Here is a 56,580-nt window from a genome sequence, read left to right on the forward strand (position 1 = left end):
CCGTCTCGGCGGCTGGGACGGCTACCCATCGTCCAAGCCGCCGGGCCCGATCACCTTCAAAAACGGCCTCGAATACTTCCACGCCGTCTCAGCAGGATGGAGCCTCAGAGATATGTGCATGCCCTAGCGCCTTCGCGGGGACGACAGCGGAGTCTATCGCTGCGAGCGCGCGCATCACCGGCTTGTCTTCGCGCCCGCGATAGCGCAGCATCGAACAATCATGAAACGGCAGGGATGACGCATGGCGCGCGCGAAGAACGTTCTCTGGATCATGTGCGACCAGCTTCGCTATGACTATCTCGGCTGCACCGGCCATCCCACGCTGAAGACACCGAACATCGACGCCATGGCCAAGCGCGGCGTGCTGTTCACGAAGGCGTATGTGCAATCGCCGATCTGCGGCCCGTCGCGGATGTCGTTCTACACCGGGCGCTACATGCGCTCGCACGGCTCGCACTGGAACGGCTGGCCGCTGCGCGTCGGGGAGCCCACGCTCGGCGATCACCTCAACAAGATCGGCGTGCGCAACGTGCTGGTCGGCAAGACCCACATGGCGCCTGATATCGAAGGCATGAAGGCGCTCGGCATCCCGCCGGAATCGATGATCGGCGTGCATGTCGCCGAATGCGGCTTCGAGCCTTACGAGCGCGACGACGGCCTGCATCCGACCGGACGGCCACGCCCGAAATACGACGAATATCTGCGAAAGCAGGGTTTTGAAGCCACCAATCCCTGGGAGCACTGGGCCAATTCCGGCGCTGCCGAGGATGGCAGCTTGCAGAACGGCTGGCTGCTGGTGCACGCCGACAAGGCCGCGCGCGTGCCAGAAGAGCATTCCGAGACGCCCTACATGACGCGGCGCGCGATGGACTTCATCAGCGAGGCGGAAACGGACGGCCGCCCCTGGTGTTTGCATCTGTCCTACATCAAGCCGCACTGGCCCTATATCGCGCCGGAGCCCTATGCCAGCATGTATTCGACGGATGACATGATCCCGGTGATCCGCTCGGAGCGCGAACGGCAGAATCCGCATCCGGTGTTCGGCGCCTACATGGACATGCGCTACTCCCGCAACATGGCGCGCGATGATGCACGCGAGAAGGTGATCCCGACCTATATGGGCCTGATCACCCAGATCGACGACCAGATGGGCGTGCTGATGAAGTTTCTGGAGGCGCGCGGCCTGCTCGACACCACCATGATCGTGTTCACCTCCGATCATGGCGATTATCTCGGCGATCACTGGATGGGCGAGAAGGACCTGTTCCACGAGCAGTCGGCGAAGATCCCGCTGATCATCATCGATCCCTCGAAAGAGGCCGATGCGACGCGCGGCACGCGCAGCGATGCGCTGGTTGAGGCGATCGATCTCGCGCCGACTTTCGTGGACTATTTCGGGGGCAAGGTGGCGGGCCATATCCTCGAAGGACGTTCGCTGCTGCCGCTGCTGCGCGGCGAGAAGCCGGGCGACTGGCGCAAGGTCGCATTCTCCGAATACGACTATTCCATGCAGGACGTGCGGCTGAAGCTGAACCAGCCGATCGAGCGCTGCCGCCTGTTCATGGTGTTCGACGGGCGCTGGAAATACATCCACGCCTCCGGCTTCCGCCCGATGCTGTACGACCTCGAAACCGATCCGGACGAATATCTGGATCGCGGCGACGATCCTGATTGCGCCGGCATCATCGCGCGGCTGCAGGCCGAGCTGTTCGACTGGGCGCTGCATCCCAACGATAACATCACCACGCCGCGCGAGAAGATTGCCGCCTATGCGGATAATCAGTTCCAGGTGAAGGTTGGCATCCTGATCGGCATCTGGGACGAGAAAGAGCTCGCGGCGATCAAGGACGGCATCGCCCAGCGCGCGAAGATGTGAGTTGCTCTTCGCGAGCCTGCATCGTCGATACAATCGAACATCCATCCACGCCGTCATTGCGAGCGCAGCGAAGCAATCCAGAGTGTTTCCGCAGAGACAGTCTGGATTGCTTCGTCGCAAGGGCTCCTCGCAATGACGGGAGAGAGACCTCAATTCGTGATCTTGTAGCCCGTCGCCTTCACGATCGGCTGCCACAGCGCGGTGTTCGCGGCGAGCTCCTTGGATAGCGCGTCCGCATTGCTGCCGATCGGAATCAGCCCGATCGCCGTCAACTTCTCCTTCACCTCCGGCTTGGCAAGCGCCGCGCTCGCCGCCGCCCCGAGCTTGCTCGCGAACTCCGGCGGGCTGCCGGCGGGAAGCCACATGCCGTACCAGGCGTCGGCGACGAGATCGATGCCGCTCTCCTTCAATGTCGGAACGTCAGGTGCGAATGGCGAGCGCTCGGCACTCGAGACCGCTATGATCTTCACGCCCTTGGCGCGATGCTGCGGCAGCGCGTCCGCCAGTGTCGTGATCCCGAACGAGATATGACCGCCGACGAGATCGTTGAGGATCGGCGCGCTGCCGCGATAGGGCACCCGGGTCAGGGGAATGCCGAGATCCTTCTCGAGCTTGGAGCCGGTGAAATGCGGAATGGTGCCGTTGCTCGGCACCCCGAACGAGGTCTTGTCCGGATGCGATTTCAGCCACGCTACGAACGCTTTGAAATCGGCAGCATCGATGCCCGGGCCGATCACCAGCGCAAACTCGAAGCGCGCCAGCAGCGACACCGGCATGAAATCCCTGGCCGTGTCGAAGCTCGGCGTCGCCTCCACCATTGGCAGCAGATACATGGTCGGCCCTGTCGTCACCAGCACCATGCTGCCGTCGGGGCTCGCGCCTTTCACCGCCTTGATGCCGATCAGGCCGTCGCCGCCGGTGCGGTTCTCGACCACGACGGTCCGCTGCAGCAGCGGAGCCATCTCCTGCGCGACCAGCCGGCACAGCGTGTCGCCGCCGGCTCCGGCCGCAAACGGGAAGATGATCTTCGTCAGCCCGGCCTGCGCCCGCGCACCACCCGCCTGCGCGAACAGCGGCAGGCCGAGGCATCCGGCCATGAATTTGCGGCGATCCATTCGTTTCCTCTTTCGGCCCGTTTATCGTTGATCGCCATTAGAGCCAGACGGACGGCTGACACAAGGCCGACATGCGTCGTTTACCATCCCGGCTGCCTTGCGCCGGTCACCGTCCTGCTGCAAAAGCAGGGCTCATCGGCGCCGCCTGTCGCTCCGCCGTCATTCGCATCCAGCGCCAGCACACAAGAGACATGGCCAGCCCCGAACTCAGCCAATTCCGCCGCATCGTCGTCAAGGTCGGCTCAGCGCTGCTGGTGGATTCCGACAGGGGCGAGGTGCGTGCGTCCTGGCTGGCTGCACTGGCCGACGACATGGCCAAGCTGCACAAGGAAGGGCGCGACGTCCTCGTGGTGTCCTCCGGCTCGATCGCACTCGGCCGCAGCCGGCTGAAATTGCCGCGCGGCCCGCTGAAGCTGGAAGAGAGCCAGGCCGCGGCCGCCGTCGGTCAGATCGCGCTGGCGCGAATCTGGTCGGAGGTGCTTGGCGCCCACGGTATCGGCGCCGGCCAGATCCTCGTGACGCTGCAGGACACCGAGGAGCGCCGCCGCTATCTCAACGCGCGCTCCACCATCGGCAAGCTGCTGGAATGGCGCGCGATACCCGTGATCAACGAGAACGACACGGTGGCGACCACCGAGATCCGCTACGGCGACAACGATCGCCTCGCCGCGCGCGTCGCGACCATGGCGAGCGCCGACCTGCTGGTGCTGCTCTCAGATATCGACGGGCTCTACGATGCCCCGCCGAAGAACAATCCGAACGCAAAACTCATTCCCGTCGTCGACAGCATCTCCTCGGAGATCGAGGCCGTGGCCGGCGATGCCGAGTCCGAGCTGTCGCGTGGCGGCATGCGCACCAAGGTCGAGGCCGCCAAGATCGCGACGACCGGCGGCACGCATATGCTGATCGCCTCCGGCAAGATCGAGCATCCCTTGCAGGCGATCGCCGATGGCGGCCGCTGCACCTGGTTCCTGACGCCGGCCAATCCCATCACCTCGCGAAAGCGCTGGATCGCAGGCACGCTGGAGCCAAAGGGCACGCTGACCATTGACGCCGGCGCGGTGACCGCGCTACGGGCCGGGGCCAGCCTGCTGCCGGCCGGCGTGAACAAGGTCGAGGGCCAGTTCGCCCGCGGCGATGCCGTGATCGTGCGCGGCCCCGACGGCAGCGAGGTCGGCCGCGGCCTGATCGCCTATGACGCCGATGATGCCGAGCGGATCAAGGGCCGCTCCTCCCCCGACGTGATGACCATCCTCGGCATCAGCGGCCGCGCCGAGATGATCCACCGGGATGATCTGGTGGTGGGCGGGTAAGGACCCCGCCCCGCCCGCCGCCGGGAGACCTGCCATACCTCCCCCGCCCTTCGCAAAAGCGGGATTTCCGTGCTAGGACACCGCCTTAGCAGAAGGTTGAACTCCCATGGCCGCCCCCCTCAAAGCCGTTGATGGCAATGCCGATCTTCAGGCGCTGATGTCCGATCTCGGAACCCGTGCCCGCGCTGCCGCGCGCGTGCTGGCACTGGCGCCGCCGGAGCAGAAGAACCGCGCGCTGGAAGCCATGGAGCGGGCAATCCGCGCCAACTCGGCCGCGATCCTCGCCGCCAATGCGGAGGACGTCGCGGAGGCCCGTGCCGCCGGCAATGCCACCTCCTCCTTCATCGATCGCCTGACGCTGACGCCGGCGCGCATCGAGGGCATGGCCGAAGGCATCGGCATTGTGCGCGGCATCGCCGATCCCATCGGCGTCGTCACCGAGCGCTGGCAGCGGCCGAACGGCATGTCCATCGAGCGCGTGCGCGTGCCGCTCGGCGTCGTCGGCGTGATTTTTGAGAGCCGGCCCAATGTCGCGGCCGATGCCGGCGTGCTGTGCCTGAAGTCGGGCAATGCCGTGATCCTGCGCGGCGGCTCCGACAGTTTCCGCTCGTGCCGCGCCATCCATGAGTGCCTGGTGCAGGGCCTGCGCGAAGCCGGCCTGCCGGAAGCTGCGATCACGCTGGTGCCGACGCGCGACCGCGCAGCGGTGGGCATGATGCTGTCGGGCCTCAACGGCGCCATCGACGTGATCGTGCCGCGCGGGGGCAAGAGCCTCGTCGCGCGGGTCGAGCAGGAGGCGCGCGTGCCTGTCTTCGCGCATCTCGAAGGCGTCAACCACGTCTATATCGATGGCAGCGCCGACCTCGCCATGGCGAAGTCGATCGTGCTCAATGCCAAGATGCGACGCACCGGCGTCTGCGGCGCGGCCGAGACGCTGCTGGTCGATCGTGCCGCCGCTGGCAAGAACCTGAAGCCGCTGGTGGAGATGCTGCTCGATGCCGGCTGCGAGGTGCGCGGTGACGAGGCCGTGCAGAAGGCCGATGCGCGCGTCAAGCCGGCGAGCGAGGAGGATTGGGACACCGAATATCTCGACGCGATCATCGCGGCGAAGGTGGTGGACGGCGTCGACGGCGCGATCGCGCACATCCAGGACCACGGCTCGCATCACACCGATGCCATCGTGAGCGCGGATGAGGCTGCGGCGAGCAAGTTCCTGAGCGAGGTCGATTCCGCGATTGTGCTCCACAACGCCTCGACGCAGTTTGCCGATGGCGGCGAGTTCGGCTTCGGCGCCGAGATCGGCATTGCCACCGGCCGTTTCCACGCCCGCGGCCCGGTTGGCGCCGAGCAATTGACGAGCTTCAAATATCGCGTCCGCGGTACCGGACAGACCCGGCCGTAGACGTCGCGGGGCGCGGGCATTGAGCAACAATCTCGTCGTGCCGCGCTTCGTGGCGCAAGCGGTTCCGCCCTCGACGCCGGGCATGCGCATCGGCCTGCTCGGCGGCTCGTTCAACCCGCCGCATCAGGCGCACCGCGCGATCAGCCGCTTCGCGCTGAAGCGATTGCAGCTCGATCGCGTCTGGTGGCTGGTCACACCAGGCAATCCGCTCAAGGAGAACGGCACGCTGCACGAGCTCGGCGAGCGCATGCAGGCCGCGCGCGAGGTCGCCGATGATCCGCGCATCGAGGTGAGCTGTCTCGAATCCGTCATTCGCACCCGCTATACTATCGACACGATCAACACCTTGCGCCGCCGCTTCCCTGGCTTGCGCTTCGTCTGGATCATGGGCGCCGACAATCTCGCTCAATTCCATCGTTGGCAGGACTGGCGGCGCATCGCCGCCCAGGTGCCGATGGCCGTGATCGATCGCCCCCCGCAGAGTTTTCGCGCGCTCGGCTCGCCCGCGGCCCAGGCGTTATCGCGCTACCGTCTGCCCGAGAACAAGGCCGTCCAGCTTGCGGATCGGCCAGCACCGGCCTGGGTGTTCCTGACCGGATTGAAGCTGAATCTCTCCTCGACCGGCCTACGGAACCCGGACGGGAGCTGGAAAGGTACGAAGTGAGACGAAGTGTGCCGACCTGGTGGGGATTTCGGTCTCTCTGGCATATTGAAACCCTTAACCCCACATGATGTAGTGTAACCAGTGGGCGCCCGGATTCGGCGTTCGCGATACAGTGAAAGGAATGGTCCCTGACCGCATCTGTATTGTCCAAGTCTGTTTTACCCAAGGTTGCCAAGCCTACGCGTAAAACATCGACCAAAGCTGCGGCCTTGAAGGCGCAACCCGACGCCGACAAGACGCTGAGCCTGATCCTCTCCCGCCTCGAGGACATGAAGGCGGAAGAGACGGTCACCATCGACCTGCGCGGCAAATCGGCGTACTCCGACTACATGATCGTCACCACCGGCCGGGTGAACCGGCACGTCGGCGCGATCGCGGAAAACGTCACCAAGAGCCTCAAGGAAAACGGCATCAAAAACATCCATGTCGAGGGCTTGCCCAATTGCGACTGGGTGCTGATCGATTCCGGCGACGTGATCGTGCACGTGTTCAGACCCGAGGTCCGCGAGTTCTACAACCTCGAGCGGTTGTACACGCAGGGCCCAGGGGCGGCGAAGGCGATCTAGGCTCGAAGGCCGATTTCGAATCGGCTGACGCGCATGCTAGCGTCGTGCGCGCGCTTGTTGCGCGCGGTCTCGTCAACGCGACTCAAGAATCATGCGTGTTGCTGTCATTGCGGTGGGCCGGCTGAAGCAGGGCCCCGAACGGGAGCTTGCAGACCGCTATTTCGAGCGGTTCGAGGAGGCCGGCCGCAAGCTTGGATTTCGCGAGCTCGGCATCCACGAAATTCCCGAAAGCCGCGCACGCGATGCGGCGACGCGGATGGCCGAAGAGGCCGCGGCAATCTCGGCGCATATTCCTGACAAGGCGATCCTGGTGGCGCTGGACGAGCGCGGCCAGAATCTCGAGTCCACCGTATTCGCACGGCACTTGGCGCGCTGGCGCGACGAGGGCGCCGGACATACTATCTTCGTGATCGGAGGGGCGGACGGACTTTCGCCCGAATTGCGCCGTAAGGCCAAGCTCGCGATCGCGTTCGGCTCTGCGACTTGGCCGCACCAAATGATCCGCGTCATGCTTCTGGAACAGCTGTATCGGGCCGCCACCATCCTGGCCGGCCATCCCTATCACCGCGCGTGATGCGCGCCACAACGAGCACCTTTGCCGACACGATGCGAGCGCCGCTCCTCAACCTGCTGCTGATCACCGGCCTTGCCGGCGCAAGCCTCTTCGCCGAAGAAAGCCTCGCGCAAGCCCAGACGCAAGGTCAGACAGTTGCGCCGTCGCCGCAGACTGCCGCCGTCTCGCCCGACGCGATCAAGCAGCGCGAGCAGGAGCTGGAGGCCGCGCGCGCGAGGCAACGAAGCGCGGAAGAAGCGCAGGCCAAGCTGAAGGCCGAGATCACCGCGCTCGGCCAGGACCGCACCCAGCTCAATCAGCAGCTGATCGACACCGCCGCCAATGTGCGCGCCGTGGAAGCCAAGATCGACGAGGCCGAAGCGCGGCTGCGAACGCTGAACGGCCGCGAGCAGCAGATGCGCGCTTCGCTGGATTCGCGCCGTGCCGACATCGTCGAGGTGCTGGCGGCCTTGCAGCGCGCCGGCCGGCGCACGCCGCCGGCGCTGCTGGTGCGGCCCGAAGATGCGCTGCAATCCTTGCGCACCGCGATGCTGCTTGGCGCCGTCGTGCCGGAATTGCGCGGCCGCGCCGAGAAGATCGCAAGCGAGCTCGGCGAGCTCGTGGCCTTGCGCAAGACCATAGCCACCGAGCGCGATCAGCTCGCCTCCGACCGCGACAAGGTCAGGAGCGACCAGACCCGGCTCACCGCCCTGATCGAGGAACGGCAGCGTCAGCAGTCCGCGCGGGAAAAAGACCTCGACGCCGAAAGCGCGCGCGCGATCGCGCTGTCAAGACAGGTCGGCGATCTCCAGGGGCTGATCGCCAAGATGGAGCAGGATCTGCAAACCGCCGCCAGGGCGGCCGAGAAGGCTGCCGAGGCCGCAAGGCAGGCCGAGGCCAAGGAGGCCAAATTGGCGGCGGCAAACGCGGCCGCCAGCGCCAAGCAGGGCCCGGGCGCGTTCAAGGACAAGTCCCGCACCACCCCGGCGATCGCCTTCGCTTCGGCCAAGGGCCTCCTGCCGTTTCCGGTTAACGGTAACAAGATCAGGGACTTTGGCGGTTCCGACGGGGTCGGCGGCGTCCAGAAGGGCATTTCGCTGGCGACCAAGCCCGGCGCTCAGGTCACGACGCCGTGTGATGGCTGGGTTGTGTATGCCGGCCCATTCCGCAGCTATGGACAACTCTTGATCCTAAACGCCGGGGGCGGGTATCATGTCCTGATCGCCGGGATGGAGCGCATTTCGGTCAACATCGGCCAGTTTGTGCTCACGGGGGAGCCGGTCGCGACCATGGGGTCGACCTCTCAGGTCGCTTCCATTCTCGCCACCAATGCGAGTCAACCTGTGCTGTATGTCGAGTTCCGTAAAGACGGCACTCCAATCGATCCAGGCCCATGGTGGGCCGCAAATGAAGGCGAGAAGGTTCGCGGATGATGCGCAAGACTTCAGTAATCCTCCTCAGCGCCGCCACCGGTGCGGCGCTGACGCTGTTCGTGACCCAGCCGCGCGCGGTGTTGATGGGCTCCAGCGCGCGAGCCGCCACCGCGGACACCTATCGCCAGCTCAACCTGTTCGGCGATGTGTTCGAGCGCGTGCGCTCCGACTATGTCGAGAAGCCCGATGACACCAAGCTGATCGAGTCCGCCATCAGCGGCATGCTTACCGGCCTCGATCCGCACTCGAGCTACATGGACGCGAAGAGCTTCCGCGACATGCAGGTGCAGACCCGCGGCGAGTTCGGCGGCCTCGGCATCGAGGTCACGATGGAGGACGGCCTGATCAAGGTGGTCTCGCCGATCGACGACACGCCCGCCTCGCGCGCCGGCGTCATGGCCAACGACATCATCACCAATCTCGACGACGAGGCGGTGCAGGGCCTGACCCTGAACCAGGCGGTCGAGAAGATGCGCGGTCCAGTCAACACCAAGATCAAGCTCAAGATCATCCGCAAGGGCCAGGACAACCCGCTCGACGTGACGCTGGTGCGCGACAATATCCGCGTCCGCTCGGTGCGCGCGCGCGTCGAGCAGGACGACATCGGCTATATCCGCATCACCACCTTCAACGAGCAGACCACCGAAGGCCTGAAGCGCGAGATCGGCAACCTCACGAACCAGATCGGCGGCGACAAGCTCAAGGGCTTCATCATCGACCTCCGCAACAATCCGGGCGGCCTGCTCGAGGAAGCGGTCACCGTCTCCGACTCGTTCCTCGAGAAGGGCGAGATCGTCTCGACCCGCGGCCGCAATGCCGAGGAGACCCAGCGCCGCGCCGCGCATACGGGCGACCTGACCAAGGGCAGGCCGGTCATCGTGCTGGTCAATGGCGGCTCGGCCTCGGCGTCGGAAATCGTCGCCGGCGCGCTGCAGGACCACAAGCGCGCGACCATCGTCGGCACGCGCTCGTTCGGCAAGGGCTCGGTGCAGACCATCATTCCGCTCGGCAGCGGCAACGGCGCGCTGCGGCTGACCACCGCGCGCTATTACACGCCGTCGGGCAAGTCGATCCAGGCCAAGGGCATCGTGCCCGATATCGAAGTGCTCCAGGACGTGCCGGACGAGCTGAAGTCGCGCACCGACACCAAGGGCGAGGCTTCGCTGCGCGGCCACCTCAAGAACGACGGCGACGAGAAGACCGGCTCGCAGTCCTACGTCCCGCCGGACGCAAAGGACGACAAGGCGCTCAAGCTCGCCGGCGACCTGCTCCACGGCATCAAGAACAGCGCCTCCGCGGCGCCGACGCCCGGCAACGACAACAAGGCCGCGACCGACAAGGCCAAAGCGGCGAACTAGGTCGGCGTATCACGCGATCCAGCGAAAGGGCGGCTTCCCGAAGCCGCCCTTTTTGCTTGGGAACTGCTGCTGCCTCCGGCCTATCCCGGCCTGCCGCCGCTTGACCTCGGCGTGGTATCGTCGGCTGGAGTGATTCGGGATCGCGCATGACTGAAACGGCCGATGATCTGAGCGCCCCGCTCGGACAGGATAAGCCGCGCCGCAAACGGCGGCTGCGGCTGCCGTTCACGTCTATGCAGCTGCTGGCTGTTCTGCTCGGCCTGTTCCTGGTTACCTTTGCCGGCTTCGCCATCTTCAACAAGGACCCGCTCGGCGGTGAGCCGATGAGCCGGATCGCGATCAACCAGCTCAGGCCGGCCGAGAAGGCCACGGACGACAAGTCTGCCATCGGCCAAGGCCAGGAAACCAAGCACGAGACCAAGGAAACGCCGAAGCAGGCCGCGCCCGGCGAGCAGAAGACCATCACCATGATCGACGGCTCCACCGGCGCCCGCCGCGACGTGGTGATCGGCGGGGGCGATGCCGCCGACAAGGGCGAGGCTGCATCCGCCCCGCCGCCCGTCATGACCGGGATCAATCCAAAGCTGCTGGAGAAATCGCGCTACGGCATGATCCCGGTGGTCGCCGACGGGCTGAGGCCGTTCAACGTCTATGCGGCGGACGCCGACCGCGCCAAGGCCGCCAAGATGCCGGTGGTCGCGATCGTGATCGGCGGCCTCGGCGTCGGCGCCGCCAAGACCCTGGACGCCATCATGAAGCTGCCGCCGGCGGTGACGCTGGCCTTCACGCCCTACGGCTCCGACCCCGGCAAGCTCGCCGAGCGGGCGCGGGCGCAGCGCCACGAGATCTTCCTCCAGATCCCGATGGAGCCCTACGACTTCCCCGACAACGATCCGGGGCCGCAGACGCTGCTGACCTCGCTCAGCCCCGACCAGAACATGGACCGCCTGTACTGGCACCTCAGCCGGATGCAGGGCTATGCCGGCCTCACCAATTTCATGGGCGCCCGCTTCATCGCGACGGAGCCGGCGATGCAGCCGATCATCCGCGAGGCGGCCAAGCGCGGGCTCGGCTTCTTCGACGACGGCTCCTCGCCCCGCAGCATCGCGCCTCAGGCCGCGGCCAACCAGGCCGTGCCGTTCGGCAAGGGCGATATCGCCATCGACGCGGTGCCGACAGCGACCGAGATCGACCGCGCCCTCAACAAGCTGGAATCGGCGGCGCGCGAGCGCGGCATCGCCGTCGGCACGGCCTCCGCCCTGCCCGTCTCGATCGAGCGCATCAGCGCCTGGACCAAGACATTGGGCGACCGAGGTATCCTTTTGGTGCCATTGACAACCGCGATGCTGAAATCAAAATCCAGCTAAATCAACGAATTGGTTCGGCGCGGGTCTCGCGGGGCCGGCATGCCTTCCCAAGAAGCAGGCAAGAGGTCTGGCGGAATGGCGCGTTACGAGGATCTGCCCTACCGGACCTGCGTCGGCGTGATGCTGATCAATCCAAAGGGACTGGTGTTCATCGGCCGCCGCGCCGGCGGCATCGAGCATGTCGACGACACCCATGTCTGGCAGATGCCGCAGGGCGGGGTCGATCCCGGCGAGGACACCTGGGAAGCGGCCAAGCGCGAGCTCTACGAGGAGACCAGCGTGCGCTCGGTCGAGCGGCTCGGCGAGGTCCCGGACTGGCTCACCTATGACATTCCGCGCACCGTTGCCGGGCGCGCCTGGAAGGGCCGCTACCGCGGCCAGCGCCAGAAATGGTATGCGGTGCGCTTCACCGGCAAGGACAGCGAGATCAACGTCGAGCATCCCGGCGGCGGCCACAAGGCGGAATTCGTGAGCTGGCGCTGGGAGTCGATGAAGAATCTCCCTGAGTTGATCATCCCGTTCAAGCGCCCAGTCTATGAGCGCGTGGTGCAGGAATTTTCTGCGCTGGCGGAGGGGTGATCAGATCACCTGTCGCGGCTCGCTCGGTCGTCATCCCCGCGAAGGCGGGGATCCATACTCCCAGGCAGAAGCTGTGCGAAGGATCGCAGCCACGGCCTTTCAACCCATTGTGGCCTGTGGTTATGGATTCTCAGGTGCGCAATTGCGCACCAGAGCTCGCGCTTCGCGCGCCCCGGAATGACGAGAGAAGGTTACGCGTGACGACCCACAAACCCTACCGCCCGAACGTCGGCATCGCGCTGTTCAACGCCGACGGCCGCGTGCTGATCGGCCATCGCTTCAAGGGTGACGGACCCGAGATCATCCTGCCGGGGCTCGACTGGCAGATGCCGCAGGGCGGCGTCGACGAGGGCGAGAACCTGCGTGATGCGGCGATGCGCGAGCTGTGGGAGGAGACCAACGTCGTCAGTGCCGACTATCTCGGCGAGACCGACTGGTTCACCTATGAATTCCCGCCTTACGACGGACCGCAGACGCACCGGCTGGCGAAATTTCGCGGCCAGCGTCAGAAATGGTTCGCGCTGCGCTTCACCGGCACGGACGACGAGATCGATCCGCTGACGCCGCGCAACGGCCAGCCCGCCGAGTTCGACGCCTGGCGCTGGGAGCGCCTCGGCCGTGTCGCCGACCTCGTGGTGCCGTTCCGCCGCGAGGTCTACCGCGCGGTGGCACAGGAGTTTGCGCACCTCGCCGACTGAACTCTCGAAAACAACCCCATGCACAGTAGCGAAGTGTCTGACGCGCCGCGATAAAATAGGCGACAGCGCCAACGATAGCGCAATAAAGTTTCAGCGCCCGCCACGACCGTGACGAGCGCTGAAACTGTTCAGGAATTTGGAGATCGAGCCCCGGAGCGGTGCCCCGGGGCTTAGTGCATAGCCGTGGCGTTGAGCTGATGCTGGATGCTCTTGAAGTGGTCGAGCCGCTCGATGGCCTGATCGAGCTCGGTGCCTTCGTGCTCCTTCAAGTTCTCTTCCATCTCCGCGATCGTCTCGGCGAACTGGACACGGTCGAGCTCGTCCAGCGAGGTCGCGACGTCGGCGAGCACGGTGAGGCCCTTTTCGGAGACTTCGGCAAGGCCGCCGAGCACGATGATCTTCTCGTGGCGGCCGCCGGTGGTGACGGTGAGAATGCCGGGCCGGATCGCAGCCACGACCGGCGCATGCCCCGCCAGCACGCCGAAATCACCCTCGGCGCCGGGGATGTCGACCTGATCGACCTCACCCGAGAAGGCGAGCTTTTCCGGAGAGACGAGATCGAAATGGAAGGTGGCCATGGGAAACCTTGCGAATGGTGAGTAGCGAATGGCGAGTGGCGAAGAGAGCAGCGCGTCTATTCGCTACTCCCTATTCGCCATTCGCACCTTAGGCCGCTTCCGCCGCCAGCTTCTTGCCCTTTTCGACAGCCTCTTCGATGGTGCCGACCATGTAGAAGGCAGCTTCCGGCAGGTGGTCGTACTTGCCTTCGACCAGGCCCTTGAAGCCCTTGATGGTGTCGGCGAGATCCACGAACTTGCCCGGCGAACCCGTGAAGATTTCGGCGACGTGGAACGGCTGCGACAGGAAGCGCTCGATCTTGCGGGCGCGGGCCACCGTCAGCTTGTCCTCTTCCGAAAGCTCGTCCATGCCGAGAATGGCGATGATGTCCTGGAGCGACTTGTAGCGCTGCAGCACCTGCTGGACCTGACGGGCGACGGTGTAGTGCTCCTCGCCGACGACCAGCGGCGAGAGCATGCGCGAGGTCGAGTCGAGCGGGTCCACCGCCGGATAGATGCCCTTTTCCGAGATCGCGCGCGACAGCACCGTGGTGGCGTCCAAGTGCGCGAACGAGGTCGCGGGCGCCGGGTCGGTCAAGTCGTCGGCCGGCACGTAGATGGCCTGCACCGAGGTGATCGAGCCCTTTTGCGTGGTGGTGATGCGCTCCTGCAGCGCGCCCATGTCGGTCGCGAGCGTCGGCTGATAACCCACCGCCGAAGGAATACGGCCGAGCAGCGCCGACACTTCCGAACCCGCTTGCGTGAAGCGGAAGATGTTGTCGACGAAGAACAGCACGTCCTGGCCCTGGTCGCGGAAGTGCTCGGCGACGGTCAGACCGGTCAGGCCGACGCGGGCGCGGGCGCCCGGCGGCTCGTTCATCTGACCGAACACCAGCGCGCACTTCGACTTCACGCTCGGATCCGGATTGTGCGGGTCGGCGTTGACCTTGGACTCGATGAACTCGTGATAGAGGTCGTTGCCCTCGCGGGTGCGTTCGCCGACGCCGGCGAACACGGAGTAACCGCCGTGCGCCTTCGCGACGTTGTTGATCAGCTCCTGAATCAGCACGGTCTTGCCGACGCCGGCGCCGCCGAACAGGCCGATCTTGCCGCCCTTCGCATACGGAGCGAGCAGATCGACGACCTTGATGCCGGTGACGAGAATTTCGGCTTCAGTCGACTGGTCGGTGTAGGTCGGCGCTTCCTGGTGGATGGCGCGGGTGCCTTCCGACTTGATCGGGCCGGCCTCGTCGATCGGCTCGCCGATGACGTTCATGATGCGGCCCAGCGTACCGTCCCCCACGGGAACCGAGATCGGCTGACCGGTGTCGGTCACTTCCTGGCCGCGCACCAGACCTTCGGTGGCGTCCATCGCGATGGTGCGGACGGTCGACTCGCCGAGATGCTGCGCGACTTCCAGCACCAGGCGGTTGTTGCCGTTCTTGGTTTCGAGCGAGTTGAGAATGGCCGGCAGGTGGCCTTCGAACTGCACGTCGACGACGGCGCCCATGACCTGGGTAACGCGACCGATCTGTGTGGCTGCTGTAGCCATTTACTGTCTCCTTCGATCCGAATTTCGTGTCCGGTCAGACTGCTTCTGCGCCGGAGATGATTTCGATGAGTTCCTTGGTGATCTGAGCCTGACGCGTGCGGTTGTAGACCAGCGTCTGCTTGCGGATCATTTCCCCGGCGTTGCGGGTGGCGTTGTCCATCGCCGACATCTGCGCACCGTAGAACGATGCGTTGTTCTCGAGCAGGGCGCGGAAGATCTGCACCGCGAGGTTGCGCGGCAACAGGCGCGTGAGGATCTCGTCCTCCTCCGGCTCATATTCGTACGACGTCGTGTTGGCGGCACCGCCCTCCTCGATGACCAGCGGGATGACCTGCTGGGCGGTGGGGACCTGTGCAATCACCGACTTGAATTGCGAATAGAACAGCGTGCAGACGTCGAATTCGCCGTTGTCGAAGCGCGCCAGAACCTTCTTGGCGATCTCCTCGGCGTTGACGAAGCCGAGCTGGCGGACGCTGCGCAGGTCCATGTGCTCGACGATCTGCTTGTCGAACTGGCGGCGGAGCTGCTCGTAACCCTTGCGGCCGACGCAGAAGAATTTCACCTCCTTGCCCTGCGCAGCGAGCGCCAGAGCGCGCTCGCGGGCGAGACGCACGATCGAGGAGTTGAAGGCGCCGGACAGGCCGCGCTCGCCGGTGCAGACCAGCAGCAGATGAACCTGGTCCCGGCCGGTGCCGGCCAGCAGCACCGGTGCGCCGGGCGAGCCGACCGCGGCGCTGGCGATGTTGGAGATCACCGCGCTCATCTTGTCAGCATAGGGACGCGCCGCTTCCGCGGCGGTCTGCGCGCGGCGCAGCTTGGAGGCCGCGACCATCTGCATGGCCTTGGTGATCTTTTGCGTCGCCTTGGTGGAGGCGATGCGGACGCGCATGTCTTTAAGTGACGCCATTCTTCGTCCCCAGCGATCAGCCTGCGGCTCGACCGCGACCCTATCCTTTCGTCATGCCCGGGCGTGTCCCGGGCATCCACGTTCTCCGTCTTCCACGCACAAGACGTGGATGGCCGGGACTTCAGTTGCGAAGACGCGCTTCGCGCTTTGGCCCCGCCATGACGGCCTTCTTACGAGAAAGACTTCGCGAAGCCCTCGACCACCGACTTCAGCTTGGCAGCGGTATCGTCGGAGAGATCGCGGCTGTCGCGAATCGCGTTGAGGATGTCGGCGTGCTTGCCGCGCAGCAGCGAGAGCAGGCCGTCCTCGAACGCGCGCACCTTGTTGAGCGGGAGCGGATCGAGATAGCCGTTGGTGCCGGCCCAGATCACGCAGACCTGCTCTTCCATCTTCAGCGGCGAGAACTGCGGCTGCTTGAGCAGCTCGGTGAGGCGCGAGCCGCGGTTGAGCAGGCGCTGGGTCGAGGCGTCGAGGTCGGAGCCGAACTGCGCGAACGCCGCCATTTCGCGGTACTGCGCGAGCTCGCCCTTGATCTTGCCGGCGACCTTCTTGGTGGCCTTGGTCTGCGCCGACGAACCGACGCGCGACACCGACAGACCGACGTTCACGGCAGGACGGATGCCCTGGAAGAACAGGTCGGTTTCCAGGAAGATCTGGCCGTCGGTGATCGAGATGACGTTGGTCGGGATGTAGGCCGACACGTCGTTGGCCTGGGTTTCGATGACAGGCAGCGCCGTCAGCGAGCCCGAGCCCATGTCCTTGTTCAGTTTCGCCGCGCGCTCGAGCAGGCGGGAGTGCAGATAGAACACGTCGCCGGGATAGGCTTCTCGGCCCGGCGGGCGGCGCAGCAGCAGCGACATCTGACGGTAGGCGACGGCCTGCTTGGACAGATCGTCATAGATGATGACCGCGTGCATGCCGTTGTCGCGGAAGTACTCGCCCATGGTGCAGCCGGTAAAGGGCGCGATGTACTGCATCGGCGCCGGATCGGAGGCGGTGGCGGCGACGACGATCGAGTATTCGAGCGCGCCCTGCTCTTCCAGCACCTTCACGAACTGGGCGACGGTCGAACGCTTCTGGCCGACCGCGACGTAGACGCAGTACAGCTTGATGTTCTCGTCCGGCTGCGCGTTGAGCGGCTTCTGGTTCAGGATGGTGTCGAGCGCGATCGCGGTCTTACCGGTCTGGCGGTCGCCGATGATCAGCTCGCGCTGGCCGCGGCCGATCGGGATCAGGGCGTCGATGGCCTTGAGGCCGGTTGCCATCGGCTCGTTCACCGATTTGCGCGGAATGATGCCGGGCGCCTTGACGTCGACGCGCATGCGCTTCTCAGCCTGGATCGGGCCCTTGCCGTCGATGGGATTGCCGAGCGCGTCGACGACGCGGCCAAGCAGGCCCTTGCCGACCGGCGCGTCCACGATGGCGCGGGTGCGCTTGACGGTCTGGCCTTCCTTGATCTCGCGGTCGGCACCGAAAATAACGACACCGACGTTGTCGGTTTCGAGGTTCAGCGCCATGCCGCGGGTGCCGTTCTCGAACTCGACCATTTCACCGGCCTGGACGTTGTCCAGACCGTAGACGCGGGCGATACCGTCGCCGACGGACAGCACCTGTCCGACTTCGGAGACTTCAGCTTCCTGGCCGAAATTCTTGATCTGGTCCTTGAGGATCGCGGAAATTTCCGCGGCGCGGATGTCCATCAGCCTGCCTCTTTCATCGCGTGCTTGATCGAATTGAGTTTGGTGCGAAGCGAACCATCCACCATGCGGCTGCCCAGCTTGACGACGAGGCCACCGATGATCGAGGGATCGACTTTCACGTTCAGCGCGACGTCCTTGCCGGTCACCGACTTCAGGGCAACCTTGAGGGCATCGAGATTCTTTTCAGAGAGCGCCTCCGCCACCGTGACGTCGGCCGTCGTCTCGCCCTTGAACCGGGCCACGAGGGCGCGGTAGGCGCGGCTGACGTCGGCCACCGCGAACAGGCGGCGGTTGGCGGTCAGCACTTTCAGAAAGTTGGCGGTGATGCCGGCGATGCCCGCCTTGTCCAGCACGGCCGAAAGGGCCTTGGACTGGGTGTCGGCGGCGAACACCGGGCTGCGGACGAGGCGCTTGAGATCAGCGCTTTCGTTCAGCAAGGCATCGAATTTATCAAGATCGGCTTTGACCTCGTCGACCACCTTCTGGTCGCGGGCCAACTCGAACAAGGCCGTTGCATAACGGCCGGACACACCTGAAACGGACGTATCTTCTGCAGCCACAGACGCGCTCTTTTTGCTGTCAAACTCGCAAGGGAAAAACCGTCGCCACGAAGCGGCGCCTAGCGATCCAAGCCCTTGGAATTCAAGCGGGACTTCGATTTTCGACCAGCACGGGAGGTGCCGGGCTCGTTAAAATCGCGGCTTTGCTAACATAGCAGGTGCGCAGGTGCAACATGACGCCAAACTAAAGGCATGAGGTTCTGTCGCCAGTTCGTCGCAGCCCCGCAACACATTTGCGCGCGGGAGGGGCGGCCGAGGCGGTGACCTGCCACGTCACGGAAAGCAGCGCCGGCCCCGGCCGCGACACCTCCATTGGTTCCTGCCTCCAGCGCATAGCGGCCATGAACACGGATCGCTGAGGCGTGAATCCGTTCCCACCGGTTCCACCCGCCGAATACTTATCGAATTCTAAACGCTAGGGGCGATGACTTCGCTTTACAGTATTCGCAAGTAATATAGAGGTTAATAAATCGTTAAAGGCGAAGATTACCGGAGATCGGATGAATATCTCGCGACGGTAACAAGATATTTCATGACGACACATACCGGATTTACTGCCCAATTCACGCCTCATTGGGAATCGAAACGCCAAATCGCTCACAAACTGATGGGGGCTCCACTTGCCACACATGTGGCAATACTAGCTTAGGGACCATTAAATGCTGTCTTTGAAGACGCTGGGCTTTGCGACCCGGCCGCGTACGGCGATTGCTTTCGTCGCCGCAACTCTCCTCGTCGGTGGAACTGCCACCGAAGCTTCCGCCAAATCCCGGCATCACCGGCATCACCACCGCCACCACGCCCAGACCGAGGCCAACGCGACCTCCGATTGGCGCAATGCCAATGCGTCGATGACGCCGACCTCCGGCACGGGCCGCAGCTTCTCCGGCATCGCGTCCTTTTACGGCAATGAGTCCGGCAGCAAGACCGCCTCGGGCCAGCGCTTCAACCAGAACGCCATGACCGCGGCGCACCGTTCGCTGCCCTTCGGCACCAAGCTGCGCGTCACCCATGGCAGCCAGAGCGTCATCGTCACCATCAACGACCGCGGCCCGTTCATTCGCGGGCGTGTGCTCGACCTCTCCACGGGTGCCGCCCGCGCCATTGGCCTCACCAGCCGCGGCGTCGGCCGCGTCACCGCGGAAGTCGTCTCCTAAGGCGCGATCCGCGCCTGATCGAGCGCGCAGTTTTCATCAGTTTGCTGCGCACGTGAAACAAGCCCGCGGTCTTGGGGGACCGCGGGCTTTTTTTGTTTTGTAATTCCGGGGCGCGCGGAGCGCGAACCCGGAATCGATTCATCCACAAACTCTGCCGCCCGATGGATTCCGGGCTCGCGCTACGCGCGCCCCGGAATGACAGCGGAGGGTATGGCTGCGGTGGCCCTACAAAAAGCTCTGCGGATCGACGTCGACTTCCAGCTTCAGATTGCCTGTCGGCTTCGGGCAGACCGCGAGCCAGTTGCGCAAGTAGTCCGACAGGTCGAAACCGCGCGCCGATTTCACCAGGATGCGGAAGCGGTAGCGGCCCTTGATGACGGCGAGCGGCGCTTCGGCGGGGCCGAGCACGACGACGCGCTCGTCGCGCGGCGCGAGCGCGACGAGCTTGCGGCCGAAGCCTTCGGCGCCCGGGCGATCGCCGGCAGAGATGATGAGGCTGGCGAGCCGGCCGAACGGCGGATAGAGCGTCTTTTCGCGCAGCTCGATCTCGCTGTCGTAGAAGGCCTCGCGGTCGCAGGCGATCAGCGCCCGCATCACGGGATGGTCGGGCTGATGGGTCTGGAGATAGCCGACGCCGCGGCCCTGCTCGCGGCCGGCGCGGCCGATTACCTGATTGAGCAATTGCCAGGTGCGCTCCGCCGCGCGCGGATCGCCGTTGGAAAGGCCGAGATCGGCATCGACCACGCCGACCAGATTGAGCCGCGGGAAGTTGTGGCCCTTGGCCACGAGCTGCGTGCCGATGATGATGTCGACGCGGCCCTCCGCGATCTCGGCGAGCTCGCTTCGCATGGTCTCGATCGAGGTGATGAGATCGCTCGACAGCACCATGGTGCGGGCTTGCGGGAACAGCGCGGCCGCCTCCTCCTGCAGGCGCTCCACGCCGGGTCCGACCGCGACCAGCGATTCCTCGGCCGAACAGTTCGGGCAGATGTGCGGGCGCGGCATCGAGAAGCCGCAATGGTGACAGACCAGGCGCTGGCGAAAGCGATGATCGACCAGCCAAGCATCGCAGATGGTGCAGGCGAAGCGATGGCCGCAGGCACGGCACAGCGTCAGCGGCGCATAGCCGCGGCGATTGAGGAAGAGCAGCGCCTGCTCGCGCCGCTCGATCGCGGTTCTGATCTCGCCGGCAAGCCGCGGCGAGATGAAGCGGCCGCGCGCGGGCGGCTCGCGGCGCAAATCGATGGCCTCGATATGCGGCATGTGCTGGCCGCCGAAGCGCGAGGGCAGCGCGATGCGCTGATAGCGGTTCTTGCGCGCATTGACCTCGGATTCCACCGACGGCGTCGCCGAGGCCAGAACGACCGGAATTTTCGCGATGTGCCCGCGCACCACCGCCATGTCGCGGGCGTGGTAATGCACGCCGTCGTCCTGCTTGTAGGCCTGGTCGTGCTCTTCATCGACGACGATGAGGCCGAGCTTGGCGTAAGGCAGGAACAGCGCCGAGCGCGCGCCGACCACGACCGGCGCCGAACCTTCGGAGATCGCGGCCCAATTGCGCGCGCGAGTGCGCGGGGTGAGCTCGGAATGCCATTCGATCGGCCGGACGCCGAAGCGCTGCGCGAAGCGATCGAGGAACTGGCCGGTCAGCGCGATCTCCGGCATCAGGATCAGCGCCTGCTTGCCGCGGCGGATCACCTCGGCGACCGCTTCGAAATAGACCTCGGTCTTGCCCGAGCCGGTGACGCCGTCGAGCAGCGCGACATGGAAGGTGCCATTGGCCGCGAGCGCGCGCATCGCATCCACACCGGCACGCTGCAGCAGCGAAAAATCCGGCCGGCCGAATTCCGGATCGGGCGCCGGCGGCGGAGGCGGCGGCGGCATCGGCTCCACCGTGAGCGTGCCTTCATCGACGAGACCGTCGATCACGCCTGCGGAGACGCCGGCTTCCTTGGCCGTCTCGGACTTGCCGTGCAGCAGCCGGTCCGACAGCAGAGCGATGACACGCTGACGCGCCGGCGTCAGGCGCTTCGGCGGATCGCCGGTCAGGCGCACGCCGGCGCGCACCCGCTCCGGGCCGAGATTTTCGCCCATGCGCAGGCACATGCGCAGCACCATGCCGCGCGGGCTCAGCGTGTAATTGGCGACCCAGTCCACCACGGATCGCAGCTCCGGCTTGAGCGGCGGGATGTCGAGCTTTTCGCTGACCTCCTTGAGGCGGTTATGCAGGCGCGGATCGGGATTGGCGTTCTCGCCCCAGACCACGGCCAGCACCTCGCGCGGACCGAGCGGCACACTGATGAGATCGCCCGCCTTCAGCTCCATGCCGCGCGGCACCTTGTAGGAATAGGTCTGGTCGAGCGCGACCGGCACCAGCACGTCGACCATGCGGGTGGCGGGGGCGGTGGTGTTGCGCGGCGATTGGTCCATGAGCTTTGGAATCGGAACCTTGAGGCCTTGAGGCTAGCGCCGCGCGGCGGCCTTAGCGAACGATAAACGAGTGTGATGCGATATACTGTGCGGAATCACCACGTCCAGAGCGCATGAGCAAAGCCGTCGCCCCACACATCGAGCTCGCCAGCGCCGATCCCTCGATCGCGCAGGAGATGGCGCGCTGGCTGGCGCATCTCGGCGCCGAGCGGCGGCTGTCGCCGAAGACGCTGGAGGCCTATGGCCGCGATCTGCGGCAATGCCTGGATTTCCTCTGTGCCCATTGGGGCGAGCGGGTGACGCTGGAGCGGTTTGCAGCGCTGGAAGCCACCGACGTGCGCGCGTTCATGGCGATGCGCCGGGCAGATGACATCGCCGGCCGCTCGCTGATGCGCGCGCTGGCGGGCCTGCGCTCGTTCGGACGTTTTCTGGAGCGCGAGGGCAAGGGCAAGGTCGGCGCATTGTCGGCGATCCGCGCGCCGAAGGTCGCCAAGAGCCTGCCGAAGCCGCTGCCGATGGCATCGGCCAAACGTCTTGCCGACGCCGACGAGCGCGCCGGCGAGGAGCGCGAGACCTGGATCCTGGCGCGCGATGCCGCGGTGATGGCGCTGCTCTATGGCTCGGGCCTGCGCATCTCCGAGGCGCTGGGTCTCAAGCGCCGCGAGGTGCCGAAGCCCGGCGAAGGCGACGTGCTGGTCGTGACAGGCAAAGGCAACAAGACCCGCATGGTGCCGGTGCTGCAGAACGTGCTCGCGCTGGTGCAGGAATACGTCGCGATGTGCCCCTATCCGCTGCCGGCGGAAGGACCGATCTTCGTCGGCGCGCGCGGCGGCCCCTTGAGCCCGCGCATCATCCAGCTCGCGATGGAGCGGCTGCGCGGCGCGCTCGGGCTGCCCGACAGCGCCACGCCGCACGCGCTGCGGCATTCCTTCGCCACGCATCTGCTCTCGCGCGGCGGCGATCTGCGCGCCATCCAGGAATTGCTCGGCCATTCCTCGCTCTCGACGACGCAGGTCTATACCGGCATCGATTCCGAGCGGCTGCTCGAGGTGTATGCCAGCGCCCATCCGCGGCGCTGACACACTCTCGTCATAGCTCGCGTGCCTCTTGCACAGCGCCCACGGTTCGGTCAAATCGTGGGAACCGGCACAGGAGGGACATTATATGGGCGCACATGAAAGCATGGAGCATGCCGAGCACGCCGAACACGCGTCCGGCTCGAACAAGAAGATCGCTCTTCTGATCGCCGTGCTGGCGCTGTTCCTGGCGATCTCGGAGACGCTCGGCAAGGGTGCCCAGACCGAATCGATCAGCAAGAACGTCGAGGCCGCCAATCTCTGGGCATTCTTCCAGGCCAAGAGCATCCGCCGCACCGTGGTGGTGACCGCGGCGGAACAGGGCAAGCTGACACTGGCCGCCGCGGCCGAGGCGCAGAAGCCCGCCGTGCAGAAGCAGATCGACGACTGGACCAAGACCGCGCAGCGCTACCGCTCCGAGCCCGAGACCGGCGAAGGCACCGAGCAGCTTGCGGACAAGGCCAAGCACGCCGAGCACGCCCGCGACGAGGCGACCGCGAAGTACCACCATTTCGAGCTGGCCTCGGCCGCCTTCCAGATCGGCATCGTGCTGGCGTCCGCCACCATCATCACCGGCATGATCGCGCTCGCCTATGTCGGCGGCGCGCTGACGATCGCCGGCCTGTTCATGACCGCGCTCGGCCTGTGGTGGCCACATCTGCTGCATTTGCATTGAGGTGTTGAGGCCGGGTTCTCACCGCGTCATTGCGAGGAGCCCTTGCGACGAAGCAATCCAGACTGCCTCCGGGGAAAGATACTGGATTGCTTCGCTGCGCTCGCAATGACGGAGGATAGAGCGGGGACGCCTGTCCCGGATTGCGCTGCGCTCCATCCGGGCTACGGACGGTCCTTGTGGTGGCGAAGATCACCGCGCCTGATGCACGCTCTTCCTGAAGCGCTGGATCATACGCAGCGTGCGGTAGGACCAGCCCTCGCCGTTGCCGGCGATCAGCTCGCGGATGCGGCGCTTGATCGGGTCGACCAGCTCGGCGGCCTTGGCGCGCACCCTCAGCACCAGGGCGTAGATCCGCTCGAACCAGCGCATCTCCAGAAGCTTGGCGCGCGTGACGTCGAACACGAAGGCGGTGACGCCGACGCCGACAAGCTTTCCGAACACGATCGTGAAGAACGCGCCGGTCCAGTATTCATGCGCGAGCAGCCACAGCCCGACCAGCTTGAGCGGAAACAGCGGGACGACGGGCACCGCAAACACGAGCAGCGTCATGGCCGGCGAGAGCGCATCGACGCGCTCCGTCAGCCAATGCTTGAAGCGCGCCAGCGGGATGGCTGCGACGATCCTGGCGACGATCGGCTCGAGATGATCCCACAGCCAGGCTTCGATCAGGAAGACGATCGCAAGCAGGACCCAGACCGGTTGAAGAAGGCGGCGCAGCATGTGTTCCCCGCCCGGTTCGGCGCTGGGCGCGTCGTTACATATGGATGGCTCGCTTGCCGACCGCAAGCGCGGCTTCCTTGACGGCCTCCGAGCGCGTCGGATGGGCGTGGCAGGTGCGCGCGAGATCTTCCGCACTGCCGCCGAATTCCATGAGAACACACGCTTCATGGATCATTTCGCCGGCTTCGCGGCCGATAATGTGCACGCCGAGCACGCGATCGGTCTTCGCATCCGCGAGAATCTTCACAAAGCCGTCGGTGGTCTGGTTGACCTTGGAGCGGCCGTTGGCGGTGAACGGAAACTTTCCGACCGTGTAAGCCACGCCCGCCTGCTTGAGTTCCTCCTCGGTCTTGCCGACGGAGGACACTTCCGGCGTGGTATACACGACGCCGGGGATCACATCGTAATTCACGTGGCCGGCTTGGCCTGCGATGATCTCGGCGACCGCGACGCCCTCGTCCTCGGCCTTGTGCGCGAGCATGGGGCCTGCGACGACATCGCCGATGGCATAGACGCCCTTCAGGCTGGTGGCGAAATGCGAATCGATCTGCACCCGGCCGCGCGCGTCCAGCGCGACACCGGCTTCCTTGAGGCCGAGACCGTCGGTGTAGGGCACGCGGCCGATGCAGACGAGCACGACGTCGGCTTCGATGGTCTCGGCGGCACCGCCGGAAGCCGGTTCGATTTTCGCAAGCAATGCCTTGCTGTTCATCTCGACGCCGGTCACCTTCGAGCCCAGCTTGAATGCAAATCCCTGCTTTTCAAGGATGCGCTGGAATTGCTTGGCGATCTCGCCATCCATGCCGGGCAGGATGCGATCGAGGAATTCGACCACCATGACTTCGGCTCCGAGCCGGCGCCACACCGAGCCGAGTTCGAGCCCGATCACGCCGGCGCCAATGACCAGCAATCGGCCTGGCACCTTGTCCAGCGCCAGCGCGCCGGTCGAGGACACGATGCGCTTCTCATCGATCTCGATGCCCTTGAGGCGCGCGATGTCCGAGCCGGTGGCGATCACGATGTTCTTGGTCTCGACCACCTGCGACTTGCCGTCGGCGGAGACCTCGACCTTGCCGGTGCCGAGGATCTTGCCGGTGCCCTTGAGCACGTCGATCTTGTTCTTCTTCATCAGGAACTCGACGCCCTTGACGTTGCCGTCGATGCCCTGCTGCTTGAAGTTCATCATCGCGGGCAGATCGAGCTTCGGCGCGGAAACGCTGACGCCCATCTTGGCGAAGGAATGGCCGGCTTCCTCGAACATTTCGGAGGCGTGCAGCAGCGCCTTCGACGGCATGCAGCCGACATTGAGGCAGGTGCCGCCGAGGGTCGCGTTCTTTTCGACCACGGCGACCTTCATGCCGAGCTGGCTCGCGCGTACCGCGCAGACATAACCGCCCGGTCCGGTGCCGATGACGACGAGATCGTAGGTAGCCATGAGAGAAAGTCCCGTAAGGTTAGCGCGTGGTGAGGATGCGTCAGCGCGGCGCGTCAGCGTCCGCCGGACACATCGAGAATGGCTGAGGTGACGTAGGAGGCCTCGTCCGAGATCAGCCAGACGATGGCATTGGCGATTTCATCGGCGGTGCCGACGCGCTTCATCGGCACCAGATGGGCCAGGCGATGGGCGCGGTCGGGCTCACCACCGGCAGCGTGGATGTCGGTGTCGATCAGGCCGGGACGGATCGCGGCGACGCGGATGCCCTCGCCCGCGACCTCATGGCCGAGGCCGACGGTGAAGGAATCGACCGCACCCTTGGACGCGGCGTAGTCGACATAGGTGTTGGGCGAGCCGAGCCGCGCTGCGACGGACGACAGGTTGACGATGACGCCGCCCGTGCCGCCGTGCTTGGTCGACATCCGCTTCACCGCCTCGCGCGCGCAGAGGATGGAGCCGGTGACGTTCACCGCCATCACGCGCTGGATGCGCTCGGCCGACATCTCGTCGACGCGCACGCCGCTCTTGCCGACGATGCCGCCATTGTTGACGAGCGCCCCGAGCGTGCCGAACCTGTCGGCCTCCTCGAACAGATTGAGGATGTCGCTTTCCTCGGCGACATCGCATTTCACAGCGATGGCCTTGCCGTTGCTGGCCGCGATCTGCGCGACCACCTCGTCGGCCGCCTGCTTGTTGCTGGCATAGCCAACCACGACGCGAAAACCGCGCGCGGCCGCCGCAAGCGCGGTCGCCCGCCCGATGCCGCGGCTGCCGCCGGTGATGACAACGACTTTATCCGTCACATCAATCCCCACGAGTTCGAGCGCACTACGACGTCCTGCCCTCAAGAGCCGCCAAGCGATCAAGCACGGACTTGTCCGTCAAGCTGATCAAATGGAACAGAATGAAGGGCGTGAGAAACGGGATCAGGCACAAGGCCGCGAAGCCGACCCCCTTACCTTTCCTGCGACTAATCGGAATCGCAAAGAAGAAAAAGATAAGGGTGGTCAGCAGGAGCGGCACCATGGAGATGAGCGCATGCGCGAGCGACGGCTCCCCCATCGTCGCCTCCCTTAGAGGTCCAGCACCAGGCGCGCCGGATCTTCCAGGCTCTCCTTGACGCGGACCAGGAAGGTGACGGCTTCCTTGCCGTCGATGACGCGGTGATCGTAGGACAGCGCCAGATACATCATCGGGCGGACCTCGATCTTGCCGCCGACGACCATCGGCCGCTCCTGGATCTTGTGCATGCCGAGGATGCCGGACTGCGGCGCGTTCAGGATCGGGGTCGACATCAGCGAGCCGTAGATGCCGCCATTGGTGATGGTGAAGGTGCCGCCCTGCATCTCGTCGATCTTGAGCTGGCCGTCACGGGCGCGGCGGCCGAAATCGGCGATGCTCTTCTCGATGTCGGAGATCGACTTGTGGTCGCAGTCGCGCACCACAGGCACGACCAGGCCCTTGTCGGTGCCGACGGCAACGCCGATGTGGTAGTAGTTCTTGTAGATCAGGTCGCTGCCGTCGATCTCGGCGTTGACGGCCGGGATGTCCTTCAGCGCCTGCACGACGGCCTTGGTGAAGAAGCCCATGAAGCCGAGCTTGGCGCCGTGCTTCTTCTCGAACGCGTCCTTGTAGTGTGCGCGCAGCGCCATGACGTTGGTCATGTCGACCTCGTTGAAGGTCGTGAGCATGGCCGCGGTGTTCTGCACGTCCTTGAGCCGGCGCGCGATGGTCTGGCGCAGCCGGGTCATCTTGACGCGCTCTTCGCGGGCGGCGTCATCGGCCGGCGACGGCGCGCGGACCTGCACGGCAGCGGCGGGCTGATTGACCGGCGTCGGCGCCGAGGCGGCGCGCTCGATCGCGGCCAGCATGTCGCCCTTGGTGACGCGGCCGTCCTTGCCGGAGCCCGGCACGGTCGAGGCGTCGATGCCGGTCTCGGCCGACAGTTTGCGCACGGACGGCGCGAGCGGCGCATCGGCCGGCGGCGCCTTCGCGGCAGCGGGAGCCGGCGCGGGAGCGGCGGCAGCAGCTGCAGGCGCCGCAGCCTTGGCCGGCGCGGCGGCGGGCTTGGCTGCGCCGGCACCATCGGTGATCTGACCGAGCAGCGCGCCCACGGCAACGGTCGCACCATCGGCAGCGATGATCTCGCTCAGCGTGCCGGCGGTCGGCGCGGGGACTTCGATGGTGACCTTGTCGGTCTCGAGCTCCACCAAGGGCTCGTCGACGGCGACGGGGTCGCCGGCCTTCTTGAACCAGCGGCCGATGGTGGCCTCGGTGACGGATTCGCCGAGCGTCGGCACACGAATTTCAGTCATGGTCTCTTCCTCAAGGGATCGCAGGTAGCGGTCATGAATTCATACGTCATTGCCCGCGAAGACGGGCAATCCAGTACGCCGTGACTTTCGTGATCAGAACGAAAGCCGCGGAGTACTGGATGCCCCGCCTTCGCGGGGCATGACAGAGTCTAAAAAAACTTCTCAGCTCAGTGCTTCGTCCAGGAACGCCTTCAGCTGAGCCTGATGCTTGGACATCAGACCCGTTGCGGTCGCGGCGGAAGCGGCGCGGCCGACATAACGCGGACGCCGGCTCGCGCCGTTCACCTGGTTCAGCACCCATTCCAGATAGGGCTCGATGAAGTGCCAGGCACCCATGTTGCGGGGCTCTTCCTGGCACCACACCATCTCGGCCTTCTTGAAGCGCGACAGCTCGGCCACCAGCGCCTTCAGCGGCACCGGATAGAGCTGCTCGACGCGCATCAGGTAGATGTCGTCGATGCCGCGCTTCTCGCGCTCCTCGTAGAGGTCGTAATAGACCTTGCCGGAGCACAGCACGATGCGGCGGATCTTCTCGTCGGGGACGAGCTTGATGGCCTCGTTCGGCAGCATCTGGGCGTCATCGTAGAGGATGCGGTGGAAGGTCGTGCCCTTCGCGAGTTCGTCGAGACGCGACACCGCCCGCTTGTGACGCAGCAGCGACTTCGGCGTCATCATGATCAGCGGCTTGCGGATCTCGCGATGCAGCTGCCGGCGCAGCACGTGGAAGTAGTTCGCCGGCGTGGTCGGGTAGACCACCTGCATGTTGTCTTCCGCGCACATCTGCAAGTAACGCTCGAGGCGCGCCGAGGAGTGCTCCGGCCCCTGGCCCTCATAGCCGTGCGGCAACAGGCAGACCAGACCGGACATGCGCAGCCATTTGCGCTCGCCTGACGAGATGAACTGGTCGAACACGACCTGCGCGCCGTTGGCGAAGTCGCCGAACTGGGCTTCCCACAGCGTCAGCGTGTTCGGCTCGGCGAGCGAATAGCCGTATTCGAAACCGAGCACGGCTTCTTCCGACAGCAGCGAGTTGATGACCTCGTAATGGCCCTGCTCGTGGCCGAGATGGTTGAACGGCGTGTAGCGGCTCTCGTCCTCCTGATCGATCAGGACCGAATGGCGCTGCGAGAAGGTGCCGCGTTCCGAATCCTGTCCGGACAGGCGGACGTGGTGGTTTTCGTTGAGCAGCGAGCAGAACGCCAGTGCCTCGCCGGTCGCCCAGTCGATGCCGTTGCCGCTCTCGATCGCCTTGGCGCGGTTATCGAGGAAGCGCTGAATGGTGCGGTGAACGCGGAAACCGTCCGGCACCTTGGTGATCTTGCGGCCGATGTCCTTCAGCGTGGCGATGTCGACGCCGGTGACGCCGCGCCGCGCATCCTCTTCCTGGTCGGCGATCTTGAAGCCCGCCCACTTGCCGTCGAGCCAGTCGGCCTTGTTCGGCTTGTAGGAGGTGCCGGCCTCGAACTCGGCATCGAGCCGGGCGCGCCAGTCCGCCTTCAGCTTGTCGACCTCGCCCTCGGTGACGACGCCTTCCGCGATCAGGCGCTTGGAGTAGAGCGTCAGCGTCGAGGGATGGGCGGCGATCCGCTTGTACATCACCGGCTGGGTGAAGGCCGGCTCATCGCCCTCATTGTGGCCGTAGCGGCGGTAGCACCACATGTCGATGACGACGGGCTTGTGGAACTTCTGCCGGAATTCGGTCGCGACCTTGGCCGCGAACACGACGGCTTCCGGATCGTCGCCGTTGACGTGGAAGATCGGCGCATCGATCATCTTCGCCACATCCGACGGATAGGGCGAGGAGCGCGAGTAGCGCGGATAGGTGGTGAAGCCGATCTGGTTGTTGACGATGAAGTGCACGGAGCCGCCGGTGCGGTAGCCCTTCAGGTCGGACAGGCCGAAGCATTCAGCAACCACGCCCTGGCCGGCGAACGCGGCGTCGCCGTGCATCAGGAGCGGCATCACCGAGATGCGCATATCAGGGGGATCGCCGTGCTGGTCCTGCTTGGCGCGGACCTTGCCGAGCACGACGGGATCGACGATCTCGAGATGCGAGGGGTTGGCCGTCAGCGACAGGTGGATGCGGTTGCCGTCGAACTCGCGGTCCGAGGAGGCGCCGAGGTGATACTTGACGTCGCCGGAGCCTTCGACCGCGTCGGGATTGGCCGAGCCGCCCTTGAACTCGTGGAATAGTGCGCGATGGGCCTTGCCCAACACCTGGGTCAGCACGTTGAGGCGGCCGCGATGCGGCATGCCGAGCACGATTTCCTTCACGCCGAGATTGCCGCCGCGCTTGATGATCTGCTCGAGCGCGGGGATCAGGGCTTCACCGCCGTCGAGGCCGAAGCGCTTGGTGCCGGTGAACTTGGTGTCGCAGAACTTTTCGAAACCCTCGGCTTCGATCAGCTTCTGCAGGATGGCCCTGCGGCCTTCGCGCGTGAACGAGATCTCCTTGTCGGGTCCCTCGATGCGCTCCTGGATCCAGGCCTTCTGCGCCGCGTTGCTGATGTGCATGAACTCGACGCCGAGCGTCTGGCAGTAGGTGCGCTCGCAGATCGCGGTGATCTCGCGCAGAGTGCCGTATTCGAGGCCGAGCACGTGATCGAGGAAGATCTTGCGGTCGAAATCGGCTTCGCTGAAGCCGTAGGTGCGCGGATCGAGCTCTTCGCGGTTGCGCTGGGCTTCGATGCCGAGCGGATCGAGCTTGGCGTGGAAGTGGCCGCGCATGCGGTAGGAGCGGATCAGCATCAGGGCGCGGACGGAATCGCGCGTCGCCTGAAGCAGGTCGGCGGAGGAGATGTCGGCCCCCTTCGCCTGCGCCTTGGCGGCGATCTTGCCACCGACCGTCTTCTCGACCTCGGCCCAGTTGCCGTCGAGGGCGGAGGTCAGATCGTCCTTCGGGGTCAGCGGCCAGTTGTCGCGCTCCCAGGACGGGCCTTCCGCGTTCTTGCTGATGTCAGCCGGCGCGTCGTTCAGGCTCTTGAAGAACTCCTGCCACTCGGCATCGACCGAGGACGGGTCCTTCTGGTAGCGGGCGTAGATTTCGTCGATGTAGGTGGCGTTGGTGCCCTGCAAAAAGGATGACAGGGCAAAGGCTGCGTTCGCGTCTTGGCGAGACATACTTGAGTTCCTGGCGATTTCGATTCGCGCATAACAAACGGCGCTGGCGCCGAGCTCCCCCGACAGGGCTCGACGCGACAGGCACCCTTTACCCTATTTGCTGCGAAACTTCGCCCGGAAAAGCACGAAGAACTGAATTAGCCTTTCAACTTTTCGGCAAGCGTGTGGCCGAGGCGGGCGGGCGACGGGGACACTGTAATTCCTGCGGATTTCATCGCCTCGGTCTTGGAACCGGCATCGCCCTTGCCGCCGGAGATGATGGCGCCGGCATGACCCATGCGGCGGCCGGGAGGGGCGGTGACGCCGGCGATGAAGCCGACCATCGGCTTCTTGCGGCCACGCTTGGCCTCGTCCTTGAGGAACTGGGCGGCGTCCTCCTCGGCGGAACCGCCGATCTCGCCGATCATGATGATCGATTCGGTCTTGGGGTCGGCGAGCAGCATCTCCAGCACGTCGATGAACTCGGTGCCCTTGACCGGGTCGCCGCCGATGCCGACCGCGGTGGTCTGGCCGAGGCCTTCCTGGGAGGTCTGGAACACGGCTTCATAGGTCAGCGTGCCCGAGCGGGAGACGATGCCGACCGAGCCGGTCTTGAAGATGTTGGCGGGCATGATGCCGATCTTGCACTCGCCGGCGGTCATGACGCCCGGGCAGTTCGGCCCGATCAGGCGCGACTTGGAGCCGAGCAGCGAGCGCTTGACGCGAACCATGTCGATCACAGGAATGCCCTCGGTGATGCAGACAATCAGCGGGACCTCGGCGTCGATGGCTTCGCAGATCGCGTCGGCTGCGCCCGGCGGCGGCACGTAGATCACCGACGCGTCGGCGCCGGTCTTCTCACGCGCCTCGCGCACGGTGTCGAACACCGGCAGGCCCAGATGCGTCGAGCCGCCTTTGCCCGGCGAGGTGCCGCCGACCATCTTGGTGCCGTAGGCGATCGCGGCCTCCGAGTGGAAGGTGCCGTTCTTGCCGGTGAAGCCCTGGCAGATGACCTTGGTGTTCTTGTCGATCAGGATGGACATGAGGTCTGCTTTCGCGAAACTAACAGAGTGAGTGGGTCAGTGGATGCGGCGGTAGACGCCGGTGAGGACGTCGGACCAGCCTTCCGCGTCCGGCGAGAATTGAATCTTCAACGAGTAGGAATCCTCATTGATGATCTCGTAGACGTGGCGCGCATTGCCGCGGAGCGAACCGCGCACCAGCGTCAGGGTCTTGCCGGCCCAGCCGCCCGAGGCGGGCGATGGCGGCGTATAGCCGAGCGAATCGTACCAGAACAATTTGTAGGTCCGGTCGTCGCGGTCGAAGGTGAAGATGCCGTGGGTGGCGAAGACCTGCTTGCCGTCGCGCATCTGGACGGAGTCCTGGATCAGATAAAAGCCGTTGAGATCCATGCGCGCGACGGTGCGCGAGGTCGCCGGCCCGCCCGCCGTCCAGCGCGACGGGAAGACCATCTCCTCACCATCCCATTCGCCGGCGAACGCGGCGAGGCGCGCATGCTCGGGGAGCGGAGATGATGCGGCGAGATGGTCCTGGGCCATGGCGCTAGCCTCCCTTGACGGCCTTCACGATCTTCTGCGCGGCGTCGTCGAGATTGTCGGCGGGCACCACGTTCAGTCCGGATTCACGGATGATCTTCTTGCCGAGCTCGACATTGGTGCCTTCGAGGCGGACCACCAGCGGCACGCTCAGGCCGACCTCGCGAACCGCAGCAGTGACGCCCTCGGCGATCACGTCGCACTTCATGATGCCGCCGAAGATGTTGACCAGGATGCCCTTCACGTTGGGATCGGCGGTGATGATCTTGAACGCGGCCGCGACCTTCTCCTTGCTGGCGCTGCCGCCGACGTCGAGGAAGTTGGCCGGCGCCATGCCGTAGAGCTTGATGATGTCCATCGTCGCCATGGCGAGACCGGCGCCGTTGACCATGCAGCCGATATTGCCGTCGAGCGTGACGTAGTTGAGATCGTATTTCGACGCCTCGATTTCCTTGGCGTCTTCCTCGGTCAGATCGCGCAACGACACCGCGATCTCGGGATGGCGGAACAGGGCGTTGTCGTCGAAGGACACCTTGGCATCGAGCACGCGGAGCTCGCCCTGCTTGGTCACGACCAGCGGATTGATCTCCAGCATCGACATGTCCTTGGCGACGAAGGCCGCGTAGAGCTGCGCGGTGAGCTTCTCGGCCTGCTTGGCGAGGTCGCCGGACAGATTCAGCGCCTTCGCGACCGTGCGGCCGTGATGGCCCATGATGCCGGTCGCCGGATCGACCGAGAAGGTCACGATCTTCTCCGGCGTGTTGTGCGCGACGTCCTCGATGTTGACGCCGCCTTCGGTCGACACCACGAAGGAGACGCGCGAGGTCTCGCGGTCGACCAGGATCGAGAGGTAGAATTCCTTGTCGATGTCGGAGCCGTCCTCGATGTAGAGGCGGTTGACCTGCTTGCCGGCAGGTCCCGTCTGCACGGTGACCAGCGTCGCGCCCAGCATCTGCTTGGCGAATTCGTTGACCTCTTCCACCGACTTGGCGATGCGGACGCCGCCTTTGTCGCCGGCGGATGCTTCCTTGAACTTGCCCTTGCCGCGCCCGCCGGCATGGATCTGGCTCTTCACCACCCAGACCGGGCCGGGAAGCTGTCTTGCGGCGGCGTCGGAGTCCGAGCCCTTGAGAACCGCTACGCCCCGCGAAATCGGAACGCCGAATTCATGCAGCAGCGCTTTGGCCTGATATTCATGGATATTCATATGGTCGCTCCCTGAACCCGCGGGCGGTGACCTCATGGGCCCACCTCAGTCTTGTGGCTGGCATACCATATACCACAGGAACTGCAACCCGGATTCTTTGACAATCGAGATCTGCCGAGACCGGAACCCCACCCCGGTCAGCCGGGGTCCGGAAGTGAAACCGCCGAAGACCGGGTTTCGATCTTCGGCGGGTATTGCTTTGCCTTAGCGGCCGAGAAGATCGGGTGCGATCTTCTTGCAGGCATCGACCAAGCCCTGCACGGCACCGACCGACTTGTCAAACGCCTCGCGGTCCTTGCCGGCGAGTTCGATCTCGACCACGCGCTCGACGCCCTTGGCGCCGATCACGACGGGCACGCCGACATACATGTCCTTCACGCTGTACTCGCCGTTGAGATAGGCGGCGCAGGGCAGCACGCGCTTCTTGTCCTTCAGATAGCTCTCGGCCATCGCGATCGCGGAGGCGGCAGGGGCGTAGAAGGCCGAGCCGGTCTTGAGCAGGTTGACGATCTCGGCGCCGCCATTGCGGGTGCGGTCGACGATCTCGTCGAGGCGCGCCTGTGAGGTCCAGCCCATCTTGACGAGGTCGGGCAGCGGGATGCCGGCGACGGTGGAGTACTTCACCAGCGGCACCATGGTGTCGCCGTGGCCGCCGAGCACGAAGGCGGTGACGTCCTCGACCGAGACGTTGAACTCGTCGGCGAGGAAGTAGCGGAAGCGGGCCGAATCCAGCACGCCGGCCATGCCGACGACCTTCTTGTGCGGCAGGCCCGAAGCCTTCTGCAGCGCCCAGACCATGGCATCGAGCGGGTTGGTGATGCAGATGACGAAGGCGTCGGGGGCGTACTTCTTGATGCCGGCGCCGACCTGCTCCATGACCTTGAGGTTGATGGAGAGGAGGTCGTCGCGGCTCATGCCGGGCTTGCGCGGCACGCCGGCGGTGACGATGCAGACCTTGGCGTTGTCGAGCGCCTCATAGGAGTTCGCGCCGGTGTAGTGGGCGTCGAAGCCGTCGACCGGCGAGGACTGCGCGATGTCGAGCGCCTTGCCCTGCGGCACGCCCTCGGCGATGTCGAACATCACGACGTCGCCCAGTTCTTTCAGGCCGATGAGGTGAGCCAGCGTTCCGCCGATCTGGCCGGAGCCAATCAAAGCAATCTTGTCGCGCGCCATGTGAACCTGTCCTTTAGACACGTAAGGAGGGGAAACTGAGACGGGTGGTTATCCCTTTCGTCTCCCCCGTTCAAGTCGCCCAATGCCCAATTGTCGGGCTTGCCGAGATAGCAGCCAGCATACCCCGGCCGTCATTCCGGGGCGCGCGAAGCGCGAGCCCGAAATCCATAACCACCATCCGGAGTATGGATTCCGGGCTCGTCGCTTTGCGACGCCCCGGAATGACGGCGGGGATAGGACTTAAGTCTCGACCAAGCCCTTGGTCGAGCCGCTGGCGGTGGAATCCTTGCGGCCGTGAGGCAGCGCCAGATAGGATTCCGAGCTCATTTCGATCAGGCGCGAGGCGGTCCGGTTGAACTCCATGGCCTCGGCGCCATCGGTCGCGAGGTAGAGCGAGATCGGATTGGCGTCGGCCGAGGCCATCAGCTTCACGGCGTTGTCATAGAGCGTATCGATCAGGGTGATGAAGCGCTTGGCCGCGTTGCGCTGGGAGAGGTCCATCACTGGAATATGGTCGACCAGGAGGGTGTGATAGTCGTGCGCCAGCCTGAGGTAGTCGGATGCACCGAGCGGCTGCTCGCAGAGGTCGGCGAAGGAGAATCGCGCCACGCCATGGGCCGAGCACGGCACGTGCAGAATGCGGCCCTTGATCGAAATGTCACGCGAGCGGCATTTGGCGCCGCCCGTCATCCGCTTCCAGGCACGGTCGAGCGCGGCATCCGCATCGCCATCGGCCGGTGTCAGCCACATTGGCACGCCCTGCAGCTTCTCCAGGCGGAAGTCGGTGCGCGCATCGAGCCGCGCGACGTCCATGTGGTCGGTGATCTGCTTGATGAAGGGCAGGAACAGCGAGCGGTTGAGACCGCCCTTATAGAGATCGTCGGGCGCGACGTTGGAGGTCGCGACCACGACGGTGCCGAGCTCGAATAATTTGGCGAACAGGCGGCCCAGGATCATCGCGTCCGCGATGTCGGTGACATGGAATTCGTCGAAGCAGAGCAGCCAGCTCTCCTCGAAGATCGCATTGGCCGTCAGAGCGATGACGTCGCTGTCGGCGATCTCGCCGCGCGCGATGCTCTGGCGATAATCGTAGATGCGCTCGTGCACGTCCGCCATGAACTCGTGGAAATGCGCGCGGCGCTTATGCTCGACCGATGAGTGCTGGAAGAACAGGTCCATCAGCATGGTCTTGCCGCGGCCGACCTCGCCGTGGATGTAAAGCCCGCGCGGCGCCTCGTCCTTGTCACCAGAGCTGAACAGGCGGCTGAGCAGGCCCTGCTTGCGGGTGGGCTTGTAGGTCGAAAGCCGCAGGTCCAGCGCCGCATAGGCCTCGGCGACCTCGGCCTGCGCGGGATCCGGCTCGATCGCGCCGGACGCGATCTCGGCCTGATAGGCCTCGCGGAATGAGGGATTTGGGGTGGAGAGCATGGCTCTTTACCGCCAGAGACGGACGGAAATTGCAAGCCGTGAAATGGGGTCAGAGGTATGCGCGTTTCTTCTCCCTCGCCCCGTTCTTACGGGGGCGCGACGAGCTTCGCTCGCGCTGGGAGGGTCGGGGTGAGGGGCTCTATCCGCGTATGAGATCCATCGAAAGACCTGTCCCCCCTCACCCGGATCGCGAGAGCGATCCGACCTCTCCCCGCAAGCGGGGAGAGGTTAAGAAAGAAATTACTCACACAGCTCGTAGGCGTCCTCGACCACATACGGGCCGCCGCCCGTCGATGCGCGCGAGGAGAACAGCACGAAGCGTTCGGCCATGAACGCCCTGCTCGGGAAATAGCCGCGCAGCGAGAGATAGTCGGCGACGTCGCGGTCGGAGGCGTCGTGAAGCCTCGCGAGCGTGACGTGCGGAATGAACTTGCGTCCCTCCGGGTCGAGGCCGATCCGCTGCATCATGCGCTCGAGCTCGGCCTGCAATTCCATCAGCGGCTTGCTCGGCGCAATCGTGGCGACCACCGCGCGGGGCTTGCGGCCGCCGAAGCTGGTGAGCCCCTGCACCTTCACCTCGAACGGCTTGCGGTCGACGCGAAACAGCATCGAAGCGATCTCGTTGGCGGAAGCGCCGTCGATGTCGCCGATGAAGCGCAGGGTGACGTGATAATTTTCGGGATCGATCCAGCGGGCGCCGGGGAGGCCACCTCTCAAGTTGGAAAGCGACTGGCCGATTTCGGCCGGAATTTCCAGACCCGTGAACAAACGCGGCATCGTTTCGCACTCCCGATGCTTGGGTACGGTGCTCGAACAGCGAGAACCATATCCAAATTAGAGCCGGCGACGAATCACCGGTACCCTGATTCCTATCGCAGTTGTGTGACTCTGCGAAGCACACCGCGCCTCACCCCGGTAAAACCCTGGGAATTAGGGTTAGCGCTGCCTGGTTTCAACGCCGTTGCTCAGCGATCGTGCCAATGAATGCCTCCACCATGGGCATGATCCTGCCGACGATGATGTCGACGCCTTCAGCGGTCGGATGAATGCCGTCGGCCTGGTTGAGCTTGGCCTCGGCCGCGACGCCTTCGAGGAAGAACGGATAGAGCGGCACGTCGAATGTCTTCGCCAGATTCGGATAAATCGAATTGAAGCGCGCGGCGTATTCGGCGCCGTAATTCGGCGGCGCCAGCATGCCGCAGAGCATGACCGCAATCTTTCGCGCCTTGAGCCGCTGGACGATGTCGGTCAGCGCGGCGCGCGCCACGTCGGGATCGATGCCGCGCAGCGCGTCATTGGCGCCGAGCTCGACGATGACACCGTCAGTTCCATCGGGCACCGACCAGTCGAGCCGGTCGCGGCCGCCCGAGGTGGTGTCGCCGGACACCCCGGCATTGGTCATGTCGACCTCTATGCCTTTGGCCCGCAAGGCTTTTTGAAGCTTTTGGGGGAACGCCTCCTGGGCCGGAAGGCCAAGGCCCGCGCTTAAGGAATCGCCGAGGACGACCAGCTTGACCGGTTTTGTCGCACCCGCCCAAGCGGGGTTCGCCATCGTCATGACGGCGAGCATCAACACGGCTATGTGCATGAACAATCCGTAACGCCTCTCGACCCCGCGTGCGGACTTGCCATATGACCGGACCATGGACACTCGCATCGACCCCTCTTCGCTCGCCGCTACCGCGGACACCATCGCCATCTCCAACGTCAACCTCTCATTGGGCACGGGCGCGGCACGCGTTCACATCCTCAAGGATATCAGCCTGCGGGTCGGCCGGAGCGAGACGATCGGCCTGATCGGCCCGTCAGGCTCGGGCAAATCCACGCTGCTGATGGTGATGGCGGGGCTGGAACGTCCTGATAGCGGAGAGGTGGTGGTGAATGGCACGCCTTTCAATGCCCTCGACGAGGACGCGCTGGCGCGCTTCCGCGGCCGCCAGGTCGGCATCGTCTTCCAGTCCTTCCACCTGATCCCGACCATGACGGCGCTGGAGAACGTTGCTGTGCCGCTCGAGCTCGCCGGCAACCCCGATGCCGCCAAGCGCGCGGCAGAGGAGCTGCAATCGGTCGGGCTCGGTGACCGCCTGCATCATTATCCGACGCAGCTCTCCGGCGGCGAGCAGCAGCGCGTCGCGCTCGCCCGCGCGCTGGCACCCGACCCCGCGATCCTGGTCGCTGACGAGCCGACCGGCAATCTCGACGAGACCACCGGTAAGCAGATCGTCGATCTGCTGTTCAGCAAGCACGCCGAGCGCGGCATGACCTTGGTGCTGGTGACGCACGATTCCTCGCTCGCGCATCGCTGCGATCGCGTCATCCGCCTGCGCTCCGGTCGCATCGACACGCAGTCTGCGCCCGCATGAGCGCCGTGGCCGAATCGTTCGCGAAACCCAACGCCGTCGCGCTGTCGCTGCGCTACGCCTTGCGCGAATTGCGCGGCGGCCTGCGCGGCTTCTATGTCTTCATCGCCTGCATCGCACTCGGCGTGATGGCGATCGCCGGCGTCGGCTCGGTGTCGGCGAGCCTGAGCGACGGTCTGGCGCGCGAAGGCCGCACGCTGCTCGGAGGCGACGTCTCCTTCGTGCTGTTCCAGCGCGAGGCCAAGCCGGAAGAGGTCGCGTTCCTGCGTTCGCGCGGCACGCTGTCGGCGGCTGCGACCTTGCGCGGCATGGCGCGTTCGGCTGACGGCAAGCTGGCGCTGGTCGAGATGAAGGCGGTCGATAACACCTATCCGATGCTGGGACAGCTGACGCTGGCACCAAAGCTGCCGATGGCCGATCTGCTCGCCGAGCGTGACGGCGCGTTCGGTGCCGCCGCCGATCCGACGCTGCTGGCGCGGCTCTCGCTCAAGACCGGCGACCGCGTCACGATCGGGTCCGCAACGTTCCAGATCCGCTCCACCGTCGAGGCCGAGCCGGACAAGCTCGCCGGCGGCATCGGCTTCGGGCCGCGCTTTCTGATCAGCGAGGCGGCCTTGCGCGCCACCGGCCTGATCCAGCCCGGCAGCCTGGTACGCTGGGTCTACCGGGTCAAGCTGCCGGAGGCCGCGAACAACGAGCGCGCCACCGAAGCCTTCATCGCGGATGCGCGCAGCGCCGCGCCGCAGGCCGGCTGGGAGATCCGCAGCCGCTCCAACGCCTCGCCGCAGCTCGAGCGCAACATCAACCGCTTCACGCAGTTCCTGACGCTGGTCGGCCTTGCCGCGCTGCTGGTCGGCGGCGTCGGCGTCGCCAATGCCGTCAAGAGTCACATCGACCGCAAGCTCGAGGTGATCGCTGCCTTCAAGGCCGTCGGGGCCACCGGCCGGGACGTGTTCGGCATCTACCTGGCGCAAGTGGTCCTGCTGGCCGCGATCGGGTCCGTGATCGGCCTGGCGCTCGGCGCCGCGATGCCCTTTGCGATCGTTGGCCTGTTCGGCAAGCTGTTGCCGCTGCCGGTGGTGCCGGCCGTGCACACCGACGAGCTCGCGCTGTCCTTCCTCTACGGCCTCCTCACCGCGCTCGCCTTCGGCCTGTGGCCGCTCGCGCGCGTGCACGACGTGCCGGTGGCCGCGCTGTTCCGCGACACCATCAGCTCCGAATGGCACCGGCCACGCGCGAGCTATCTCGTGTTCATGGCCGTCGTGATCGCACTCCTCATCGCGGTCGTGATCGGCCTGTCGTTCGACAGGCGCATCGCCGCGGTGTTCGTGGCCTCCTCAGTGGTCGTGTTCGCCTTGCTGCGCGGCATCGCCGCCCTGCTGATGACGATCGCACGACGGCTGCCACGGACGCGGCTGCCGATGCTGCGGCTTGCGATCGCCAACATCCACCGGCCGGGCGCGCTGACGCCGTCCGTCGTGCTGTCGCTGGGGCTCGGGCTCGCCGTGCTCGTCACCATCACCCAGATCGACGGCAATCTGCGCCGGCAGTTCCTGGCGGCGCTCCCCGACCAGGCGCCATCGTTCTTCTTCATCGACATTCCGAGCGCGCAGGCCGAGCAGTTCGATGGCTATCTGCGCCAGATCGCCCCCGGCGCCAGGATCGAGGACGTGCCGATGCTGCGCGGACGCATCGTCGCCGCGCGCGGGGTGCGCGCCGAGGAGCTCAAGCCGACCACGGATTCCGAATGGGTGCTGCAGAGCGATCGCGGCCTGACCTACACCGCCGAGCTGCCGAAGGGCTCCAAGGTGGTCGAGGGCGAATGGTGGCGCGCCGATTATTCCGGCCCGCCGCTGGTCTCGTTGGAGAAGAAGATTGCCGACGGGCTCGGCCTCAAGCTCGGCGACGAGGTCGTGGTCAACGTGCTCGGCCGCGACATTCCGGCCAAGATCAGCAATTTGCGCACGATCGACTGGCAGGGTCTCGGCATCAATTTCGTCCTGGTGTTCTCGCCCAACGCCTTCAAGGGCGCGCCGCACACCCATATCGCGACGCTGACAGAAGCGGGCGCAAAGGCGGCGGGCGACGGCAAGATCATCAAGGAGGTCGCCGACGCCTATCCGATGGTGACGAGCGTGCGCGTGCGCGAGGTGATGGAGACGGTCGGCTCTGTGGTGACCAATCTGGCCCTGGCGATCCGCGGCGCCAGCGCGGTGACGCTGATCTCGGCGATCCTGGTGCTGGGCGGGGCGCTCGCCGCCGGCCACCGCCACCGCGTCTATGATGCGGTGATCCTCAAGACCCTGGGTGCGACGCGGCTGCGGCTGCTCGGCGCCTATGCCCTCGAATACCTGCTGATCGGCCTTGCCACCGCGGTGTTCGGGGTGATTGCGGGCAGCATCGCGGCCTGGCTGATCGTGACGCGGCTGATGACGCTGAGCTTCGTCTGGCAGGCCGGCAGCGCCGCCGGCGTGGTCGCCGCCGCGCTGGTCGTGACCGTCGGGCTCGGGCTTGCCGGCACGCTGCTGGCATTGAACAAAAAGCCCGCGACGGTGTTGCGAAATTTGTGACAAAATGTAGCGGCGGATCGAGCTGCCCGGAATCGGCCCGGTTTCCGCGATTAACCACGCTACCCCGTCAGCTTCGCGTCAGGATTGACGCCGAGGGCGACATTCAGCCGCGCGTGGAAGGTTGCGGCGAATGTGTTAGTTTCCCACATATCGGATGGGTTCGGAGTCCCGATTGTGAGCCAAAATTCAATCGGCTGGCAGCGGTCTCCGAGATAGAATTTGACGAACCGGCGGCATGGCGACCCTCGTGCCGGACCGGACCAACCAACGGGAATTCGACCATGTCGGACCTAGACCGTAACTACGCTTCTCCTTTCGGCAGGGCCGCCGGGCGTGTTGACGCCGCGACGGTCGATGCCGGCCTGCGCGCCTATATGCTGCGCATCTACAACTACATGAGCATTGGCCTGGCCATCACCGGCCTTGCCGCGCTCGGCGTCTACATGGCCGCCGTGACCGACGTTCCGACGGCGGACGCCGTCCGCGTCGGCAAGGTGTTCCTGACACCGTTCGGCTACGCCATGTTCGTCAGCCCCCTGAAGTGGCTGTTCATCCTGGCGCCGCTCGCGATGGTGTTCGTGATCTCGGCGGGCATAAACCGTCTGGCACCCTCGACCGCCCAGATCCTGTTCTGGGTGTTCGCGGCGCTGATGGGCATCTCGCTGTCGTCGATCTTCCTGGTGTTCACGCACACCTCGATCGTGCGGGTGTTCTTCATCACCGCGGCGACCTTCGGTGCGCTGAGCCTCTACGGCTACACCACCAAGCGTGACCTGACCGGCATGGGCTCATTCCTGTTCATGGGCCTGATCGGCATCGTTCTCGCCAGCCTGGTGAACCTGTTCCTGGCCAGCTCGATGCTGCAGTTCATCGTGTCGGTGGTCGGCGTGCTGGTGTTCTCGGGCCTGACTGCCTGGGATACCCAGCGGCTGAAGAACGACTACATCTACGGCTATGCCTCGGCCGGCGGTGACGTCGCAGAGCGTTCGGCCATCACCGGCGCACTGTCGCTGTACCTGAACTTCATCAACCTGTTCACGCTGCTGCTGCAGCTCCTCGGCCAGCGCGAGTAAGCTCTGAGACGAGAGAACGGACACGAACCCCGGCCGAAAGGCCGGGGTTTTTGTTTGGAGGGTACGGCCTCTCCCCGTCATTGCGAGGAGCTCGCGACAAAATTGCGCAGCAATTTTGCGCCGATGCGACGACGCAATCCAGAGCCCCTCCGCAGATGCATTTCTGGATTGCTTCGCTGCGCTCGCAATGACGGGTGTGGAGGCAGCGCAGCCTCTTCCGGCCCCTCAGGGAACGCTCTATCCTTCCCCCATGTCCGCACCCGATATCAGGCCCACCACCGAGGCCGACCTCCCCGCCGTCACCGCCATCTACCAGCAGGCCGTCCGCGAGGGCACGGCGACGTTCGAGCTGGAGCCGCCCGACCTCTCGGAAATGACGCGCCGCTATCGCGCGCTGATCGACGGCGGCTATCCCTATTTCGTCGCCATGCTGGACGGCCGCGTGGCCGGCTATGCCTATGCCGGCGCCTACCGGCCGCGGCCCGCCTATCGCTTCACGGTGGAGAACTCGATCTATCTCGATCCGTCCTTCCACCGCCGCGGCGTCGGCTCAATGCTGCTGGAACGGCTGATCGTCGAATGCGAAGCGCGCGGCTTTCGCCAGATGATCGCTGTCATCGGCGATTCCGCCAATGCCGGGTCGATCGGCGTGCACACAAGGTGCGGCTTCAAGATGATCGGCACGCATCCCAGTGTCGGGCTGAAATTCGGCCGCTGGCTGGACACCGTGATGATGCAGCGCGACCTCGGCGAGGGCGCAAGCACGGTGCCGGGGAAGTAGTTCATCCGTCATTCCGGGGCGATGCACAGCATCGAACCCGGAATCCATTGAACGGCAGGGGCGGTGGAGGGAGGGATGGATTCCGGGCTAGCGACTTCGTCGCGCCCCGGAATGACGATCGATGGTTCGGCTAAACCACCGCCAATTTGCGATCGATCACCAGCAGCACCCGCTCGAGCTCGTGGCCGCGACGCAGGATCAGGCCGGTCGCCGAGATCACGCTGTACATGCCCTGTTTGCGCGCCAGGCGCGGGTCCTTCTCGATGCGATAGATCGGCACTTCCGAGGCGCGGCGATAGACCGAGAACACGGCGCGGTCCTTCAGGAAGTCGATGGCATAGTCGCGCCATTCGCCGTCGGCGACCATGCGGCCGTAGAGATTGAGAATCCGGTGCAGCTCGAGCCGGTTGAACGTCACCCGGTTCGGCTGCGCAAGCGCCGCGGCAGGACGCGCCGCCGCGCGCTGCTCGCTCGGGTCGGCATCCTCCGACGTCAGACTCATGGGAAGCGCCTCCTCATCGCACGGCTACCCGCGTCCGCCAAGATCGTCCCGGAACCGCGTTCGTGACAATTGCATGATTGCGCCAACCGTTCCGCATCGCAAGGGGCTCGACCCATCGAATCGGCGTCGCATCAGGGCACACGCAAGGGTGGAACTCCGTCGCGGCAAACCGTCACGGGATCGTTAGCAGGAATCATAGTATCGCCGCTTTTCCGCCAACCGCCTGCCGCCCTGCACTGCGAAAAGGGTGACGTGCGTTGACCCGGTCCTTTCGGTTCCGGATTCCTCAGCCCCCAGCCCCCCGGGGTCGAACAGGATCGGGTCTGTACGCACGACAAGGAGGGCCAACGCAAGTTGGTCCTTTTTTGTTTGTGCCGAGATGTTTCCGGGTCCGCCGTCATTCCCGGGCGCGCGAAGCGCGAGCCCGGAATCCATTTACCATCACACAAGCTGAGAAATGGATTCCGGGTTCGCGCCAAGAGGCGCGCCCCGGAATGACGAGCATCAATTGCTGAGACGTTCTGCCTGCTTCAATGCAGCGACGTGTAGGCCGCACCCAGCATCGGGCCCGGCCTCTCGCGGCTGCCGTCCTGGACGTAGACCACCGCGCCGTCGACGCCGTCGCGCGTGAGGTTCTCGATCGGCACCGTCCAGCTCTCCGGACGGCCGGTCCAGTCGCCGACCTTGAGCAGGCTGCGCACCACGTTGTGATAGGTGACCTGCTGTCCCTTGTTCTCGCCGCGGGTGATCGCGATCGGCACCGACTTCGCGATCGAGCAGATCCAGACCTCGCCGCGCGAGACCGTGGGCTCCTTGCTTGCGGCTACCGACACGTTGATCTGCTTGCCCGAGAGCGACATCGTCACCGGCACGCTCATCACGCCAGTGCCCTTGTCGGTCTTGCCGATCGCGTTCTCGATGCCGGTGCGATCGCTGCCGATGACATGGGTGGAGCCGTTGACCACGACCTGCGGCGTGTAGACCTCGCGGTCGCCGCGCATGCGCGAATAGGCACGCTGCCGTGCAGAGAAGCGCGAATCCGCCAGCGTGTCCTTCCAGCCGAGATAGTCCCAATAATCGATCGGCATGCTCAGCGCGATGACCGAGGGGTCCTTGGAGAGATCGCCGATGATCTGGTCGGCGGGCGGGCAGGAGGAGCAGCCCTGCGAGGTGAACAATTCGACGACGGCGCGGGGTTCAGCTTCGGCAGGACGAATGACGGCGATGATCGCACATATGCCGAGAGCTCCCGACCAGAGGGCGCCGGACCAACGTGGAATCAGATGGGAAGCCGTCATTGTCGTCATGTCGAACGCCGCACACCGTTGCTCTCAGGGGGAAATCTTATCGCCGGATGGTCACCGTAGTCTTACGGGGCGCGGTACATTCATCCATCCGGGCCACCGTCCAAAGGGAGGTTTTCCGCCGGGCGGGCCCATCTGAAGCGTACCGCAAACGCGCGAAGGCGGCCTTTGATAGGCCGCCTTCGTTAAGGCTTCTACTCACTTCGCAGTGAGCCATCATTCACAAATCCGCGTTTACGCCGCGAGCTTGCGCAGCACGTAGTGCAGGATGCCGCCGTTGCGGTAGTAGTCGAGCTCGTCCAGCGTATCGATGCGGCAGAGCAGCGAAACGCGCTGCAGCGAACCGTCGCCGGAGACGATCTCCGCGGTCAGCTTCTGGCGCGGCTTGAGGTCGCCGACGAGGCCGCGGATGGTCACCTTCTCGTCGCCCTTCAGCCCAAGCGACTGCCAGGAGGTGCCTTCCTCGAAGGTCAGCGGCAGCACGCCCATGCCGACCAGGTTGGAGCGGTGGATGCGCTCGAAGCTCTGGCAGATCACGGCGCGCACGCCGAGCAGGCGCGTGCCCTTGGCGGCCCAGTCGCGCGAGGAGCCGTTGCCATACTCGGCACCGGCGAACACCACCAGCGGCACCTTCTCTTCCTGGTACTTCATCGCGGCGTCGTAGATCGACATCTGCTCGCCGTCGGGCCAGTGCTTGGTCAGGCCGCCCTCGGGGATGTTTCCGTCCGCGCCCTTCAGCATGAAGTTCTTGATGCGGATGTTGGCGAAGGTGCCGCGCATCATCACTTCATGGTTGCCGCGACGCGTGCCGTACTGGTTGAAGTCGGCCGGACGCACCTGGTGCTCGCTGAGATATTTGCCGGCGGGCGAGGTGAGCTTGATCGAGCCGGCCGGCGAGATGTGGTCGGTGGTGATCTTGTCGCCGAACATGGCGAGGATGCGCGCCTCGACGATGTCGGTGACCGGCTCCGGCTCCTTCTTCATGCCTTCGAAGTAGGGCGGGTTCTGCACATAGGTCGAAGACATGTTCCAGCGATAGGTCTCACTCTCGACTGTCTTGATCTTGCGCCAGTTGGTGTCGCCCTTGAACACGTCGGCATACTTCTTCTTGAAGATCGACGCGGTCACGAACTTCTTCATGAAGGCGTTGATCTCCTTGGTCGTCGGCCAGATGTCCTTCAGGTACACCGGCTTGCCGTCCTTGCCCTCGCCGAGCGGCTCGGTGGCGAGGTTCTTGGTGACGCTGCCCGCGAGCGCGTAGGCGACCACCAGCGGCGGCGAGGCCAGGTAGTTCGCCTGCACATCCGGCGAAACGCGGCCTTCGAAGTTGCGGTTGCCGGAGAGCACGGCGGCCGCGACGACGCCGTTGTCGTTGATCGACTTCGAGATCTCCTCAGGCAGCGGACCGGAATTGCCGATGCAGGTGGTGCAGCCGAAGCCGACCAGGTTGAATCCGACTTTGTCGAGATCGGGCTGCAGACCGGAATTGGCGAGATATTCCGCGACCACCTGGCTGCCCGGCGCGAGCGAGGTCTTCACCCACGGCTTGGCCTTGAGGCCCTTCGCAGCCGCATTGCGCGCGAGCAGGCCGGCACCGATGAGCACGCTCGGGTTCGAGGTGTTGGTGCAGGAGGTGATCGCAGCGATCACGACGTCGCCATGGCCGATGTCGAAGTTCTTGCCGTCGACGGGGAAACGCTTGGCCGGCTCCTCGGCCTTCTTGTACTCGCTGGCAAGCGCGAGCGAGAAGCCGTCCGCGACGGTCGGCAGCGCGATGCGGCCTTCGGGACGCTTCGGGCCCGCCATCGACGGCACGACGTCGCCGAGGTCGAGGGTCAGCGTTTCCGTGAACACGGGGTCGGGCGACTTGGCCGTGCGGAACAGGCCCTGCGCCTTGGCATAGGCCTGCACCAGCGCGACGCGGGCCGAGGCACGGCCGGAGGTCTTGAGATAATCGAGCGCGGCGGCATCGACCGGGAAGAAGCCGCAGGTCGCGCCGTATTCGGGCGCCATGTTGGCGATCGTCGCCTTGTCGGCGACCGAGAGGTGGTCGAGGCCGGGGCCGAAGAACTCGACGAACTTGCCGACCACGCCAAGCTTGCGCAGCATCTGCGTCACGGTGAGCACGAGGTCGGTCGCGGTGACGCCTTCCTTCAGCGCGCCCTTCAGCTTGAAGCCGACGACGTTGGGCAGCAGCATCGACAGCGGCTGGCCGAGCATGCAGGCTTCCGCCTCGATGCCGCCGACGCCCCAGCCGAGCACGGCAAGGCCGTTGACCATGGTGGTGTGCGAATCGGTGCCGACCAGCGAATCGGGATAGGCCACCTCGAAGGTGCCGGTCTTCTTGCCGACGGTCATCTTCTCCTTCTTGGTCCAGACCGTCTGGGCCAGATATTCGAGGTTGACCTGATGGCAGATGCCGGTGCCAGGCGGCACGACGGAGAAGTTCGAGAACGCCTTCTGGCCCCACTTCAGGAACTCGTAGCGCTCCTGGTTCTGCTTGTATTCCTCGGTGACGTTCTTGCCGAAAGCCTTGTTGTCGCCGAAGAAGTTCACGATCACGGAATGGTCAATGACGAGATCGACGGGCACCAAGGGGTTGATCTTCTCAGGCTCGCCGCCGAGCTTCTGCATCGCGTTGCGCATCGCGGCGAGGTCGACCACCGCGGGCACGCCGGTGAAGTCCTGCATCAGCACCCGCGCCGGGCGGAAGGCGATCTCATGCTCCAGCGACTTCTTGCGCAGCCATTTCGACACCGCGACGATGTCTTCCTTCTTGACCGAGCGGCCGTCCTCGTTGCGCAGCAAATTCTCGAGCAGGACCTTCATCGAGTAGGGAAGTTTCGAAATTCCCTTCAGACCATTCTTCTCGGCGGTGGGCAGGCTGTAATAGACATAGGTCTTGGCGCCGACCTTGAGAGTCTTTTTGCATTTGAAGCTGTCGAGCGAGGTCATGTAGGAGATCCCAATTGCTAGTTATACCCGGCAGGGTATTTTAACACCGTCAGCGTATCAGGCTGGGCCGCTTGCAGGGGCAGGTTGAGTTGCTGCATCAAGTAGTTCCGGGCTTATAGAAGCTTTCTAACCGCGCCGCCACAGCCACTATCGTGCCGCAGCAATTCGCGAGCCAAAAATTCCCATGCGCTACCCCAAGATTTCCTGAGGCCCGGCTGTGAGCGGACTGAACCAAGGCGACATGCGGCTGTCAGGTCACGGGCTGAGATGCGTGCGGGGCGGGCGCGAGGTGTTCGCCGGGCTCGATTTCGCGGCCGGGTCGGGCGAGGCCGTGGCTGTGGTCGGCCGCAATGGATCGGGCAAGACCTCGCTGCTGCGGCTGATCGCGGGCCTGCTCGTCCCCGCCGGCGGGACGATCGCGCTGGAGGGAGACCATAGCGAGCTGACTCTGGCGGAGCAGTGCCACTATCTCGGCCATCGCGATGCCCTGAAGCCGGCGCTGAGCGTGGCCGAAAACCTGACGTTTTGGGCTGATTTTCTCGGCGGCGAGCGTTTCGATGCCGTCGAGAGCCTTGCCAAGGTGGGGCTCGACCACGCCATCCATCTGCCCGCCGGATTCCTGTCCGCGGGACAGCGCCGCCGGCTCTCGCTGGCGCGGCTGCTGACCGTCCGCCGCCCGGTCTGGCTCCTGGATGAGCCGACCAATGCGCTTGATGTCGCCGGTCAGGACATGTTCGCCGGCCTGATGCGCGAGCATCTGGCCGCCGGCGGCATGATCGTCGCGGCGACGCATGCCCCGCTCGGCATCGAATCGCGGGAGCTGCGGATCGGAGGTGTGGCGTGAAGTTCAAGCACCCTCAGTTTTCCAAGCGGCCGCGCGCTGCTCTCCCCGTTCCCCCGCCTCTCCCGCGTACGGGAGAGGCGGGCGCGGAGCGCCGGGAGAGGGTTCTCTCCTCTGGGGGAGTCGTCGTTGTCGAGACACCCTCTCCCCACCCCTCCCCCGCAGGCGGGGGAGGGAGCGCACCGCACCCGGAGCTCCAGCCCGGCTCCCACGTCCGCTCCGCCGGGAGAGCCGCCCCATGACCGCCCTTGCCGCCCTCATCCGCCGGGACATCCGCATCGCGCTCCGCGTCGGCGGCGGGGCCTTGATTGGCGTCTTGTTCTTCCTGACCGTGGTGGTGCTGATGCCGTTCGCGGTCGGGCCGGATCTGGCGCTGCTGTCGCGGCTGGGACCTGCGATCCTCTGGCTCGGCGCCCTCCTGGCCAGCCTGCTGACCCTCGACCGGCTGTTCATGGCCGACCATGAGGACGGCTCGCTCGACCTGATCACGATGAGCCGAACGCCGCTGGAACTCGCCTGCGCCGCCAAGGCGCTGGCGCATTGGCTCGCCGCCGGCCTGCCGCTGATTGTCGCAACCCCCGTGCTCGGCCTGTTGCTCAACCTCGACATGATCGCCACGGCCGCGGTGGCGCTGACGCTGCTGGCGGGCACTCCGGCGCTGACCTTCACCGGCATGATCGGCGCGGCGCTGGCGGTGACGCTGCATCGCGGCGGGCTGTTGATGGCGGTGCTGGTGCTGCCGCTGTCGATTCCCGTGCTGATTTTCGGCGTTGCGGCCTCGCAGGCGGTGATCGTCGGTCCCATGACCTTCGGCGCGCCGTTCTCGATCCTGTGCGCACTGTCGCTGGTCAGCCTCGTGATCGGCCCGTTCGCGGCCGCAGCAAGCCTGCGGCATGGCCTCGACTGAGATGGGCTCGACGGACCTTGACCCGGATCAACTTTCGCGACGGGCTTTCGTGCTGATTGCCTGAGCGGCCCCCGGTGATTATCAGGATACCATGACGCTGATCGACCTCGCCAACCCCACGCGGTTCCTCGCGCTGACAGCGCGGGTGTTGCCGTGGCTGGCGGCCGCGACAATCATCCTGCTCACGATCGGTCTCTATCAAGCTGCGCTCGCGCCCGACGACTATCAGCAGGGCGCGACCGTCAAGATCATGTTCATCCACGTGCCCAATGCCTGGCTGTCGATGTTCGTGTGGGGCGTGATGAGCATCGCATCGTTGGGCACGCTGGTGTGGCGGCATCCGCTCGCCGACGTCGCCGCCAAGGCCGCAGCTCCGATCGGCGCCGCCTTCACCTTCCTCGCGTTGCTCACGGGCTCGCTCTGGGGCCGGCCGATGTGGGGCACCTATTGGGAATGGGACGCGCGGCTGACCTCGGTGCTGATCCTGTTCCTGATGTATCTCGGCCTGATGGCGCTGTGGCGCGCGGTCGACGATCCCTCGCGTGCGGCGCGCGCTGCCGCGGTACTGACCCTGGTCGGCGCGATCAACCTGCCGATCATCAAGTTCTCGGTCGATTGGTGGAACACGCTGCACCAGCCCGCCTCGGTGATACGCATGGGCGGCTCGGCGCTGGACAAGTCGTTCCTGATTCCGCTGCTGGTGATGGCGGTCGCCTTCACGCTGCTGTTCGTCACGCTGCACCTGGCCGCGATGCGCAACGAGATTTTGCGCCGCCGTGTCCGCTCGCTGCAGATGATGCAGGCCAGCCGGATCGCGTTTTCGAGCGAAGTGGCCGCCGGTTCGCGTGAAGACAACGCGTCCAAAGAAGCTGGGGCTGCATGACGATGTCGCTCGGTCCTTATGCCACTTTCATAGTGGCGTCTTACGCAGCTGTCGCCCTCGTGGTCGCGATCCTGATCGGCTGGGTCATGCTCGATTATCGCAGCCAGACGCAGCGCCTGCGCGAGCTGGAGCAGCGCGGCATCACCCGCCGGTCGGGCCGCAGCGCGACGGAGCTGCGATGAGCGATCAGCCTGCTTCCGCTCCGCCACAGCGCCGCGCCTTCCTGGTGATGCTGCCGCTGATCGTCTTCATCGGCCTCGCGCTTCTGTTCTGGTTCCGGCTCGGCAGCGGAGATCCCTCGCGGATTCCCTCGGCGCTGATCGGCCGGCCCGCACCGCAGACCGTGCTGCCGCCGCTCCAGGGATTGCAAGAGAATGGCGCGCAGGTCCCGGGACTCGATCCCGCCGCCTTCAAGGGCAAGGTCAGCCTCGTCAACGTCTGGGCGTCCTGGTGCGTGCCCTGCCATGACGAAGCGCCGCTTTTGACCGAAATGGCAAAAGACAAGCGCTTCCAGCTGGTCGGCATCAACTACAAGGACGCCGCCGACAATGCGCGCCGCTTCCTCGGCCGCTACGGCAACCCGTTCGGCCACGTCGGCGTCGACGCCAACGGCCGCGCGTCGATCGAATGGGGCGTCTATGGCGTGCCGGAGACCTTCGTCGTCGGGCGCGAGGGCACCATCGTCTACAAGCTGGTCGGGCCGATCACGCCGCAAAATCTCAAGGCCGTGCTGATGCCGGAGCTGGAGAAGGCGCTGAAGGCAGGGTCGTAGCGAAGATCGTCATTGCGAGGAGCTCTTGCGACGAAGCAATCCAGAGTCCCTCCGCAGAGGCATTCTGGATTGCTTCGCTTCGCTCGCAATGACGAGCGGACCATCACCCCTTGCTCACATCCCCCGCCTCGGCCTCGCTTCTCTCCAGCGAGACCGGCGCCAGATGATAGCGCTTGGTCAGCGGCATCTGTGCGATGGCGAAGATCATCGTGATCGGAGTGACGCCGAATACCTTGAAGTTCACCCAGAAATCCGTGCTCTGGGTGCGCCAGACGATCTCGTTCAGCACCGCCATTCCGGCGAAGAACAGCGCCCAGCGCAAGGTGAGGATGCGCCAGCCCTGCGGCGTCAGGTTGAACACCTGGTCGAACATCACGGCGATGAAGGAACGGCCGAACAACAGGCCGCCGCCGAGGATCGCGGCGAACAGGCCGTAGATGATGGTCGGCTTGAGCTTGATGAACGTCTCGTCGTGCAGCACCAGGGTCAGCGTGCCGAACACCAGCACGATCACGCCCGTGACGATCGCCATGATCGGGATGTGACGCGTCACGATGTAAGAGGCGGCCATCGCGACCGCGATGGCCACCATGAAGGCGCCGGTCGCCGCGAACAGATTGAACTTCGCGTTGACGAAGAAAAACACGAGCAGCGGACCGAGCTCGGTCGCGAGCTTGAACAGCGGATGCGGCTGGGTCTTGTCCATTCTCTGTTCCGTATCTCCCATCCTTCGAGACGACCGCTTCGCGGTCTCCTCAGGATGAGGACCTCATGTGTGGCACGACCTCATCCTGAGGAGCCGCGCAAGCGGCGCCTCGAAGGATGACGCTATTCGATTCCGGCGATGGCGCGGGCGAAGTCGCGCGCGGTGAAGGGCGCGAGATCGTCGACGCCTTCGCCGACGCCGATGAAGTGCACCGGCAGCTTGAACTTCTCCGCGAGCGCCACCAGGATGCCGCCGCGCGCGGTGCCGTCGAGCTTGGTCATCACGAGGCCGGTGACCCCGGCGGTGCGATGGAAGGCCTCGACCTGCGACAGCGCATTCTGGCCGACGGTCGCATCCAGCACCAGCAGCACGGCATGCGGCGCAGTGTCATCCACCTTGCGGATCACGCGCACGACCTTCTCGAGCTCGTTCATCAGCTCGGCCTTGTTCTGCAAGCGGCCGGCGGTGTCGATCAGCAGCACGTCGACATTCTGCTCCTTCGCCGCGGTGAGCGCGTTGAAGGCAAGGCTCGCCGAATCCGAGCCCTGCGCGCCTGCGATGACGGGCGTCTTCGTCCGCTCGCCCCAGACCTTGAGCTGCTCGATGGCGGCGGCGCGAAACGTGTCGCCGGCAGCCAGCATCACCTTGCGGCCTTCGGAGGCGAATTTCTGCGACAGCTTGCCGATCGTGGTGGTCTTGCCGGAACCGTTGACGCCGACCACGAGGATCACGAACGGCTTTTTTGCCGCATCGATCACGAGCGGCTTTGCCACCGGCGACAGCACCTTCTCGACCTCGGTCGCGACGACGTCCTTGACCTCGTCCGCCGAGATCGCCTTGTCGTAGCGCCCCGTGCCGACGGCATCCGCAATGCGCACCGCGACCGACGTGCCGAGGTCGGCGCGCAGCAGCACGTCCTCGATGTCGTCGAGCATGGCGCGGTCGAGCTTGCGCTTGGTGACGAGGTCGGCGACCGCGGTCCCAAGCGAGGACGAGGTGCGCTTCAGCCCATTGGACAGGCGGCGCCACCAGCTCAGCTTGGGGGTCTCGGAGGTGGTATCGTTCATGGTGGCGTGTTAGCCGTTCCGGCCCGTAAACGAAAGCCTTGACCGAAAGTCCTGCGATTGCTCGATGTTCCCCAAATGACCGCCGATGAGATCTTGGCCCGCGTGCTCCATCGCGACGGCCTGATGCTGGTCATCGACAAGCCTGCCGGCCTGCCGGTGCATCGCGGCCCCAAGGGCGGCCCCAATCTGGAGGATTGCTTCGACGCGCTGCGTTTCGGCCTGCCGCGACCGCCGGTGCTGGCCCACCGGCTGGACAAGGACACCTCGGGCTGCCTCGTGCTCGGCCGCCACCGCAAGGCGACGGCATCGCTGGGCCTTTTGTTCAAGCACGGCAAGATCGGCAAAACCTACTGGACCGTGGTCGAAGGCGGCCCTGCCGAGGACGAAGGCACCATCGACATGCCGCTCGGCCGGCTCAATGCCGAACGCGGCTGGTGGCAGAAGCCGGATCCGGAAGGGCAGAAGGCGATCACGAGCTGGAAGGTGATGGGCCGGGGCGACGGTTTCACCTGGCTTGCCATGGAACCGGTGACCGGCCGGACCCATCAATTGCGGGTGCATGCGGCCGCGAGCGGCTGGCCGATCTTCGGCGATAACATTTACGGCAACGGTCCGCGCTTCGGCGAGCCGCGCCTGCACCTGCATTCGCGCGAGATCGTGGTGCCGATCTCCCGGAACAAGGAGCCGGTCCGCGTGGTGGCGCCGGCCCCGCCGCATATGCACGAGAAGCTCCGGGCCTGCGGGTGGAAGGGGGAGTAGCCTCTTAGACCCTCATGGTGAGGAGGCGCGTCAGCGCCGTCTCGAACCATAGAGGCCCCGCAGGCGCATCGCGGTCGTATCCATCCTTCGAGACGCCCGCTTCGCGGGCTCCTCGGGATGAGGAGCGGTGGTCGGTCGAGAAGCGGCTGTGCTCGGCTACCGTGCCATGGTTTACGAAACCTTCAGCGCTCGCCTCTAATGATAACGGTTGCTTAGAACAAGCTTCCGTAACCGCTCAGGACGAGCCGCGCGCGATGACCAATTCCGGGCTATCGATCATCGACGAGGTCGAATCCGCACTGCGGATCGGCTCGCCGGAAAAGGGCCTGGCGACGGCCCGGCGCGTCACCGAGCTGTTCCTCTCCTCCGCCGGCAATTTCGGCGACGAGCAGATCGCGCTGTTCGACGACGTGCTCGAGCGCCTGATCGGCACCATCGAGCTGCGCGCCATCGCCGATGTGGCAGCGCGCGTGGCGCTGGCCGAGATCAGCGCGCAGCTGGCGCCGATCGCGCAGGCGCCGCTGTCGGTGATCCGCCGCCTCGCCAACAATGACGAGATCCGCATCGCCGGCCCCGTGCTGCAGGAATCCGCGCGCCTCGACGACGGCGAGCTGGTGAAGATCGCATCAGCTAAGGGCGAGCCGCATCTGCTCGCGGTCGCCGGCCGCTGGTGGCTGAAGGAGATCGTCACCGACGCGCTGCTGGCGCGCCGTTATCCCAGCGTCAGCCGGCGGCTCGCCGCCAATCCCGGCGCGCGCGTGTCCGCAAAGGGATTTGCCATCATCGTCGGCCAGGCCGAAAGAGACCCGGAGCTCGCAGTCAGTGTCGGCGTCCGCGTCGACTTGCCCTCGGAGCTGCGCCGCCAATTGCTGCGCTCGGCGACCGACGCCGTGCGCACCCGCCTGTTGTCGCGCGCCCCGCCGCATCTGTTCGAGGAAATCCAGAGCGCGATCGCCGCCGTCGCCATCGGCGCCGAACGCGAAATGTCGGCGGTGCGCGATTTCGAAGGTGCCAAGCGCGCCATCGCTGGCCTCAAGGCCACCGGCCAGCTCAACGAGGCGACGCTGCTCGGCTTCGCCAGACAACGCCGCTATGAGGAGACGGTGGCGGCGCTGGCGGCATTATCAGGGTCGACGGTCGAGGTGATCCGTCCGCTGATGCAGAGTCTGCGCGAGGACGGCCTGCTGGTGCCGTGCAGGGCCGCACAGCTCGGCTGGGAAACGGCCATGGCCGTGCTCGAATGCCGTTTCGCGACCGGCGCGATGAAGCCGGCCGACGTCGCGCGGGCGCAGGGGCATTTTGCGAGGATGACGGCGGAGAATGCCAAGCGGACGTTGCGGTTCTGGCAGGTGCGGGCGTCGTAGTTTTCCTCTCCCCTTATGGGAAAGGGCAAAGAGCAGCTGCTTACGTCTTCAGTCGCTCGCCATCGCTGCCGGCTATCTTCAGCGACACCACACTCCCAACCCGCTCGCCCGCAATCGCCACCGGCAGATAATGCTCCGTGCGGCCCTGCCCCCCGCTCTCGATCAGCACATCGCGCGTTGCGCCGATCTCGGCTTGCAGGCGCTGCCGCAACGCTGCTTCACCGGCCGCACGCAGCCGTCGCGCACGCTCCTTGATCAGGCCTCCCGCCACCTGCGGCATCCGCGCGGCGGGCGTGCCGGGCCGCGGCGAATAAGGGAAGACGTGCAGGAAGGTCAGGCCGCATTGGTCCACGAGACCCAGCGAGCGCGAGAACATGTCCTCGGTCTCGGTCGGGAAGCCCGCGATGATGTCGGCGCCGAAGACGACATCGGGGCGCAGGCGGCGCACCTGCTCGCAGAAGCCAATCGCATCCTGCCGCGAATGCCGCCGCTTCATGCGCTTCAGGATCATGTCGTCGCCCGACTGCAGCGACAGGTGCAGGTGCGGCATCAGGCGCGAATCGTCGGCGATGGCATCGAGCAGGTCGTCATCGGCCTCGATCGAATCGATCGAGGAGATGCGCAGGCGCTTGAGCTCGGGCACATGGCGCAGGATCTGCTTGGTCAGCAGGCCGAGCTTGGGCGCGCCGGGCAGGTCCGCACCGTAGCTCGTGAGATCGACGCCGGTCAGCACGATCTCGGCATGGCCGCGCTCGACCAGGGTGCGCACCTGATCGACCACCGCGCCCATCGGCACCGAGCGCGAATTGCCGCGGCCGAACGGGATGATGCAGAAGGTGCAGCGATGATCGCAGCCGTTCTGCACCTGCACGAAGACGCGCGGCAGGCCGCTCGCATAGCCATCGACGAGGTGCGGCGCCATCTCCTTCACCGCCATGATGTCGCCGACGGCGATCTTCTCGCTGGCGCCAAGATCGAAAGCGTGGCGCGTCTCCCGCCACGCTTCGCCGCGCATCTTGTCGTCATTGCCGACGACGCGATCGACCTCGGCCATGCCCGCAAACATCGCAGCCTGCGTCTGCGCCGCGCAGCCGGTGACGACGATGCGCGCCTCGGGGCGCTCGCGCTTCAGCTTGCGGATCGATTGGCGCGCCTGCGCCACCGCCTCGTTGGTGACGGCGCAGCTGTTGATGACTATGGTGTCGGAAAGCCCTGCGACTTCCGCCTTGCTGCGGATCACCTCGGCCTCGAAGGCGTTGAGGCG

51 protein-coding genes (1 of these 51 only partly in view) are annotated in these 56,580 nt (G+C 65.3%); 25 read left to right on the forward strand and 26 right to left on the reverse strand.

What is annotated here, in order from left to right; genetic code table 11:
- Window positions 1–241 precede the first annotated feature (241 nt).
- A complete protein-coding gene (locus ACTEK7_RS12530; RefSeq protein ID WP_225148800.1) occupies window positions 242–1,876 on the forward strand; it encodes an alkaline phosphatase family protein in 1,635 nt (544 codons plus the stop codon).
- Between the two features lie 149 nt (window positions 1,877–2,025).
- On the opposite strand, the gene ACTEK7_RS12535 is transcribed toward ACTEK7_RS12530, so the two are convergent.
- The gene (locus ACTEK7_RS12535) at window positions 2,026–2,991 is read right to left on the reverse strand and encodes a Bug family tripartite tricarboxylate transporter substrate binding protein (RefSeq protein WP_225148799.1); all 966 of its coding nucleotides are present in this window, start codon (window positions 2,989–2,991) and stop codon (window positions 2,026–2,028) included.
- 191 nt (window positions 2,992–3,182) lie between these two features.
- Here ACTEK7_RS12535 and proB point away from each other — a divergent pair, with 191 nt between their 5' ends.
- The 10 genes from proB (at window position 3,183) to ACTEK7_RS12585 (ending at window position 12,924) form a co-directional block, all read left to right on the forward strand.
- Window positions 3,183–4,304 (forward strand): glutamate 5-kinase, encoded by a 1,122-nt coding sequence (gene proB, locus ACTEK7_RS12540; RefSeq protein WP_036008728.1) that lies wholly within the window; start codon window positions 3,183–3,185, stop codon window positions 4,302–4,304.
- Between the two features lie 106 nt (window positions 4,305–4,410).
- A complete protein-coding gene (locus ACTEK7_RS12545) occupies window positions 4,411–5,706 on the forward strand; it encodes a glutamate-5-semialdehyde dehydrogenase (RefSeq protein WP_225148668.1) in 1,296 nt (431 codons plus the stop codon).
- Window positions 5,707–5,725: 19 nt separating this feature from the next.
- Window positions 5,726–6,370, forward strand: a complete 645-nt coding sequence (locus ACTEK7_RS12550) for a nicotinate-nucleotide adenylyltransferase (protein WP_036024650.1) — start codon at window positions 5,726–5,728, stop codon at window positions 6,368–6,370.
- A gap of 209 nt (window positions 6,371–6,579) precedes the next feature.
- Complete coding sequence (gene rsfS / locus ACTEK7_RS12555; protein WP_024338888.1) at window positions 6,580–6,936, forward strand: ribosome silencing factor; 357 nt, start codon at window positions 6,580–6,582, stop codon at window positions 6,934–6,936.
- Between the two features lie 91 nt (window positions 6,937–7,027).
- Complete coding sequence (rlmH, locus tag ACTEK7_RS12560; protein ID WP_057026550.1) at window positions 7,028–7,510, forward strand: 23S rRNA (pseudouridine(1915)-N(3))-methyltransferase RlmH; 483 nt, start codon at window positions 7,028–7,030, stop codon at window positions 7,508–7,510.
- Between the two features lie 32 nt (window positions 7,511–7,542).
- On the forward strand, window positions 7,543–8,922 hold the full coding sequence (locus ACTEK7_RS12565) for a murein hydrolase activator EnvC family protein (RefSeq protein WP_036008738.1): 1,380 nt from the start codon (window positions 7,543–7,545) through the stop codon (window positions 8,920–8,922).
- Window positions 8,919–10,280: a S41 family peptidase gene (locus ACTEK7_RS12570; protein WP_225148669.1), complete on the forward strand. Its 1,362-nt coding sequence runs from the start codon at window positions 8,919–8,921 to the stop codon at window positions 10,278–10,280. Before ACTEK7_RS12565 ends, ACTEK7_RS12570 begins: the two co-directional genes overlap by 4 nt.
- A gap of 146 nt (window positions 10,281–10,426) precedes the next feature.
- The gene (locus tag ACTEK7_RS12575; RefSeq protein WP_128265204.1) at window positions 10,427–11,647 is read left to right on the forward strand and encodes a divergent polysaccharide deacetylase family protein; all 1,221 of its coding nucleotides are present in this window, start codon (window positions 10,427–10,429) and stop codon (window positions 11,645–11,647) included.
- A 75-nt stretch (window positions 11,648–11,722) separates the two neighbouring features.
- Window positions 11,723–12,226: an RNA pyrophosphohydrolase gene (locus ACTEK7_RS12580; RefSeq protein WP_225148670.1), complete on the forward strand. Its 504-nt coding sequence runs from the start codon at window positions 11,723–11,725 to the stop codon at window positions 12,224–12,226.
- 197 nt (window positions 12,227–12,423) lie between these two features.
- Window positions 12,424–12,924 (forward strand): RNA pyrophosphohydrolase, encoded by a 501-nt coding sequence (locus tag ACTEK7_RS12585; protein WP_036024643.1) that lies wholly within the window; start codon window positions 12,424–12,426, stop codon window positions 12,922–12,924.
- A gap of 170 nt (window positions 12,925–13,094) precedes the next feature.
- Here the strand turns inward: ACTEK7_RS12585 and ACTEK7_RS12590 are convergent, their stop codons facing one another.
- The 5 genes from ACTEK7_RS12590 to ACTEK7_RS12610 all read right to left on the reverse strand — a co-directional run bounded on the left by ACTEK7_RS12590 (window position 13,095) and on the right by ACTEK7_RS12610 (window position 18,200).
- Complete coding sequence (locus ACTEK7_RS12590; RefSeq protein WP_036008748.1) at window positions 13,095–13,502, reverse strand: F0F1 ATP synthase subunit epsilon; 408 nt, start codon at window positions 13,500–13,502, stop codon at window positions 13,095–13,097.
- Window positions 13,503–13,590: 88 nt separating this feature from the next.
- Window positions 13,591–15,033 carry a F0F1 ATP synthase subunit beta gene (gene atpD / locus ACTEK7_RS12595; protein WP_036008750.1) on the reverse strand — a complete coding sequence of 481 codons (1,443 nt, stop codon included), beginning with the start codon at window positions 15,031–15,033 and terminating at the stop codon, window positions 13,591–13,593.
- 34 nt (window positions 15,034–15,067) lie between these two features.
- Window positions 15,068–15,940 (reverse strand): F0F1 ATP synthase subunit gamma, encoded by an 873-nt coding sequence (locus ACTEK7_RS12600; protein ID WP_057026553.1) that lies wholly within the window; start codon window positions 15,938–15,940, stop codon window positions 15,068–15,070.
- A gap of 170 nt (window positions 15,941–16,110) precedes the next feature.
- A complete protein-coding gene (gene atpA, locus ACTEK7_RS12605; protein ID WP_036008755.1) occupies window positions 16,111–17,640 on the reverse strand; it encodes a F0F1 ATP synthase subunit alpha in 1,530 nt (509 codons plus the stop codon).
- Window positions 17,640–18,200 (reverse strand): F0F1 ATP synthase subunit delta, encoded by a 561-nt coding sequence (locus ACTEK7_RS12610; protein ID WP_225148671.1) that lies wholly within the window; start codon window positions 18,198–18,200, stop codon window positions 17,640–17,642. The genes atpA and ACTEK7_RS12610 overlap by 1 nt, the downstream gene beginning before the upstream one ends.
- Before the next feature lie 659 nt (window positions 18,201–18,859).
- Here ACTEK7_RS12610 and ACTEK7_RS12615 point away from each other — a divergent pair.
- Window positions 18,860–19,357: a septal ring lytic transglycosylase RlpA family protein gene (locus ACTEK7_RS12615; RefSeq protein WP_225145392.1), complete on the forward strand. Its 498-nt coding sequence runs from the start codon at window positions 18,860–18,862 to the stop codon at window positions 19,355–19,357.
- Between the two features lie 225 nt (window positions 19,358–19,582).
- Here ACTEK7_RS12615 and ACTEK7_RS12620 read toward each other — a convergent pair whose 3' ends face one another.
- A complete protein-coding gene (locus tag ACTEK7_RS12620; RefSeq protein WP_225148672.1) occupies window positions 19,583–21,787 on the reverse strand; it encodes a primosomal protein N' in 2,205 nt (734 codons plus the stop codon).
- Between the two features lie 113 nt (window positions 21,788–21,900).
- Between ACTEK7_RS12620 and ACTEK7_RS12625 the strand changes: the two genes are divergently transcribed.
- On the forward strand, window positions 21,901–22,866 hold the full coding sequence (locus tag ACTEK7_RS12625) for a tyrosine recombinase XerC (protein ID WP_225148673.1): 966 nt from the start codon (window positions 21,901–21,903) through the stop codon (window positions 22,864–22,866).
- A gap of 85 nt (window positions 22,867–22,951) precedes the next feature.
- A complete protein-coding gene (locus tag ACTEK7_RS12630) occupies window positions 22,952–23,539 on the forward strand; it encodes a DUF4337 domain-containing protein (protein WP_036008765.1) in 588 nt (195 codons plus the stop codon).
- A 189-nt stretch (window positions 23,540–23,728) separates the two neighbouring features.
- Here ACTEK7_RS12630 and ACTEK7_RS12635 read toward each other — a convergent pair whose 3' ends face one another.
- From ACTEK7_RS12635 to ACTEK7_RS12695, 13 genes are all read right to left on the reverse strand, one after another.
- Window positions 23,729–24,259: a hypothetical protein gene (locus tag ACTEK7_RS12635; protein WP_109141820.1), complete on the reverse strand. Its 531-nt coding sequence runs from the start codon at window positions 24,257–24,259 to the stop codon at window positions 23,729–23,731.
- A 34-nt stretch (window positions 24,260–24,293) separates the two neighbouring features.
- Entirely contained in the window at window positions 24,294–25,694 is a 1,401-nt protein-coding gene (gene lpdA / locus ACTEK7_RS12640; RefSeq protein WP_225148674.1) for a dihydrolipoyl dehydrogenase, read from the reverse strand.
- A 53-nt stretch (window positions 25,695–25,747) separates the two neighbouring features.
- Complete coding sequence (locus tag ACTEK7_RS12645) at window positions 25,748–26,497, reverse strand: SDR family oxidoreductase (protein WP_225148675.1); 750 nt, start codon at window positions 26,495–26,497, stop codon at window positions 25,748–25,750.
- A gap of 25 nt (window positions 26,498–26,522) precedes the next feature.
- Entirely contained in the window at window positions 26,523–26,756 is a 234-nt protein-coding gene (locus ACTEK7_RS12650) for a hypothetical protein (protein ID WP_036024626.1), read from the reverse strand.
- An 11-nt stretch (window positions 26,757–26,767) separates the two neighbouring features.
- On the reverse strand, window positions 26,768–28,009 hold the full coding sequence (odhB, locus tag ACTEK7_RS12655) for a 2-oxoglutarate dehydrogenase complex dihydrolipoyllysine-residue succinyltransferase (RefSeq protein ID WP_225148676.1): 1,242 nt from the start codon (window positions 28,007–28,009) through the stop codon (window positions 26,768–26,770).
- Between the two features lie 162 nt (window positions 28,010–28,171).
- On the reverse strand, window positions 28,172–31,129 hold the full coding sequence (locus ACTEK7_RS12660) for a 2-oxoglutarate dehydrogenase E1 component (RefSeq protein WP_036024619.1): 2,958 nt from the start codon (window positions 31,127–31,129) through the stop codon (window positions 28,172–28,174).
- Window positions 31,130–31,266: 137 nt separating this feature from the next.
- Window positions 31,267–32,151 (reverse strand): succinate--CoA ligase subunit alpha, encoded by an 885-nt coding sequence (gene sucD, locus ACTEK7_RS12665; RefSeq protein ID WP_036008780.1) that lies wholly within the window; start codon window positions 32,149–32,151, stop codon window positions 31,267–31,269.
- A 36-nt stretch (window positions 32,152–32,187) separates the two neighbouring features.
- Window positions 32,188–32,667, reverse strand: coding sequence for a DUF1579 family protein (locus ACTEK7_RS12670; RefSeq protein ID WP_036024613.1), 480 nt, complete (start codon window positions 32,665–32,667; stop codon window positions 32,188–32,190).
- A 4-nt stretch (window positions 32,668–32,671) separates the two neighbouring features.
- Window positions 32,672–33,871 carry an ADP-forming succinate--CoA ligase subunit beta gene (sucC, locus tag ACTEK7_RS12675; RefSeq protein WP_225148677.1) on the reverse strand — a complete coding sequence of 400 codons (1,200 nt, stop codon included), beginning with the start codon at window positions 33,869–33,871 and terminating at the stop codon, window positions 32,672–32,674.
- A 204-nt stretch (window positions 33,872–34,075) separates the two neighbouring features.
- Entirely contained in the window at window positions 34,076–35,044 is a 969-nt protein-coding gene (gene mdh, locus ACTEK7_RS12680; protein WP_025032846.1) for a malate dehydrogenase, read from the reverse strand.
- 240 nt (window positions 35,045–35,284) lie between these two features.
- Window positions 35,285–36,472 carry a cell division protein ZapE gene (zapE, locus tag ACTEK7_RS12685; protein ID WP_225148678.1) on the reverse strand — a complete coding sequence of 396 codons (1,188 nt, stop codon included), beginning with the start codon at window positions 36,470–36,472 and terminating at the stop codon, window positions 35,285–35,287.
- Between the two features lie 240 nt (window positions 36,473–36,712).
- A complete protein-coding gene (gene thpR / locus ACTEK7_RS12690; protein WP_225148679.1) occupies window positions 36,713–37,249 on the reverse strand; it encodes an RNA 2',3'-cyclic phosphodiesterase in 537 nt (178 codons plus the stop codon).
- Between the two features lie 175 nt (window positions 37,250–37,424).
- Complete coding sequence (locus ACTEK7_RS12695; protein WP_225148680.1) at window positions 37,425–38,060, reverse strand: arylesterase; 636 nt, start codon at window positions 38,058–38,060, stop codon at window positions 37,425–37,427.
- A gap of 55 nt (window positions 38,061–38,115) precedes the next feature.
- Here ACTEK7_RS12695 and ACTEK7_RS12700 point away from each other — a divergent pair, with 55 nt between their 5' ends.
- The 4 genes from ACTEK7_RS12700 (at window position 38,116) to ACTEK7_RS12715 (ending at window position 43,256) form a co-directional block, all read left to right on the forward strand.
- The gene (locus ACTEK7_RS12700; protein WP_036024603.1) at window positions 38,116–38,835 is read left to right on the forward strand and encodes an ABC transporter ATP-binding protein; all 720 of its coding nucleotides are present in this window, start codon (window positions 38,116–38,118) and stop codon (window positions 38,833–38,835) included.
- Window positions 38,832–41,402 carry an ABC transporter permease gene (locus tag ACTEK7_RS12705; protein WP_225148681.1) on the forward strand — a complete coding sequence of 857 codons (2,571 nt, stop codon included), beginning with the start codon at window positions 38,832–38,834 and terminating at the stop codon, window positions 41,400–41,402. Before ACTEK7_RS12700 ends, ACTEK7_RS12705 begins: the two co-directional genes overlap by 4 nt.
- Window positions 41,403–41,683: 281 nt before the next feature.
- Window positions 41,684–42,475: a Bax inhibitor-1/YccA family protein gene (locus ACTEK7_RS12710; RefSeq protein WP_036008808.1), complete on the forward strand. Its 792-nt coding sequence runs from the start codon at window positions 41,684–41,686 to the stop codon at window positions 42,473–42,475.
- 250 nt (window positions 42,476–42,725) lie between these two features.
- A complete protein-coding gene (locus tag ACTEK7_RS12715; RefSeq protein ID WP_036008811.1) occupies window positions 42,726–43,256 on the forward strand; it encodes a GNAT family N-acetyltransferase in 531 nt (176 codons plus the stop codon).
- A 130-nt stretch (window positions 43,257–43,386) separates the two neighbouring features.
- Here ACTEK7_RS12715 and ACTEK7_RS12720 read toward each other — a convergent pair whose 3' ends face one another.
- The 3 genes from ACTEK7_RS12720 to acnA all read right to left on the reverse strand — a co-directional run bounded on the left by ACTEK7_RS12720 (window position 43,387) and on the right by acnA (window position 48,017).
- Window positions 43,387–43,758 (reverse strand): DUF2794 domain-containing protein, encoded by a 372-nt coding sequence (locus tag ACTEK7_RS12720; RefSeq protein WP_036024594.1) that lies wholly within the window; start codon window positions 43,756–43,758, stop codon window positions 43,387–43,389.
- 530 nt (window positions 43,759–44,288) lie between these two features.
- Window positions 44,289–45,065 (reverse strand): DUF1223 domain-containing protein, encoded by a 777-nt coding sequence (locus tag ACTEK7_RS12725; RefSeq protein ID WP_057026569.1) that lies wholly within the window; start codon window positions 45,063–45,065, stop codon window positions 44,289–44,291.
- Window positions 45,066–45,296: 231 nt separating this feature from the next.
- Window positions 45,297–48,017: an aconitate hydratase AcnA gene (acnA, locus tag ACTEK7_RS12730; protein WP_036040732.1), complete on the reverse strand. Its 2,721-nt coding sequence runs from the start codon at window positions 48,015–48,017 to the stop codon at window positions 45,297–45,299.
- A gap of 241 nt (window positions 48,018–48,258) precedes the next feature.
- On the opposite strand from acnA, the gene ccmA reads away from it, so the two are divergent.
- The 5 genes from ccmA (at window position 48,259) to ACTEK7_RS12755 (ending at window position 51,420) form a co-directional block, all read left to right on the forward strand.
- Entirely contained in the window at window positions 48,259–48,861 is a 603-nt protein-coding gene (ccmA, locus tag ACTEK7_RS12735) for a heme ABC exporter ATP-binding protein CcmA (protein WP_225148685.1), read from the forward strand.
- A gap of 235 nt (window positions 48,862–49,096) precedes the next feature.
- Window positions 49,097–49,765 carry a heme exporter protein CcmB gene (gene ccmB, locus ACTEK7_RS12740; RefSeq protein ID WP_025032861.1) on the forward strand — a complete coding sequence of 223 codons (669 nt, stop codon included), beginning with the start codon at window positions 49,097–49,099 and terminating at the stop codon, window positions 49,763–49,765.
- Between the two features lie 91 nt (window positions 49,766–49,856).
- A complete protein-coding gene (locus tag ACTEK7_RS12745; RefSeq protein WP_225148682.1) occupies window positions 49,857–50,648 on the forward strand; it encodes a heme ABC transporter permease in 792 nt (263 codons plus the stop codon).
- A complete protein-coding gene (gene ccmD / locus ACTEK7_RS12750; protein WP_225148683.1) occupies window positions 50,645–50,830 on the forward strand; it encodes a heme exporter protein CcmD in 186 nt (61 codons plus the stop codon). Before ACTEK7_RS12745 ends, ccmD begins: the two co-directional genes overlap by 4 nt.
- Window positions 50,827–51,420 (forward strand): DsbE family thiol:disulfide interchange protein, encoded by a 594-nt coding sequence (locus tag ACTEK7_RS12755; protein WP_225132161.1) that lies wholly within the window; start codon window positions 50,827–50,829, stop codon window positions 51,418–51,420. The genes ccmD and ACTEK7_RS12755 overlap by 4 nt, the downstream gene beginning before the upstream one ends.
- A 103-nt stretch (window positions 51,421–51,523) precedes the next feature.
- Here ACTEK7_RS12755 and ACTEK7_RS12760 read toward each other — a convergent pair whose 3' ends face one another.
- On the reverse strand, window positions 51,524–52,126 hold the full coding sequence (locus ACTEK7_RS12760; protein ID WP_225138552.1) for a septation protein A: 603 nt from the start codon (window positions 52,124–52,126) through the stop codon (window positions 51,524–51,526).
- 122 nt (window positions 52,127–52,248) lie between these two features.
- Entirely contained in the window at window positions 52,249–53,193 is a 945-nt protein-coding gene (gene ftsY / locus ACTEK7_RS12765; protein ID WP_036008849.1) for a signal recognition particle-docking protein FtsY, read from the reverse strand.
- A 75-nt stretch (window positions 53,194–53,268) separates the two neighbouring features.
- Between ftsY and ACTEK7_RS12770 the strand changes: the two genes are divergently transcribed.
- Both ACTEK7_RS12770 and ACTEK7_RS12775 read left to right on the forward strand, forming a co-directional pair.
- Window positions 53,269–53,952 (forward strand): RluA family pseudouridine synthase, encoded by a 684-nt coding sequence (locus ACTEK7_RS12770; protein WP_225148684.1) that lies wholly within the window; start codon window positions 53,269–53,271, stop codon window positions 53,950–53,952.
- 254 nt (window positions 53,953–54,206) lie between these two features.
- A complete protein-coding gene (locus tag ACTEK7_RS12775; protein WP_109141831.1) occupies window positions 54,207–55,316 on the forward strand; it encodes a DUF2336 domain-containing protein in 1,110 nt (369 codons plus the stop codon).
- Window positions 55,317–55,356: 40 nt separating this feature from the next.
- On the opposite strand, the gene mtaB is transcribed toward ACTEK7_RS12775, so the two are convergent.
- Window positions 55,357–56,580, reverse strand: partial view of a tRNA (N(6)-L-threonylcarbamoyladenosine(37)-C(2))-methylthiotransferase MtaB gene (gene mtaB / locus ACTEK7_RS12780; RefSeq protein ID WP_109141832.1) — the 3' portion only. 30 nt of this gene lie beyond the right edge of the window; the window shows 1,224 of its 1,254 coding nt (coding positions 31–1,254); the start codon falls outside the window, past its right edge; it ends in the stop codon at window positions 55,357–55,359.

The sequence above is a fragment of the Bradyrhizobium sp. JHI2711 genome, from assembly GCF_056156565.1.

Coding starts and splice junctions, on each gene's coding strand:
- ACTEK7_RS12530 (WP_225148800.1), top strand. CDS start 242: ATGGCGCGCGCGAAGAACGTTCTCTGGATCATGTGCGACCAGCTTCGC.
- ACTEK7_RS12535 (WP_225148799.1), bottom strand. CDS start 2,991: ATGGATCGCCGCAAATTCATGGCCGGATGCCTCGGCCTGCCGCTGTTC.
- proB (WP_036008728.1), top strand. CDS start 3,183: ATGGCCAGCCCCGAACTCAGCCAATTCCGCCGCATCGTCGTCAAGGTC.
- ACTEK7_RS12545 (WP_225148668.1), top strand. CDS start 4,411: ATGGCCGCCCCCCTCAAAGCCGTTGATGGCAATGCCGATCTTCAGGCG.
- rlmH (WP_057026550.1), top strand. CDS start 7,028: ATGCGTGTTGCTGTCATTGCGGTGGGCCGGCTGAAGCAGGGCCCCGAA.
- ACTEK7_RS12565 (WP_036008738.1), top strand. CDS start 7,543: ATGCGAGCGCCGCTCCTCAACCTGCTGCTGATCACCGGCCTTGCCGGC.
- ACTEK7_RS12570 (WP_225148669.1), top strand. CDS start 8,919: ATGATGCGCAAGACTTCAGTAATCCTCCTCAGCGCCGCCACCGGTGCG.
- ACTEK7_RS12575 (WP_128265204.1), top strand. CDS start 10,427: ATGACTGAAACGGCCGATGATCTGAGCGCCCCGCTCGGACAGGATAAG.
- ACTEK7_RS12580 (WP_225148670.1), top strand. CDS start 11,723: ATGGCGCGTTACGAGGATCTGCCCTACCGGACCTGCGTCGGCGTGATG.
- ACTEK7_RS12590 (WP_036008748.1), bottom strand. CDS start 13,502: ATGGCCACCTTCCATTTCGATCTCGTCTCTCCGGAAAAGCTCGCCTTC.
- atpD (WP_036008750.1), bottom strand. CDS start 15,033: ATGGCTACAGCAGCCACACAGATCGGTCGCGTTACCCAGGTCATGGGC.
- ACTEK7_RS12600 (WP_057026553.1), bottom strand. CDS start 15,940: ATGGCGTCACTTAAAGACATGCGCGTCCGCATCGCCTCCACCAAGGCG.
- atpA (WP_036008755.1), bottom strand. CDS start 17,640: ATGGACATCCGCGCCGCGGAAATTTCCGCGATCCTCAAGGACCAGATC.
- ACTEK7_RS12615 (WP_225145392.1), top strand. CDS start 18,860: ATGCTGTCTTTGAAGACGCTGGGCTTTGCGACCCGGCCGCGTACGGCG.
- ACTEK7_RS12620 (WP_225148672.1), bottom strand. CDS start 21,787: ATGGACCAATCGCCGCGCAACACCACCGCCCCCGCCACCCGCATGGTC.
- ACTEK7_RS12625 (WP_225148673.1), top strand. CDS start 21,901: ATGAGCAAAGCCGTCGCCCCACACATCGAGCTCGCCAGCGCCGATCCC.
- ACTEK7_RS12630 (WP_036008765.1), top strand. CDS start 22,952: ATGGGCGCACATGAAAGCATGGAGCATGCCGAGCACGCCGAACACGCG.
- ACTEK7_RS12635 (WP_109141820.1), bottom strand. CDS start 24,259: ATGCTGCGCCGCCTTCTTCAACCGGTCTGGGTCCTGCTTGCGATCGTC.
- lpdA (WP_225148674.1), bottom strand. CDS start 25,694: ATGGCTACCTACGATCTCGTCGTCATCGGCACCGGACCGGGCGGTTAT.
- ACTEK7_RS12650 (WP_036024626.1), bottom strand. CDS start 26,756: ATGGGGGAGCCGTCGCTCGCGCATGCGCTCATCTCCATGGTGCCGCTC.
- odhB (WP_225148676.1), bottom strand. CDS start 28,009: ATGACTGAAATTCGTGTGCCGACGCTCGGCGAATCCGTCACCGAGGCC.
- ACTEK7_RS12660 (WP_036024619.1), bottom strand. CDS start 31,129: ATGTCTCGCCAAGACGCGAACGCAGCCTTTGCCCTGTCATCCTTTTTG.
- sucD (WP_036008780.1), bottom strand. CDS start 32,151: ATGTCCATCCTGATCGACAAGAACACCAAGGTCATCTGCCAGGGCTTC.
- ACTEK7_RS12670 (WP_036024613.1), bottom strand. CDS start 32,667: ATGGCCCAGGACCATCTCGCCGCATCATCTCCGCTCCCCGAGCATGCG.
- sucC (WP_225148677.1), bottom strand. CDS start 33,871: ATGAATATCCATGAATATCAGGCCAAAGCGCTGCTGCATGAATTCGGC.
- mdh (WP_025032846.1), bottom strand. CDS start 35,044: ATGGCGCGCGACAAGATTGCTTTGATTGGCTCCGGCCAGATCGGCGGA.
- zapE (WP_225148678.1), bottom strand. CDS start 36,472: ATGCTCTCCACCCCAAATCCCTCATTCCGCGAGGCCTATCAGGCCGAG.
- thpR (WP_225148679.1), bottom strand. CDS start 37,249: ATGCCGCGTTTGTTCACGGGTCTGGAAATTCCGGCCGAAATCGGCCAG.
- ACTEK7_RS12695 (WP_225148680.1), bottom strand. CDS start 38,060: ATGCACATAGCCGTGTTGATGCTCGCCGTCATGACGATGGCGAACCCC.
- ACTEK7_RS12700 (WP_036024603.1), top strand. CDS start 38,116: ATGGACACTCGCATCGACCCCTCTTCGCTCGCCGCTACCGCGGACACC.
- ACTEK7_RS12705 (WP_225148681.1), top strand. CDS start 38,832: ATGAGCGCCGTGGCCGAATCGTTCGCGAAACCCAACGCCGTCGCGCTG.
- ACTEK7_RS12710 (WP_036008808.1), top strand. CDS start 41,684: ATGTCGGACCTAGACCGTAACTACGCTTCTCCTTTCGGCAGGGCCGCC.
- ACTEK7_RS12715 (WP_036008811.1), top strand. CDS start 42,726: ATGTCCGCACCCGATATCAGGCCCACCACCGAGGCCGACCTCCCCGCC.
- ACTEK7_RS12720 (WP_036024594.1), bottom strand. CDS start 43,758: ATGAGTCTGACGTCGGAGGATGCCGACCCGAGCGAGCAGCGCGCGGCG.
- ACTEK7_RS12725 (WP_057026569.1), bottom strand. CDS start 45,065: ATGACGACAATGACGGCTTCCCATCTGATTCCACGTTGGTCCGGCGCC.
- acnA (WP_036040732.1), bottom strand. CDS start 48,017: ATGACCTCGCTCGACAGCTTCAAATGCAAAAAGACTCTCAAGGTCGGC.
- ccmA (WP_225148685.1), top strand. CDS start 48,259: ATGCGGCTGTCAGGTCACGGGCTGAGATGCGTGCGGGGCGGGCGCGAG.
- ccmB (WP_025032861.1), top strand. CDS start 49,097: ATGACCGCCCTTGCCGCCCTCATCCGCCGGGACATCCGCATCGCGCTC.
- ACTEK7_RS12745 (WP_225148682.1), top strand. CDS start 49,857: ATGACGCTGATCGACCTCGCCAACCCCACGCGGTTCCTCGCGCTGACA.
- ccmD (WP_225148683.1), top strand. CDS start 50,645: ATGACGATGTCGCTCGGTCCTTATGCCACTTTCATAGTGGCGTCTTAC.
- ACTEK7_RS12755 (WP_225132161.1), top strand. CDS start 50,827: ATGAGCGATCAGCCTGCTTCCGCTCCGCCACAGCGCCGCGCCTTCCTG.
- ACTEK7_RS12760 (WP_225138552.1), bottom strand. CDS start 52,126: ATGGACAAGACCCAGCCGCATCCGCTGTTCAAGCTCGCGACCGAGCTC.
- ftsY (WP_036008849.1), bottom strand. CDS start 53,193: ATGAACGATACCACCTCCGAGACCCCCAAGCTGAGCTGGTGGCGCCGC.
- ACTEK7_RS12770 (WP_225148684.1), top strand. CDS start 53,269: ATGACCGCCGATGAGATCTTGGCCCGCGTGCTCCATCGCGACGGCCTG.
- ACTEK7_RS12775 (WP_109141831.1), top strand. CDS start 54,207: ATGACCAATTCCGGGCTATCGATCATCGACGAGGTCGAATCCGCACTG.